The 57,224-nt window shown below is 43.2% G+C and carries 62 protein-coding genes and 1 pseudogene (1 of these 63 cut by a window edge); 27 read left to right on the forward strand and 36 right to left on the reverse strand.

Annotated features, from left to right (window positions below; translation table 11 throughout):
• Positions 1–283 precede the first annotated feature (283 nt).
• The gene (locus HFV01_RS24750) at positions 284–724 is read right to left on the reverse strand and encodes a hypothetical protein (protein ID WP_006621912.1); all 441 of its coding nucleotides are present in this window, start codon (positions 722–724) and stop codon (positions 284–286) included.
• A gap of 1 nt (position 725) precedes the next feature.
• Entirely contained in the window at positions 726–1,208 is a 483-nt protein-coding gene (locus tag HFV01_RS24755) for a hypothetical protein (RefSeq protein ID WP_006668883.1), read from the reverse strand.
• Between the two features lie 61 nt (positions 1,209–1,269).
• Between HFV01_RS24755 and hypE the strand changes: the two genes are divergently transcribed.
• Entirely contained in the window at positions 1,270–2,316 is a 1,047-nt protein-coding gene (gene hypE / locus HFV01_RS24760) for a hydrogenase expression/formation protein HypE (protein ID WP_006621914.1), read from the forward strand.
• Here the strand turns inward: hypE and HFV01_RS24765 are convergent.
• Both HFV01_RS24765 and HFV01_RS24770 read right to left on the reverse strand, forming a co-directional pair.
• Positions 2,299–2,760, reverse strand: a complete 462-nt coding sequence (locus HFV01_RS24765; RefSeq protein ID WP_006621915.1) for a nitrate reductase associated protein — start codon at positions 2,758–2,760, stop codon at positions 2,299–2,301. The genes hypE and HFV01_RS24765 overlap by 18 nt on opposite strands.
• 22 nt (positions 2,761–2,782) lie before the next feature.
• Positions 2,783–4,342 (reverse strand): TM0106 family RecB-like putative nuclease, encoded by a 1,560-nt coding sequence (locus HFV01_RS24770; protein ID WP_193520472.1) that lies wholly within the window; start codon positions 4,340–4,342, stop codon positions 2,783–2,785.
• Positions 4,343–4,469: 127 nt separating this feature from the next.
• Here HFV01_RS24770 and HFV01_RS24775 point away from each other — a divergent pair, with 127 nt between their 5' ends.
• From HFV01_RS24775 to HFV01_RS31250, 4 genes are read left to right on the forward strand one after another with little or no spacing between them, the layout of a single operon-like run.
• Positions 4,470–5,645: an aminotransferase class V-fold PLP-dependent enzyme gene (locus HFV01_RS24775; RefSeq protein ID WP_193520473.1), complete on the forward strand. Its 1,176-nt coding sequence runs from the start codon at positions 4,470–4,472 to the stop codon at positions 5,643–5,645.
• 21 nt (positions 5,646–5,666) lie between these two features.
• Complete coding sequence (gene yhdJ, locus HFV01_RS24780) at positions 5,667–6,554, forward strand: adenine-specific DNA-methyltransferase (protein WP_006668885.1); 888 nt, start codon at positions 5,667–5,669, stop codon at positions 6,552–6,554.
• The gene (locus tag HFV01_RS31245; RefSeq protein ID WP_006621919.1) at positions 6,535–7,233 is read left to right on the forward strand and encodes a hypothetical protein; all 699 of its coding nucleotides are present in this window, start codon (positions 6,535–6,537) and stop codon (positions 7,231–7,233) included. The genes yhdJ and HFV01_RS31245 overlap by 20 nt, the downstream gene beginning before the upstream one ends.
• A gap of 25 nt (positions 7,234–7,258) precedes the next feature.
• The gene (locus HFV01_RS31250) at positions 7,259–7,687 is read left to right on the forward strand and encodes a hypothetical protein (protein WP_006621920.1); all 429 of its coding nucleotides are present in this window, start codon (positions 7,259–7,261) and stop codon (positions 7,685–7,687) included.
• 58 nt (positions 7,688–7,745) lie between these two features.
• Here HFV01_RS31250 and HFV01_RS24790 read toward each other — a convergent pair whose 3' ends face one another.
• Positions 7,746–8,462, reverse strand: coding sequence for a phosphoribosyltransferase (locus tag HFV01_RS24790; protein WP_006621921.1), 717 nt, complete (start codon positions 8,460–8,462; stop codon positions 7,746–7,748).
• Between the two features lie 57 nt (positions 8,463–8,519).
• On the opposite strand from HFV01_RS24790, the gene HFV01_RS24795 reads away from it, so the two are divergent.
• Together HFV01_RS24795 and HFV01_RS24800 are read left to right on the forward strand one after the other, a co-directional pair.
• Entirely contained in the window at positions 8,520–9,224 is a 705-nt protein-coding gene (locus HFV01_RS24795; RefSeq protein ID WP_006621922.1) for a uracil-DNA glycosylase, read from the forward strand.
• Between the two features lie 110 nt (positions 9,225–9,334).
• On the forward strand, positions 9,335–9,499 hold the full coding sequence (locus HFV01_RS24800; RefSeq protein ID WP_231296442.1) for a ubiquitin conjugating protein: 165 nt from the start codon (positions 9,335–9,337) through the stop codon (positions 9,497–9,499).
• 143 nt (positions 9,500–9,642) lie between these two features.
• Here HFV01_RS24800 and HFV01_RS24805 read toward each other — a convergent pair whose 3' ends face one another.
• The 6 genes from HFV01_RS24805 to HFV01_RS24830 all read right to left on the reverse strand — a co-directional run bounded on the left by HFV01_RS24805 (position 9,643) and on the right by HFV01_RS24830 (position 16,985).
• Complete coding sequence (locus tag HFV01_RS24805; protein ID WP_006621924.1) at positions 9,643–11,214, reverse strand: flotillin family protein; 1,572 nt, start codon at positions 11,212–11,214, stop codon at positions 9,643–9,645.
• A 47-nt stretch (positions 11,215–11,261) separates the two neighbouring features.
• On the reverse strand, positions 11,262–12,626 hold the full coding sequence (locus HFV01_RS24810; RefSeq protein WP_006621925.1) for a flotillin family protein: 1,365 nt from the start codon (positions 12,624–12,626) through the stop codon (positions 11,262–11,264).
• An 89-nt stretch (positions 12,627–12,715) separates the two neighbouring features.
• A complete protein-coding gene (locus HFV01_RS24815) occupies positions 12,716–13,324 on the reverse strand; it encodes a hypothetical protein (protein WP_006621926.1) in 609 nt (202 codons plus the stop codon).
• A gap of 120 nt (positions 13,325–13,444) precedes the next feature.
• The gene (locus HFV01_RS24820) at positions 13,445–14,302 is read right to left on the reverse strand and encodes a shikimate dehydrogenase (RefSeq protein WP_193520474.1); all 858 of its coding nucleotides are present in this window, start codon (positions 14,300–14,302) and stop codon (positions 13,445–13,447) included.
• A 174-nt stretch (positions 14,303–14,476) separates the two neighbouring features.
• Positions 14,477–15,823 carry a P-loop NTPase fold protein gene (locus tag HFV01_RS24825; protein ID WP_193520475.1) on the reverse strand — a complete coding sequence of 449 codons (1,347 nt, stop codon included), beginning with the start codon at positions 15,821–15,823 and terminating at the stop codon, positions 14,477–14,479.
• A gap of 88 nt (positions 15,824–15,911) precedes the next feature.
• Positions 15,912–16,985, reverse strand: coding sequence for a J domain-containing protein (locus HFV01_RS24830; RefSeq protein WP_006621929.1), 1,074 nt, complete (start codon positions 16,983–16,985; stop codon positions 15,912–15,914).
• 198 nt (positions 16,986–17,183) lie between these two features.
• Here HFV01_RS24830 and HFV01_RS24835 point away from each other — a divergent pair, with 198 nt between their 5' ends.
• The 13 genes from HFV01_RS24835 (at position 17,184) to HFV01_RS24895 (ending at position 28,788) form a co-directional block, all read left to right on the forward strand.
• Complete coding sequence (locus HFV01_RS24835) at positions 17,184–17,366, forward strand: DUF8624 family small hydrophobic protein (protein ID WP_008056580.1); 183 nt, start codon at positions 17,184–17,186, stop codon at positions 17,364–17,366.
• Positions 17,359–17,826: a GNAT family N-acetyltransferase gene (locus HFV01_RS24840; RefSeq protein WP_006621930.1), complete on the forward strand. Its 468-nt coding sequence runs from the start codon at positions 17,359–17,361 to the stop codon at positions 17,824–17,826. The genes HFV01_RS24835 and HFV01_RS24840 overlap by 8 nt, the downstream gene beginning before the upstream one ends.
• Positions 17,827–18,140: 314 nt before the next feature.
• Positions 18,141–18,884 carry a HEAT repeat domain-containing protein gene (locus HFV01_RS24845; protein WP_035759910.1) on the forward strand — a complete coding sequence of 248 codons (744 nt, stop codon included), beginning with the start codon at positions 18,141–18,143 and terminating at the stop codon, positions 18,882–18,884.
• Positions 18,885–18,894: 10 nt separating this feature from the next.
• Positions 18,895–19,503, forward strand: coding sequence for a molybdenum cofactor guanylyltransferase (locus tag HFV01_RS24850; protein ID WP_006668894.1), 609 nt, complete (start codon positions 18,895–18,897; stop codon positions 19,501–19,503).
• Between the two features lie 64 nt (positions 19,504–19,567).
• Positions 19,568–19,768 carry a hypothetical protein gene (locus HFV01_RS24855; protein WP_006668895.1) on the forward strand — a complete coding sequence of 67 codons (201 nt, stop codon included), beginning with the start codon at positions 19,568–19,570 and terminating at the stop codon, positions 19,766–19,768.
• 15 nt (positions 19,769–19,783) lie between these two features.
• The gene (locus tag HFV01_RS24860) at positions 19,784–20,518 is read left to right on the forward strand and encodes a class I SAM-dependent methyltransferase (RefSeq protein ID WP_187757740.1); all 735 of its coding nucleotides are present in this window, start codon (positions 19,784–19,786) and stop codon (positions 20,516–20,518) included.
• Positions 20,519–20,704: 186 nt separating this feature from the next.
• A complete protein-coding gene (locus HFV01_RS24865) occupies positions 20,705–21,010 on the forward strand; it encodes a hypothetical protein (RefSeq protein ID WP_315638732.1) in 306 nt (101 codons plus the stop codon).
• A gap of 8 nt (positions 21,011–21,018) precedes the next feature.
• Complete coding sequence (locus HFV01_RS24870; protein ID WP_006621937.1) at positions 21,019–22,587, forward strand: hypothetical protein; 1,569 nt, start codon at positions 21,019–21,021, stop codon at positions 22,585–22,587.
• 94 nt (positions 22,588–22,681) lie between these two features.
• Positions 22,682–24,895 carry an Hsp70 family protein gene (locus HFV01_RS24875; protein WP_008056588.1) on the forward strand — a complete coding sequence of 738 codons (2,214 nt, stop codon included), beginning with the start codon at positions 22,682–22,684 and terminating at the stop codon, positions 24,893–24,895.
• Positions 24,892–25,422 carry a LysM peptidoglycan-binding domain-containing protein gene (locus HFV01_RS24880; protein WP_006621941.1) on the forward strand — a complete coding sequence of 177 codons (531 nt, stop codon included), beginning with the start codon at positions 24,892–24,894 and terminating at the stop codon, positions 25,420–25,422. Before HFV01_RS24875 ends, HFV01_RS24880 begins: the two co-directional genes overlap by 4 nt.
• The gene (locus HFV01_RS24885; RefSeq protein ID WP_193520476.1) at positions 25,419–27,932 is read left to right on the forward strand and encodes a tetratricopeptide repeat protein; all 2,514 of its coding nucleotides are present in this window, start codon (positions 25,419–25,421) and stop codon (positions 27,930–27,932) included. Before HFV01_RS24880 ends, HFV01_RS24885 begins: the two co-directional genes overlap by 4 nt.
• A 3-nt stretch (positions 27,933–27,935) precedes the next feature.
• Positions 27,936–28,307: a J domain-containing protein gene (locus HFV01_RS24890; RefSeq protein WP_006621943.1), complete on the forward strand. Its 372-nt coding sequence runs from the start codon at positions 27,936–27,938 to the stop codon at positions 28,305–28,307.
• Positions 28,308–28,311: 4 nt separating this feature from the next.
• The gene (locus HFV01_RS24895) at positions 28,312–28,788 is read left to right on the forward strand and encodes a nucleotide exchange factor GrpE (protein WP_006621944.1); all 477 of its coding nucleotides are present in this window, start codon (positions 28,312–28,314) and stop codon (positions 28,786–28,788) included.
• Positions 28,789–28,811: 23 nt separating this feature from the next.
• On the opposite strand, the gene HFV01_RS24900 is transcribed toward HFV01_RS24895, so the two are convergent.
• From HFV01_RS24900 to HFV01_RS24910, 3 genes are all read right to left on the reverse strand, one after another.
• On the reverse strand, positions 28,812–30,869 hold the full coding sequence (locus HFV01_RS24900) for a prolyl oligopeptidase family serine peptidase (RefSeq protein ID WP_006668899.1): 2,058 nt from the start codon (positions 30,867–30,869) through the stop codon (positions 28,812–28,814).
• A 131-nt stretch (positions 30,870–31,000) separates the two neighbouring features.
• Complete coding sequence (locus tag HFV01_RS24905; RefSeq protein WP_228116452.1) at positions 31,001–31,588, reverse strand: type IV pilin-like G/H family protein; 588 nt, start codon at positions 31,586–31,588, stop codon at positions 31,001–31,003.
• 175 nt (positions 31,589–31,763) lie between these two features.
• Positions 31,764–33,224: a RecQ family ATP-dependent DNA helicase gene (locus tag HFV01_RS24910; RefSeq protein ID WP_006621948.1), complete on the reverse strand. Its 1,461-nt coding sequence runs from the start codon at positions 33,222–33,224 to the stop codon at positions 31,764–31,766.
• A 192-nt stretch (positions 33,225–33,416) separates the two neighbouring features.
• On the opposite strand from HFV01_RS24910, the gene HFV01_RS24915 reads away from it, so the two are divergent.
• On the forward strand, positions 33,417–34,259 hold the full coding sequence (locus HFV01_RS24915) for an alpha/beta fold hydrolase (protein ID WP_006621949.1): 843 nt from the start codon (positions 33,417–33,419) through the stop codon (positions 34,257–34,259).
• A gap of 17 nt (positions 34,260–34,276) precedes the next feature.
• Positions 34,277–35,020 (forward strand): glycerophosphodiester phosphodiesterase, encoded by a 744-nt coding sequence (locus tag HFV01_RS24920; protein WP_006621950.1) that lies wholly within the window; start codon positions 34,277–34,279, stop codon positions 35,018–35,020.
• A 269-nt stretch (positions 35,021–35,289) separates the two neighbouring features.
• On the opposite strand, the gene HFV01_RS24925 is transcribed toward HFV01_RS24920, so the two are convergent.
• The 6 genes from HFV01_RS24925 to HFV01_RS24950 all read right to left on the reverse strand — a co-directional run bounded on the left by HFV01_RS24925 (position 35,290) and on the right by HFV01_RS24950 (position 39,129).
• Entirely contained in the window at positions 35,290–35,745 is a 456-nt protein-coding gene (locus HFV01_RS24925) for a type II toxin-antitoxin system VapC family toxin (RefSeq protein ID WP_006668901.1), read from the reverse strand.
• A gap of 3 nt (positions 35,746–35,748) precedes the next feature.
• Positions 35,749–36,102 (reverse strand): hypothetical protein, encoded by a 354-nt coding sequence (locus HFV01_RS24930; RefSeq protein ID WP_006621952.1) that lies wholly within the window; start codon positions 36,100–36,102, stop codon positions 35,749–35,751.
• A 406-nt stretch (positions 36,103–36,508) separates the two neighbouring features.
• Positions 36,509–36,964, reverse strand: a complete 456-nt coding sequence (locus tag HFV01_RS24935) for a type II toxin-antitoxin system VapC family toxin (RefSeq protein ID WP_008052923.1) — start codon at positions 36,962–36,964, stop codon at positions 36,509–36,511.
• Between the two features lie 8 nt (positions 36,965–36,972).
• Positions 36,973–37,293: a hypothetical protein gene (locus HFV01_RS24940; protein WP_193520477.1), complete on the reverse strand. Its 321-nt coding sequence runs from the start codon at positions 37,291–37,293 to the stop codon at positions 36,973–36,975.
• Positions 37,294–37,397: 104 nt separating this feature from the next.
• Positions 37,398–38,534: an ABC transporter ATP-binding protein gene (locus tag HFV01_RS24945; RefSeq protein WP_006621955.1), complete on the reverse strand. Its 1,137-nt coding sequence runs from the start codon at positions 38,532–38,534 to the stop codon at positions 37,398–37,400.
• Between the two features lie 22 nt (positions 38,535–38,556).
• Positions 38,557–39,129, reverse strand: coding sequence for an HD domain-containing protein (locus HFV01_RS24950; protein WP_174447131.1), 573 nt, complete (start codon positions 39,127–39,129; stop codon positions 38,557–38,559).
• 48 nt (positions 39,130–39,177) lie between these two features.
• On the opposite strand from HFV01_RS24950, the gene HFV01_RS24955 reads away from it, so the two are divergent.
• The 4 genes from HFV01_RS24955 to HFV01_RS24970 all read left to right on the forward strand — a co-directional run bounded on the left by HFV01_RS24955 (position 39,178) and on the right by HFV01_RS24970 (position 43,397).
• Positions 39,178–40,629 carry an FAD-dependent thymidylate synthase gene (locus HFV01_RS24955; RefSeq protein ID WP_006621957.1) on the forward strand — a complete coding sequence of 484 codons (1,452 nt, stop codon included), beginning with the start codon at positions 39,178–39,180 and terminating at the stop codon, positions 40,627–40,629.
• Positions 40,630–40,704: 75 nt separating this feature from the next.
• Positions 40,705–41,139 carry a dUTP diphosphatase gene (gene dut, locus HFV01_RS24960; protein ID WP_006668904.1) on the forward strand — a complete coding sequence of 145 codons (435 nt, stop codon included), beginning with the start codon at positions 40,705–40,707 and terminating at the stop codon, positions 41,137–41,139.
• Positions 41,108–41,695, forward strand: coding sequence for a deoxycytidylate deaminase (locus tag HFV01_RS24965; RefSeq protein ID WP_006621959.1), 588 nt, complete (start codon positions 41,108–41,110; stop codon positions 41,693–41,695). Before dut ends, HFV01_RS24965 begins: the two co-directional genes overlap by 32 nt.
• A gap of 76 nt (positions 41,696–41,771) precedes the next feature.
• A complete protein-coding gene (locus HFV01_RS24970) occupies positions 41,772–43,397 on the forward strand; it encodes a vWA domain-containing protein (RefSeq protein WP_193520478.1) in 1,626 nt (541 codons plus the stop codon).
• A gap of 51 nt (positions 43,398–43,448) precedes the next feature.
• On the opposite strand, the gene HFV01_RS24975 is transcribed toward HFV01_RS24970, so the two are convergent.
• The 5 genes from HFV01_RS24975 to HFV01_RS24995 all read right to left on the reverse strand — a co-directional run bounded on the left by HFV01_RS24975 (position 43,449) and on the right by HFV01_RS24995 (position 48,758).
• Positions 43,449–44,333, reverse strand: a complete 885-nt coding sequence (locus HFV01_RS24975; protein WP_008056606.1) for a hypothetical protein — start codon at positions 44,331–44,333, stop codon at positions 43,449–43,451.
• Positions 44,334–44,335: 2 nt separating this feature from the next.
• Positions 44,336–45,391 (reverse strand): AAA family ATPase, encoded by a 1,056-nt coding sequence (locus HFV01_RS24980; protein ID WP_006668906.1) that lies wholly within the window; start codon positions 45,389–45,391, stop codon positions 44,336–44,338.
• Between the two features lie 131 nt (positions 45,392–45,522).
• Positions 45,523–45,810, reverse strand: a complete 288-nt coding sequence (locus HFV01_RS24985; RefSeq protein ID WP_006621964.1) for a small RNA NsiR4-regulated ssr1528 family protein — start codon at positions 45,808–45,810, stop codon at positions 45,523–45,525.
• An 81-nt stretch (positions 45,811–45,891) separates the two neighbouring features.
• Complete coding sequence (locus HFV01_RS24990; RefSeq protein ID WP_193520479.1) at positions 45,892–47,694, reverse strand: sodium:solute symporter family protein; 1,803 nt, start codon at positions 47,692–47,694, stop codon at positions 45,892–45,894.
• A 212-nt stretch (positions 47,695–47,906) separates the two neighbouring features.
• Positions 47,907–48,758 carry a PEP-CTERM sorting domain-containing protein gene (locus HFV01_RS24995; protein WP_193520480.1) on the reverse strand — a complete coding sequence of 284 codons (852 nt, stop codon included), beginning with the start codon at positions 48,756–48,758 and terminating at the stop codon, positions 47,907–47,909.
• A gap of 290 nt (positions 48,759–49,048) precedes the next feature.
• Here HFV01_RS24995 and gcvT point away from each other — a divergent pair, with 290 nt between their 5' ends.
• Positions 49,049–50,161, forward strand: a complete 1,113-nt coding sequence (gene gcvT / locus HFV01_RS25000) for a glycine cleavage system aminomethyltransferase GcvT (protein ID WP_006621970.1) — start codon at positions 49,049–49,051, stop codon at positions 50,159–50,161.
• On the opposite strand, the gene HFV01_RS25005 is transcribed toward gcvT, so the two are convergent.
• The 11 genes and pseudogenes from HFV01_RS25005 to HFV01_RS25040 all read right to left on the reverse strand — a co-directional run.
• Positions 50,162–50,686, reverse strand: coding sequence for a molybdopterin-dependent oxidoreductase (locus HFV01_RS25005; protein ID WP_006668909.1), 525 nt, complete (start codon positions 50,684–50,686; stop codon positions 50,162–50,164).
• 470 nt (positions 50,687–51,156) lie between these two features.
• Positions 51,157–51,459 carry a hypothetical protein gene (locus HFV01_RS31255; RefSeq protein WP_006621973.1) on the reverse strand — a complete coding sequence of 101 codons (303 nt, stop codon included), beginning with the start codon at positions 51,457–51,459 and terminating at the stop codon, positions 51,157–51,159.
• Positions 51,460–51,462: 3 nt separating this feature from the next.
• A pseudogene (locus HFV01_RS31830) lies at positions 51,463–51,588 on the reverse strand (hypothetical protein); the annotation flags it as partial.
• Between the two features lie 412 nt (positions 51,589–52,000).
• Positions 52,001–52,420, reverse strand: coding sequence for a respiratory nitrate reductase subunit gamma (locus tag HFV01_RS25020; protein ID WP_006621976.1), 420 nt, complete (start codon positions 52,418–52,420; stop codon positions 52,001–52,003).
• Between the two features lie 352 nt (positions 52,421–52,772).
• Positions 52,773–52,946 carry a nitrate reductase delta subunit gene (locus tag HFV01_RS25025; protein WP_006621977.1) on the reverse strand — a complete coding sequence of 58 codons (174 nt, stop codon included), beginning with the start codon at positions 52,944–52,946 and terminating at the stop codon, positions 52,773–52,775.
• Between the two features lie 143 nt (positions 52,947–53,089).
• Entirely contained in the window at positions 53,090–53,245 is a 156-nt protein-coding gene (locus HFV01_RS31265) for a hypothetical protein (protein WP_223064654.1), read from the reverse strand.
• Positions 53,242–53,433, reverse strand: a complete 192-nt coding sequence (locus tag HFV01_RS31270) for a nitrate reductase (RefSeq protein ID WP_285894524.1) — start codon at positions 53,431–53,433, stop codon at positions 53,242–53,244. Before HFV01_RS31270 ends, HFV01_RS31265 begins: the two co-directional genes overlap by 4 nt.
• Before the next feature lie 165 nt (positions 53,434–53,598).
• A complete protein-coding gene (locus HFV01_RS31275; protein ID WP_006621979.1) occupies positions 53,599–53,931 on the reverse strand; it encodes a 4Fe-4S dicluster domain-containing protein in 333 nt (110 codons plus the stop codon).
• 48 nt (positions 53,932–53,979) lie between these two features.
• Positions 53,980–54,546, reverse strand: coding sequence for a nitrate reductase subunit beta (locus HFV01_RS31280; RefSeq protein WP_006621981.1), 567 nt, complete (start codon positions 54,544–54,546; stop codon positions 53,980–53,982).
• Between the two features lie 75 nt (positions 54,547–54,621).
• Positions 54,622–54,996, reverse strand: a complete 375-nt coding sequence (locus HFV01_RS25035) for a group I truncated hemoglobin (RefSeq protein ID WP_193520481.1) — start codon at positions 54,994–54,996, stop codon at positions 54,622–54,624.
• Between the two features lie 95 nt (positions 54,997–55,091).
• A protein-coding gene (locus tag HFV01_RS25040; protein ID WP_006621983.1) for a nitric-oxide reductase large subunit crosses the window boundary here: on the reverse strand, positions 55,092–57,224 show its 3' portion. It continues 174 nt past the right edge of the window; the window shows 2,133 of its 2,307 coding nt (coding positions 175–2,307); the start codon falls outside the window, past its right edge; its stop codon occupies positions 55,092–55,094.

Consider the following 57,224-nt stretch of genomic DNA (forward strand, 5'->3'; position numbering starts at 1 on the left):
GAAATAGCTTAAAATATTACCCTCACCCTAAATCAGAATTAATTAATAATTAATAATTAATAATTAATAATTAATTATTGTAGGGGCGCGTTCTGCTGTCAATTCTCAATTCCCCACGACGATATTAATAAACCCGCCCTACCCCACGGGGGAATTACTTGGAAAGGTATTAGATTATTAGACCAATTATATAGTAGGGTGCGTCAGACAGGGAAAACCAGGAGAAAAACCCGATAATTGATGACTGACGCACCAGACCAATTATAAAGTGAGGATTAAAATTTTAATTGATAGGTAAAATGTCTATCAGGTGTTCCCCTGGAAATAAGTCAATTCCTAAAGCTGATTTGATTAAATATAGCAGCAGAAATATGATAGCACTAATCATCAGGTTTAAGCCGATGAGCAATAAGGAAGCGGCTATGATATTAGCAATTTTATGGGCTTGGGTAAAGAAAGGCGATCGCTTTTTTTGTCGGCGTTCCTTACCCACGAAAACCACCACATAAAACCGATCTATAATCAAATCGACAGTAAATCTCAGATCGACAATTTTCGAGGAAGGTTGGGGTATAGCTGCATCTAAAGTTTGCCGAATTTCTGCCAGTTGTTGGGGGTTAAAACTTGCCAAAACTTCGGGAGTCATTTTTTGTAAATATTCATCAGCATTTGGGGGTTGAATCCGAGGTAAATTTCTCGGATATTGTTGAGATTTCCTGTTCATATTAAATCATCCAACCTAAGCGAAAAATTACCGAACCGACTATGAAAGCGACCCCCGGGATACCCAGTAGTATATAAAAAAGGCGATCGTCATTTAAACCCACCGTAGATAGGATAGTGCGACCCCATGCTAAAGCCATAATTAGCAGTATAGAAAAAGCCCATAATCCCATTAAAATCATCGCCCAAAGGGGTGCATTTTGGAATGGTAAATCTGGCAGCCACACCGTTGGCCATGTCTTGAGAATAGTGCCAATAAACATAATCAACACTAGCCAAGCATTCGCCAAAACAATAGCTTCTTCCCCGACCTTAGCCAAATGTAGGATAACCGCGAAAGTGATTAACCACACCAACCAGGGAACCTCAAACGCCGCCAGGAACCACCCAGCCACAGTATAGCCCAAAAATAAAGTGATAGTATAGATCCAAAATCGGGGATAGCTGTAAAATTTATCAGCCACAGTGTCTTTAACAGTTATCACGATATTGTATATTATACAAGAACATCTGAGCAACAGCAAATTTCAGCCAATTAATTAACCCATGGAAAGCAACCCCGACTTTAATTTAACCTGTCCTATTCCCATTGACAACTATCCCCAAGTTTTATTAGCCCACGGTGGTGGTGGACGATTAATGAATCAATTAATTGAGCAAATGTTTCGTCCCGCCTTCGGCACATCATCAGATATTCCCCATGATGCAACCACCCTGACTTTAACGGGCAAAAAAATCGCAATGACCACAGATTCTTATGTGGTTAATCCCCTATTTTTTCCAGGGGGAGATATCGGTTCAATGGCAATTTATGGAACTGTGAATGATTTAGCTATGGCGGGGGCGCGTCCTTTATATCTTAGCGTGGGATTTATCCTCGAAGAAGGACTACCCATGACCACTTTATGGCAAATCATTCAAAGGATGCAAATGGCAGCTAAAGGGGCTGATATTCAGATTGTTACCGGGGACACCAAAGTAGTAGATCGCGGCAAGGGAGATGGCATATTTATTAATACAGCAGGAATTGGAATTATTGAACATGAATTAAGGATTTGTCCTGAGTCTGTACAGCCAGGTGATATCATCTTAGTTAGTGGTGATTTAGGTCGTCATGGTATTGCTATTATGGCAGTGCGTGAAGGGTTGGAATTTGAAACCACAATTGAGAGTGATTCTGCACCAGTGGCTGACCTGGTTTTAGAATTATTAAATGCAGGGGTAGAAATTCACTGTTTGCGGGATTTAACTAGAGGTGGTTTAGCTAGTGCTTTACATGAAATAGCGACAGCCAGTAACTTACAAATGGAAATAGACGAGAATCAACTACCCATCCGGGAAGATGTCCAAGGAGCCTGTGAAATTCTGGGTTTTGACCCTATTTATGTAGCGAATGAAGGTCGTTTTGTGGCTTTTATACCTGCTAAGGATGTTGAAAAAACCTGCTCAATTTTAACTGCCAAAAATCCCCAAGCGTCTGTGATTGGTCAAGTTCAAGACAAAGCTGGGGGATTAGTGACTATGCGAAGTAAAATCGGATCGACTCGCATTGTTGACTTACTCAGTGGGGAACAACTACCCCGCATCTGTTAAGTTAAACTCTTTCATGGCTGGAATAAAGTTGGCGTTTTCATGGTTAGAACGACTGAGTTTAATCAATGCAAAACGCTGGATAGGTGTGAGTTTTTCCCACTGTTCTACAGAAATTTGTAAATGGGTTTCGGCGGCTTTATTTTGGACGGCTTCAGGAACTTGACTAGCATCTAACCAAGCTGGCTGTGAATCAACTGGCAAATCTTTTAGGGGTATATCTGTATATTTACTCGCGAAATCTTGCAGTAAATTACGATAGGTATTAATATCGTCTTGGGTTTCGGTTGGCTGTTGTACTAATTGTTGACGCACCGACAGGGGAAATTGATTCCAGTGGGCTAGTTTTAATTTAACCCCACAGGTATCGAGTTTGTAGCGAACCGCCATAGGAATACAGCGTAGAGAAGAGACAAAATCATCCTCAAATTTAAACAAGTGACTCATTATTTACCTATTAGAAGTTGACCTACAAAAAATTGACTTCTGCGCCAACAGATTGACTTTGGATAAAATCAGCTAACCACCGTCTAACGTGATAGGTAGCGCGACAATCATCTTCATTATAACGAACGATCGCATCTAATAAAGTGCGATCGCCTGTTTTTAACCATTCCTCATACCAACAAACACATTGCGCGCCATTAGCCTTAGCATCTCGCCACTCAAAACCCATCCAGCGTGCGATCGATTTTAAGGCGTAGCTTTCCACAGGTAATGTGACGGTTTCTACAATTTGATAATGAACATCAACTAAGCGTTTAATCAAAGGTCGCCACAAATAAGATGGAGTCTGATACAGTTTAGCCAAACGGCTAATAGTTTTGGCTTCATAGTCGCAAAAGTGGAAAATTGGCGCAATGGGATATCGCCACACGAGGGTTAAAAAATGCTCCCAGGCTATTTGTTCATCGGCGGTAGTTTCGGCTAATAAGGGATAGAATTTTTCCCTTTGCGATCGCCTATCAACTACCAACACACCATGAAGATAATCTAAGTTTAGATCCGGCTGTGCTTCAATATCAAAATATAGTTCTACAGGTGATTGTAACCAAAAGGGATCTGGCAGATATTTATGGCTGGTTTTTGTCGATAGTTTAACATTAATAATATCATCAATATTTTGCTTGAGAATGGCTTGATTTTTCCAAACAGATTCAGCTTGCCTAATTACTTGGACAGCGACACCATTATCAAACTCTGGATAAGTTTGGAGGATTTCGGGTTGAGTTTGTGCGAGAGACTCAACACTGGTCAAATTTAAACTATTAAGGCGAGTTTGACGAATGGGGGTAATTCCTGGTAATAAACAGATATTTTTTTGGGATTTAGCAATATCATGGCAGTTAGTATACCATTGACAGAGACTGCATTTTTGGCGACTGATAAAAATATCCGGTTCCTGAGCGTTTTTGATCAGAGTCAGATAATCCTGGACAATTTCCCGCATTTGAGGAAGTCGCTGTTTGAGGTCTACGGAATAAGCACCGCGATCGCGTAATAGTAGCACCACTTCTTCTGGCATTACCCCTTGAATCGCCGCCAATATTTCCCCATGAAATACGGCTACAATTTGATAATCAAGTTTCGGACGTTTTCCTAGGCGGATATCTTGGGGGATATATAGCCAATCACCAAACTGGGAAGCCCCAGGTTTTTTGACTAACAAATCTGGGCGACTGAGATAACTTACCTGTTCAGGGAGTTGGTCAAAAAAGGAGCGATCGCCATAAGCAGAATCGGAGGAATGGCTATGATATAATAACACCCCACGGTAAATATAATCTACTCCCTGCCGCATCAATTCTAGGGTAGCTTGCATTCCGGCTTCCCAGTCTTGTGGGGGATATTTAGGCTGTGAATAAATGCGATCGGCAATGAGAGTTTTTCGATAGGTGACGCTATCAGCTATCAATTTCAGGAGAAAGTCGCTAGGGGGTTCTTTCAGGGTGCGATCGCCGTAGACATCTAAAAAGGCCCGTCGATCGCAACGTTGGTAAAATAGAAGCTGTTGATCTTCGATCAGCATTAATATTGTTGAGGATGGGCAAGGTAAATTTATGATTATAGGCTATGGTAGCACCAATTCTGATGTAGATGGGTTAGTTGTTGAAAATTCGTGGTAAAAGTGGATCATAAGGCGATATCTGATACCCATGAACAAGTCATTAGAAACCCACCGACAACATTTTCCAGCTTTGGAGAATAAGGCATATTTTAACTATGGGGGACAGGGACCCTTGCCACAAGTCTCGATGGATAAGATTATCAAATCCTATCAGTTTGTCCAGGAGTGTGGTCCTTTTTCCCAAAAGGTAAATAGCTGGGTTCAGCAGGAGTTAGGCTTAACACGGGAGGCGATCGCCTCTGAGTTAGGGGTACAATCTGCAACTATTACCCTGACGGAAGATGTGACCGTAGGCTGTAATATTGCCCTATGGGGGATTGATTGGCAACGAGGAGATCATCTATTAATCTCGGATTGTGAACACCCAGGGGTAGTGGCCACGGTGGGGGAATTGGTGCGGCGGTTTCAGATAGAGGTATCTGTCTGTCCCCTGTTAGAGACTTTAAATGAGGGTGATCCGGTAGAGGCGATCGCATCTCGAATCAAATCCAACACTCGCCTGGTAGTAATTAGTCATATCTTATGGAATACAGGACAGGTTTTGCCTCTCACCGCGATTATGCAAGCCTGTAAAGCCGCTTCAGGAGGGGTTAGGGTATTGGTGGATGCGGCGCAGTCTGTAGGGGTTCTGCCGTTAAATTTAGCGGAATCTGGAGTAGATTTTTATGGTTTTACGGGTCATAAATGGTTATGTGGTCCAGAGGGTTTAGGGGGTTTATATGTCAGTCCTGATGCTGTATCAGATCTGAGTCCTACTTTTATCGGGTGGCGGGGTATTGAAGTTGACGAAAGGGGAACACCGACTAATTGGAAATCTGACGGAAGACGCTATGAAATAGCCACCTCAGCTTATCCTTTGATGGTGGGTTTACGAGAGGCGATCGCTATTCATAACCAATGGGGAACTGCCACCGAACGTTATCAACAAATTTGTAATCTTAGCCAATACCTATGGGAACGTTTATCAGAACTTCCCCAAATTGATTGTTTACGCACTTCTCCACCAGAATCGGGTTTAGTATCATTTAAAGTTACCCAAAGTCTCCCCCACCCACAGATAGTCAGAGCCTTAGAATCGGAAAATATTTTAGTGCGAACTATCCTCGACCCCGACTGTATTCGCGCCTGCGTTCATTATTTCACTCAGCCATCAGAAATTGATGAACTGATTACTTGTCTGGCTAAAATATCGGGTGGCGGCTAATTTTAAAGGCGATATATCCTTATGTTTCAACGGTATCAAGATGATAGAAATACTATATTTCATGGAGATGCAATTCAGATTTTATCTAGTCAAATTGCAGCTAATTCTGTGAATCTGATTTTTGCAGATCCTCCCTACAATATAGGGAAGAAATTTTCCAAGTTTCATGACCAATGGAATTCCGAAGAAGATTATATCAATTGGTCATATCAATGGCTTGATGAATGTGTCAGGGTATTGAAACCTAACGGAACATTATATGTAATGACCAGCACTCAATCTATGCCATACTTTGATATTTACTTGCGGCAAAAAATGTCAATTCTTAGTCGTATTGTCTGGCATTATGATAGTTCTGGAGTGCAAGCAAAGAAATATTTTGGGTCTATGTATGAACCCATACTTCATTGCGTGAAAGACCAGAAAAATTATATTTTCAATTCAGCCGATATTAAAGTGGAAGCCAAGACTGGCGCACAACGTAAATTAATTGATTATAGAAAACCAGTACCTACTCAATACAACAGTGAAAAAGTGCCTGGTAATGTCTGGTATTTTCCCCGTGTAAGGTATCGCATGGCAGAATATGAAAATCATCCAGCACAGAAACCAGAATCATTGTTAGAAAGAATTATTCTAGCAAGTACCAACACACATGATTTGGTACTTGATCCCTTTGCTGGAACTTTTACCACTGCAGCCGTAGCTAAACGCTTAGGACGAATTTCTATGAGTATAGAATCTCAAGAAGAATATCTTAAAATTGGTCTAAGGCGGGTTTTAGGATGGCAAGAATACCAAGGAGAAAAGCTACTACCACCCGCGAAAAATCAGACTAAACAAAATACCAATTTTCCTACAAATCAATTCATTCAACCCAGTATTTTTGATGCCGATACTACAGCATGAATTCACTCTAAAGATTATCGAAATTCTCAATTCTCATTTTCCCAATCAGGGAGAGCAAGTTTTGATAAATAGTGAGTTATTGCAATATCTCAATATTAAAACCAAAGCTGCTAATCGAGGTTCTAAATCACGGGCTGGATTTGCTAACCACTATGCTATCTATGTATTAGTTGAAGACTATCTCAATAATAAATTTCACATTAGAGGTGGCTATGATGATTATGAAGGGGCTCAGTTTATTAATCTTTTACAGAGACAAAGACAACTTCCCTTTGGGAATAAACTGCAAAATCATGCCCTGAATCATCGACTAAATCAGGAGTTTAAAAAATACTTCCCCACTTTATCTTATGTACCGGTAATCAGAGATACAAAAACTAATAGATACTGGATAAATGAAAATCTGCTTCAGGTTTCTATCAATGGTAATCAAATCAACATTGCTGAGGCAATCATAGATATTATAGATGCTTTTGTGATAGCCAGAAGACAGTCTTTTAGTCAGTTTATTATCTATTGTAAACAGATGATTGAGATTCATAACCAAGACCCTTTACAAGCTATTGAGTTTATTCGCAGTTTTTTAAACAAGGATGTAGATGCCAGAGTGTTTGAAATTGTGAGTTATGCGATTTTAAAACAGTATTACGGAGAGCAAAAAATCTACTGGGTCTCCTAATAGTCTAAATACTGAATACTTAATTTTGTATAAAACTGGTAGAACTAATGCGAATGATGGTGGTATAGATTTTGTGATGAAACCCCTAGGTAAATTCTTCCAAGTGACAGAAACTATTGATGCTGGTAAATATTTCTTAGATATCGATAAAGTACAGAGATACCCTATTACCTTTGTTGTGAAAACTGAACAGCCACCGGAGGAAGTTTTAGATCAAGTTAAGAAACAAGCTACAGCTAAATATCATATAAAAGCTATTGTTCAAAGATATTTAGAGTCTATAGAAGAAGTCATCAATATCCCCGAACTGATGCACCGTTTTGATGCAGTTTTAACACAAGGAAAAGCACCAGATGTAATTGAGGAAATAGTTATACAAAGTCGTATTGAGTTTCACCTGGAAACTGAGGAAAATGATCTGATTAATTATCAAGATGAGGGTAGACTAATTTAATCAAGTATCTGGGTAAAAACTGTGAGATGATGATAATTATTGCCTCCCATATCAAAATCTAAGATAACCATTCTGTTTGCTGCTGAAGACAGGCGATCGCTATAGTAGTTTCCACCTGGTCAAATTCCTGATAAAAACGGCTAACACTCAGGAAAACTTCTGGTGTGGCTAGGATAATTAGTCGATCGCATAACTGTTGTAAAGAATTGACTAACTCGATAGGTGCGAGGGGAACACAAATCCAAATAGCGCCGGGTTTTTGCGATCGCAAAGCCTTAATCGCCGCTACCATAGTCATACCCGTAGCAATACCATCATCAACTACTATAATTAAATTATCCTTAACCGAATTAGAAGGACAATAGGTGGCGAATTCCTGCCATTGACTATAGGCTTTTTCTTGTGCGTCACGCAGAATAGAATGGCTTTCCCAAAACTGGCTAGGACGACGGTTAGACCAAATCACATAACCATCAGCAGTAACAGCCCCTAATGCTAACTCGGGATTATCTGGCTGGGTGATTTTTTTAGCCACAATTACACTGAGGGGACAAGCCAAACGGCGGGCTATCGGTTCAGCCACGGGTAAACCCCCCCTCGGTAAAGCATACACCAACGGACTCATAGCCCCAGGGGAGTCGGTGGTAATCTTATCAATAACTACCTGAGCTAGTTCCTCCCCGGCATGGGTGCGATCGCGAAATAGTGGGTTAGGGAACATAATCGGTTCATCCTTAGCAGTCCCGTTAGATATATAATGACTGGTGTGGCTCATAGTTGCAACTATCCCAGTTCAGCATATACCAGGATTTGAACTTTTACTTAGAAATTCATGTCTAACCAAGACCAACAACTCAGCCTTTTCGATATTCCTAGTCTTAATCAAGACCCTGAGTCCGTAGATTTTGACCTAGAAGAAATTCCCAAAAATGCTCATACTCCCATACCGCCGGGAACCTATCAAACTCTTGCACAAATTGCTGATCATTGTAATAGGTGCTCGCGCTGTCAACTGGGAAAAAACCGCACTCATGCTGTGATTGGTCGTGGGAACCCCACCGCCCCCATTATGATTATCGGAGAAGCACCAGGACAACATGAAGATGAACAAGGTCTTCCTTTTGTGGGTAGATCTGGACAGCTTCTTGATAAGATTTTAGACTCCGTAGGACTTAGTACAGATACCGAAGTTTATATTTCTAATGCTATCCGCTGTCGTCCCCCGGAAAATCGCACCCCAACCGCTTCAGAACTCCAAGCCTGTAAGCCTTATCTATTAGAACAAATCCGCCTCATTAATCCTCAAATTATCCTCCTCACGGGGGCGACTGCAGTTAAGTCTCTTCTAGGAGATAAACGCCCGATTACTAAAATTCGCGGTCAGTGGTTTCAGTGGGAAGGTCGTCAATGTATGCCGATTTTTCACCCCGCATACCTACTCAGAAATTCCTCCCGAGATGTTGGTAAACCTAAATGGTTAATGTGGCAGGATATGCAAGCAGTACGTCAGAGGTTAAATGAGATCCAATCACATTAATTTGAATATAAACCTCCCCACACCTACACCCTCTATTAATTGTTCTCAAATCTGAAAATTACATAAATTTTGCTAATTTATACGGCTAGATAAATTTGATTTTTAAAATATTGTTAAGAATTGATACAATTTTAGGGCAAATACCTCGCCAAAAGTTGACGAGATTATGGGGGTTATGCTATTCTCTAGGAAATCGCACCCAAGGGGTTCCTCTGTCTATTTCCCAAAATCAAGGCTACAACCCTGATTATGTGGCGGTTATAATTATTATCTGACCACAAAATAAAACTGGCGATGCACGAGTTTTGGGGTTGAAAGCGGGGTCGATTTTTAGACCTATTGACAAAAACGCCATTTTGTGCATAGACCGATCCAGAGACAGATCCCCCACCCTAGAGGAGAGGGGGGGGAATAGAATCTAATCCTGTTCTAGCCACATTTGCAGCATAGCGGTAGGGATGTAGATAGTAGGGTGATTAAACATATTTCGGATCGCCTGAGTTCCCTGAGACTTGAAAACCATCTGTAAACGACGCTTGAGGTTAGGATACTGTCGCAAAGCCTGAGCGATCGCCTCTTCAGCCTCAGCATTATTCTTAGTATTTTGTGCGACATGATCAAGTAGTTGTTTAACCTCGGTCTGTAGGCTTTGTGTAGTATCTTCTGGCTTAGGTGCAGCGCCATTAGTGCGGCGTACAGCTTGACCATTAGTGCGGGCAGATTTGAGATTTTTAGCTGTTGAAGCAGGTTGAGGTTGAGAAGAACCGCCGCCCCAATTTTGGACAGCCGTCGCCACATCAATACCGGTAGTTTGGCGCAACTCTTCCAAAAACGCAGCCATTTTAGAAGCTGTATTCCCCTTATTAGCATCAACAATAGTAGCACTATCAACAGTAATTTCAGGAACAGTAGAAGCCATAGTTTTTAGTAAGACTTCCAACTTCTGATAAAGGAAAATTTCCCGAGCATTAGGACCGGCTGCTTTCCAGGACTCAGCCAGCCGTCGTGTACCTTCAGCTTGAGCTTTCCCATCTTCAATAATTTGGGCAGCATCCCCACGCGCCCTAGCGATCGCCTTTTTACATTCCGCTTCTGCTGGTGCGACCACATCAGCTTGTAGTTGCTGTTCTACCTGCTTAATCCTTTCTTTTTGAACAGAGACCTCAGCCTGAGTCCTAGCGACCTCAGCGGCTGTTTCCGACTCCGACTCTGCGACCACCGCCGCCCGTTTAGTCATAGCATCAGCCACCCGGCGTTCAGCTTCCGCCTTAGATACCTCTACCTCAGTTTCCAACTTTTTCAACTGAGTCATTTTATGATTTTCCGCAGTACGGATAGCAGCATCAGCCTTAGCTTGTGCTTCAGCAACACGAGAATCTCTAAACAATTCCGCCCGTTGTTGTCGTCCAATCGAGTCAAGATACCCCACCTCATCGGAAATATTTTGAATTTGGAGAGTATCCAAAATCAACCCCAGTTGTTGTAAATCATCTTCAGCTTCTTCGAGGAGACTTTTAGCAAAAGCCAATTTATCCCCATTGACCTGTTCAGGGGTAAGGCTGGCTAACACCCCGCGCAGGTTTCCTTCCAGAGTATCTTTAGCAATGCGTTCAATTTCCTGGCGAGTTTTCCCCAATAAACGCTCGATCGCATTATGAATTGTGGGTTCTTCCCCAGCAATTTTAATATTCGCCACCCCATCAACCTGTAAAGGAATGCCTCCTTTCGAGTAAGCATTAGCCACCTTTAACTCAATAATCATATTGGTTAAATCCATGTGAAAGGCTTGTTCTAACAGGGGTGTCCGAATGCTGCTACCACCTTTCACCAGGCGATATCCCACAGTGCGATCATTTTCTGTTGAGCGACGACTACCCGCAAAAATCAACACTTCGCTAGGCTGACAAATATAGTAGAGATTGCGGATAATAAATACAGTGGCTCCGCTTCCTAAACCTAGGGCTGCTAATAAGGCGATGATAATTTCCATAATTCCTATACCTGTGTTGGGCTGCCATGAAATTTACTGATTGTTATTTAATTTCTGCTTGTGTTCCCCAAAGTCCTAGATACATTAATTCCCAAAGTGCGATCGACACTTTCGAGGAATTGACGGAAAATTTCCGGATAGGCGCGAACCAAACCAGCGATCGCTTCTCCGTCTCCACTATCAATCACATTGACATATTCCAGACCAACCCGGCGGGGAATTTGGGCAGCTTCCCGCAATACCATCTCGATTTGTTGTAAGTAGAACAGTTCCGAAGCATCCTCGCCCATTTCCTGCCAAACTGCGTTAATCAGGTCGTTTACTTCCGCCGCCGCGCGGGCATTTTCCGCTAAAGCAGCCGCATTACCTCTGGCTTGCAGTTCCCTAGCTTGTCGTTCCGCGTCCGCAGGTAGGACGGTATCAGCTTCGAGTCGTAACCTTTCCAACTCAGCGCGGACAGTTTGCAGGAGTTGTTCAGCCCTAGCGCGGGCTTCTTTACCAGCAGCGATGGTGCGTTCTTCTTCGGACCTAGCTTGCTGTTCAAGTTCGGCGCGAATTTTCCGCAGTTCGTTTTCTTTCTTTTGGACAAAGGTTCTGGCTTGACTTAGGGCGACTTCCGATTGGCGGCGACAGTCGGCTTCTACCTGTTCAGCTTCAGCGACAGCATTAGATTCGGCAATTTCGGCATCTCTGGCAATGAGAGCAATTTGGCGCCGACCGATGGAGTTAAGATAATCGACATCATCAGAGACGCTCTGAATTTTGAGGGTGTCTAATTGTAATCCTAATCTGGCTAAATCCCTGGAAACATCCTCAGCGATATGTTCAGCGAACCGTAGGCGGTCTTCGTTAAGCTGTTCGGGGGTGAGGGTGCTAACAACTCCCCGCAGGTTTCCTTCTAGGGTTTCGCGAGCAACGCGGGAAATTTCGGAGCGATCGCGGTCTAAAAATCTTTCGATCGCATTTCCGACGACTTCAGGATCGTTGGAGATTTTTACATTGGCGATCGCTTGAATATTTAGGGGTGTTCCCCCTTTGGAGTAGGCGTTTTTGACTTCAACGGGAACTGGCATTGTCCGCAAGTCCATGGTTTTGACGGTTTCCAGAATGGGAATACAAATAGCCCGTCCACCAAAAATCACCCGATAACCTACCTCCCGTCCGTCTTTGGTACGGTGTTTGCGACCAGACAAAATCAGGACCTCACTGGGTTTGCAAATCTGCATAAAGACATTGAGAAACCAGATTAAAACCAATACTCCAAAAATTGATAGGGCTATGGGTAGGGCAGTTATAATCTGATCACTTAGCTGATTTGTGTTTCTTCCTTGAGTCGGAATTTGTGCCTGGGCTACCAAGACGACTATTTCTTGGTTCTGTTTGTCTAAAGATGCAACAAATTTCTGATTCATAGTTTTTCCCCCAAAAGGGTTTGAGCAAACATTTAAAAGGTGAAATGTCGGGTCATCCTATCCGCTTACCCTGACGTTGGACTTGTCGATTATGCTTCTGAGACACCGAAGGATGCTTCTGAGACCACCAAAACTTTATTTTTCTCCATTCCTACCACAAAAACGCGATCGCCCTGGGAAAATTCCTGATTTTCTTCAGTAATTGCGCTCAAATACAGCACGGACCCTCCGGCGCTGAGGCGTACTTTTCCACGACTGTCTCTATTAAAGGGAATTTCCACGATGGCGGATAGACCAATGAAATCATGGGATTGAACTAAACTGTTGGCTTGTTGCGATCGCAGAATATCAAAGACCCACACGACAGCAGTTCCGCAGGACACCCCAATAGCGATCGCTGCTGTAGCCACAAAAGCCGGGGTTAAGTCGGGGTTCAAAACTGACATAATTGTTCCGGTCAACCCAAAAAAGCACACCCCAAAAGTCCAGAAGCGCACACTCCCAAAAGGCAGCCTTAACCGGAGAGTTTTTCTTTTGGATCTATGGCTGGGCTGGTTTTCGGTATCATCCCTGCGATGTTCTAATTCTACATCGCTATCAAATTCGCCCTCAAACTCTACACCGTCTAATCCCTCCACAGCGGCTAATATGACACATACTCCACCCACCGTTAGACAGACAATATATAGGGTTATCATAATTTTGTCCCCATTTACCTAAAAATACTTGCTAGGGTCTTAATCTGTCGGTACTACTGCACCATTCCCCAGGGGCAGGTTTTCCCACCGAAGAGCCGACCCGTCCCCTACCATTATAGCTCAATTATCGATGATTAAAGATTGACGCATTACTGAGATCGGGATGGGTTGTTGTAGCCAAATTTCCAGGGCGGCGGCTCCTTGTTGAATCAGCATTTCTAAGCCATCGATCGCCACAGCACCTTGATTTTTAGCCAGTTGTAAAAAGCGGGTAGGGCGGGGAGTGTAAATCAAATCGTAGGCGATCGCCCCAGATTTTAAACCCTCAAAATTTTCGGCATCTACCGGAGAGCGATCGATATGGGGAGACATTCCCACCGGGGTAGTATTTACCAATAAATCGGCTTGTTTAATTAAGGGGTTTAATTCCTGCCAATCATGAACATTAACCTTAATAGGAAGGGGAGAATGTAGCCAACTTTGCCTAAATTCTTCTAACTTTTGGGGGTTTCTGCCGACGATATGAATTTCTGCCATTCCCAATTCAGCACAACCAGCGACTACGGCCCTAGACGCGCCGCCATTGCCTAAAATTACGGCGATTTTTTCATGCCAATTGGGGAAGTTTAAATCCTTGAGAGGAGCCAAGAAACCCGCTACATCTGTATTAGTACCACTCCAACCTTTATCACTGTACCAAACGGTATTAACTGCCCCTACTGCTGTGGCTAATTTAGACACATTATCTAGTAGGGGAATAATGGCTTGTTTGTGGGGAATGGTGAGATTAAATCCCTGAACACCGATAGCTTGAAAGCCTCGATAAGCTGATGCTAACTGGTCAGGAGCCACTGGAAAGGGTACATAGACATAATCAACGCCGAGATGAGCGATCGCGGCGTTGTGCATAATTGGGGACATAGAATGTTCCACAGGATAGCCAACAATTCCTAATAGTTTGGTTGTCCCTTTAATCATCAAAGTTTACCGGTATTGACATCGGTAACATTTTACGATAAAATTGGTGTACAGCCCTTTCAGTAATCATGTAATACGATTTCAAAGTCCCTCTCCCTGCCTAGGAGAGGGATTTAGGGTGAGGGTAATGTTTTAAGTTACTTGCGAACAAGCTGTATTAATACTAACTAACTATTAAAGGTCAATCAGATTAAATTGATGGGCTTCGGCGATAACTGGATTAATATCAAACCAATATTCATCCTCATGGCGATATTCAAAGACCCATAAACTGCGTAAGAGGGTTTGATATTCCCTGAGACCCATAATTTTTTTAGTTTGGGCGACCTGACGTAAGAGTTGCCATTCTTCTGATGATATAGCCAACAGTAACTGATGAGAACGTTGGCGGATGACATTTTCCAAGATACTCCTGACAATAGGTGGATCTTCTTGTTGTAAACAACTATACAGGAGGGCGAGTAAAGTGCGGACATGACCACCACTCATAATACAGAGGCGATCGAGAGTTTCTGCACTATCAAAAACCTTAGTAATTAAATGAGTATAATTATTGAGGTCAATAGCGGGAAAAGCTCGCACCATGACCATTTTTCGGAGATGTTCAATACCTTCTGGGTATGGTGTACCATCAGGAAATTTAACCGGAACCATGGGTAATGTTTTAGGTTCACTAGCAAATCGGCTGGTTAGTCGTCCCAAGTCGCTGGAGAAAATTAACCCGATGGGAATAGTATAAACGACATGGCACTGAAGTTGATTGAGTTGGTCGCCGCGATCGATAAATAAATATTCTGGTTGTGGTCGTCCGGTGGCGCTTTTGGAATTCATGATCCGGTCGAGGTTATCAATAATGACGACTAACCCGGCTTTTCCCTGTTGTTTGAGTTGTTGAATGGCTGGAAGTAGTAATTCTTGATTGATGGCTTCCAGGATATTATTAGTGCGCGGTTCGAGGTATTGTCGTAATAGCGATCGCAGGTCGCGGGAGTCTTTGGCTTTAGCGGTGAGTTTACCAATTCCGACGGTGAGGGAAAATTCCCCCGGTTCCGAGAGTCCAGGGATGGCCAGTTCTGCTTTGACATTAATTTGGGTGTTAATGACATCAAGTAAACCCTGAATCAGGTTTTTAAAGCCTGTGGGGTTCAGTTTGATGTTCATTGATTCTACACTTTCGCTGACCTGACGGGCGATCGCCAACAGGATATCAGTAATATCTACATCAGCCATATCTAAGTCTTTAGAGGACTCGAAGTAGACTACATGAAATTCCTGCTGTTCTAATTCGGCTTTCAGGCGCAATAATTCTGTCGATTTTCCCGAGCCGATATGTCCGGTAAACAGTTGACAGGTTGGGCTATCGGGGGAGAGACGGGAAATGGTGCGAGCAATTTGTTCGATGAGTGTACCTCCGCGAACTTGGGAAAAATTGATATAATATTTTCGCTCTTCCGGGTTCCCTACGTCTATGGTTTTGGCGGGGTTACACGCCCGAAAAAATTGGCGTAAATCTAGTTTCATTGTTGTCCACTCAATTTAAAGATTTTGACCCTAGTTGAATTTTCGGGTGTTGATTATACTAATCCGTAGGTTATGGAGAAAATTTACGTTAATTTGATAGAAGTTTACCTAATGTCAATCCTAAGCCGGAAATCGAAACTAATATCAAAGCGGTATAAAATTTGTTGAAGGAAACCAATAATTTTTCCCCGGCTACCATTTGCGCGACTACGCCAAAAATAATGGCAATGGCTCCCCAAGCGCCGACGATCGCATCAAGTCCGGTGTTGGCGATCGCCGCTCTGACTGCCCCAGACCCGGCTCCTGACCACGCTCCTAACCACGCTCCTAATTGAAATCCGAACCAACTACCAACGCCGCCGCGTTTTTTGACTTGAAACATAGCATCAGAAATAATGCCAATTATCCACCCAGTCGAAGAACCAATTATTCCCCCAATTAGAGATCCTAAACCATTCCCGGTTTCAGCCCCGGCTACCCAACCAGCGATCGCTAAAATTCCGGTGAAGCTAAACCCCCAAATAATCGTGCGTGAGTTACTATCGGAACCGATAATTGACCCTAAAGCAGTTCCGGCTATAGCCCAGGCGATCGCGGTAATTAGCCCCCCCGCTTGACTTCCGGCGATCGCTCCCGCTATTCCTCCCGCTATCATCAGAGAAATTAACCAAGGATACTGGGTCTGGGAACCATAACTGGCTTCTAGGGATAGTCCTACCCAAACCAATGGGACTAATAACCACGTCCCTGGGTAAATGTCTAAATATCCTAAAATCCAACCTACTAGGGTATAGCTGAAAAATGCCCCGGTTAACCAACCCCAGGGGATGAGTTCGTCACTGGTTTCGGGTTCGCTAGGATTGACTTTCGGGGGTCTTGGTGGGCGCTGAATAGGTGTGGCGGTTACTGGTGGGGTGGGTGGCGGCGGGGAGATGACTGGGTAAGGGGAGAAGTTGGGATCCCTTAATAGGGTCATGAGGCGATCGTAAGCATAGTTGATCTCTTTGAATTTTTCTGTGGCTTGATACTGAATATGGGAGTCGGCCGGATAGCGATCGGGATGCCATAATAATGCTAGAGTCCGATAAGCCTGTTTGATTTCCTCTAGGGAAGCACCAGGTTTGACGTTCAGAAGTTGATAGTAGCGATCGATATCGTCCACAGTTAGGAATTTTAGGGCTTCGGTAGTGTATGGAATTCTGAGAATATATTAGGACATTCCACTAATTTAGCACTCCCCCAGCCAGACACCCGCACAATGTTGGGTTCATCCCTGTAAGTTTGGCATTTCTGGTCAATCAGGGTTACAATTAACTCTCAGATTTTTTCCCTTTGATAACTAACTGCTAGAGTTCCCGTTATGGCTTTTTTTCGTCAATATATCGCGCCACTGTTGGTGGTTATGATTTTTCTGTTGGCTTTGGTCGCCGTTAGTGCGCGTATTTTCCTACCGGGTGATATGCAAGCACCAGCACCTATGGGAGTCATTAACTCTTCAGGGGAGATGGCCCCCATTGTTCATAAATTAATGATCCGTGTCTGAAATTTTGGTCACCGGTTATACTATCCGTTCTGGATCTACTCGCGATCGCTCTTTGTTGGTTAAGTTCATGAATCGCACCTATCGGGAATTGTACCCCGATCAGGATTTCTCTCACCTGGCGAACACTGTAGAACAGTATTTCTCACCCCAAACCCCTCTCTGGTGGGTGGAAATGTCCGGCGGTCCAAATATCACCCCGATCGCCTGTTTATGGATGGGAACTGCTATTAATCAGGTGACAGGCGATCGGATTTCTCATATTTTTCTGGTTTATGTTCACCCAGAACATCGACGACGGGGAATTGGGGCGGCTTTGATGAATTATGGGGAACAATGGACTCAAACCAGAGGCGATCGCCAAATCAGTTTACAGGTTTTTACTAACAATAAACCCGCTCTGAGTTTGTATGAAAAATTGGGCTATCAACCTCAATCTTTGGGTTTAGTTAAGCAGCTCTAAATCCGATAAATGATATCCTCTACATTTTGGGAGGGCGCGTCACACCCAATAAATAATATAAATAATCACCCGACAATTGAACACTGAGGCATCTTAGTAAATATCAATTATAACTATCAATTGTAAATTCTCAGTCATGCTCTAGGGCGGGTGAGGATTAAGGCGGCGCTAACCTTGACCCGGAAAGAAGGGGCAAATGTTCACCCCATGGCCCAGCTACTGTATGATAAACCCCCCACCCACCCGATCGCCAAACTAATTATCAATTTAGTATGGGGGTTATAGAAAACCAATTTTTTGGTAGAATCGAAATTATGGAGGATCAAGATCTGAGTGTAGTTAATTTTGAGCAAACCGCTGATAGTCCCCTAGACCATTGGCAAGAGGAAGAAGCCCCTAAGCCAGATCCAGAGGAAATGTTGCCGTTGCTTGAGTCCCCGGAACCGCAACACCGGATGATTGCGGCGCGGGCTTTTTGTGAACTTCAAGACCAACGGGCGATCGCACCTTTGATAAGTTTACTAGAGGACTCCTGCCCCCTCGTGCGGGTAAGCGTCGCCTATGCTTTGGGGCGTAATCCTAGCCCGGATGCCGTGGAAGCCCTAATTAAACAATATAATTCCGATTGGAATGGTTATGTCCGCAAGGGGTTGGTTTGGGCTTTGGGAAATTGTCGCGATCCGAGGGCTTTAGATACTCTCCTAGAGGCTATTAAAACTGATATTCCCGCCGTGAGACTCTGGGCGGCTAGTTCTTTGGGTCAAATGGCTAAGGTGGGATATGATGGGGTGGTCAAAGCTATTCCCCCCGTGATTGAGGCTTTGCGTGGGGATGAGGTGGCTGCGGTTCGCAGTAACTGCGCTTGGTCTTTGGGACAGTTAAGCCGGGAATTACCTTCTAATGTCGTCTATGCTGGGGCGATCGATGCCTTAATTGAAGCCCTAGAGGAGGATGAGGATTTGAGTGTCCGCGATGATGCTAAGTCTTCTCTGCTACGGGTTGGTGATCCGCGCGGGTTACAAATTATTGAAGAGTTAAAGATTGATGGCTTAATTTAGGTCTTTGGGAATGGCTGATAATTTCCTGGCGGCTTTAATTCTGGCGGGGGGACGTAGTTCTCGCATGGGTCGGGATAAGGCTTTAATTCCCGTGGCGGGGGTTCCCCTACTGCGCCGGGTGGTTGAGGCGGCGGGGAGTTGTTCTCAGCAGGTCTATGTATTAACACCTTGGCCAGAACGTTACCAGGCTGTGGGGGCTAGTTATAATTTGCTGATGGAAACTAACCCCGGTCAGGGTCCAATGGTGGCTTTGGCTACTGGGTTGAGTCAAATTGACTGTCTTTGGCTATTGTTGCTGGCTTGCGATTTACCTCAACTACAACCCGATATTTTGCGAGGCTGGAAGGAGCAGTTAACTGTGGTCCCACCATCCCATTTGGCTATGATTCCCCGTCATGGGTCGCGGTGGGAACCTCTCTGTGGATTCTACCGCCACCAGGCTTTAGAATCTTTACAGGAATTTATGGCAACTGGAGAGCGATCGCTGCAACGGTGGCTAGATCAGGTTCCCGTAACACCCATATCAGTCGTAACTGTAGAATCCCAGATGCTCCTCAATTGTAACACCCCAGAAGATTTGAGGGCGATCGCATCTGAGGGAACATCTGCAGACCTTTGATAATTTCTGATAAGATGACAGATAATCGCTAATACCACTTAAATTAGGCAAGCAGAGTCATATTATGAATGTCCTAATTCCGATCGCACTATTAATCGTCTATGTTGGTGGAGTCTGGAAGTTTTGGTCTGGGTTTGGGCGCACCAACTTTGAAAAGAGTTTTGGAAATCGTGTCTCATTATCATTATTATGGCCGATTTTGTTGATCGCTAATCGTTCCTATCGCCAAAACTTTTCTAAAGCTCTAAAAGGCTCGAAGCGCTAATTTGTATCAGCTATAATGTCTAAAAAACCAGACTCTAACCCTTCCTTGGGATTTTTCGGATTATCAACTGGCGGGACTGCTGACCAGTGGCAGTCCCAAATTACTTCCGTAGCCCGCCGTTTTAACCAGGAATATCAAGGCGAACCTTTTGAACTCCCCGAAGAAGTCGAAAATATGCCGATTTTTCGCGATCGCATTTCGGGAACTCTCCAACAAAAACTCACTTCCCCATTTTGGGAGTTAGCCAAACCTCAGAAAAATCAATATTGTTTAGATATTGGTTGCGGAGTAAGTTTTTTAATTTATCCCTGGCGAGAATGGAATGCTTTATTTCATGGTCAAGAAATTAGTTCCGTGGCTAGAGATGGTTTGAATTCCCGAAGTCCTCAGTTAAATTCTAAGTTATTTAAGGGGGTTGAACTAGCCCCCGCTCACCAGTTACAGTACGAAACTGGAAAGTTTGATTTAGCTATAGCCACTGGCTTTAGTTGTTACTATCCCCAGGAATATTGGCTAGAAGTTATGGCGGAGGTTAAACGAGTCTTAAAACCACAGGGAATTTTGGTATTTGATATCCTCAATGGGGAACTACCCCTAGCAGAAGATTGGGCGATTTTAGAGACTTATTTGGGAACGGAGGTTTATTTAGAATCTCTGGAAAATTGGGAAAGTTTGATTAAAAAAGCTGGGGCTAAGATTGTTAAAAAACAGTCGGGGGAATTGTGGGAAATGTATAAGGTCAGATTTTAGTTATTCCGTAAGTTAGTGGCTGCTATGCCATCACTAAGTTAACAGATTTGCCCAAATTGGGGGATAAGGGGTTTTGGGGTGATTGACCTCTGCGGCGATCGCTCAGTTTGTAAAGAAATATGACGATTGCGTAAAACCTGCGAAATTTGTCGATAACTCCATAGAACATTCGAGCAAAGGTGAGCAATGGTCTATTCCAGTTGGCGCGCGCGACCACATCTCCCAGGTGACCAGGAGATGAAAACCATCAGCCACAGGACGATTTTGGGTCTGATACTATCGGCGATCGCATTTTCGGCGATCGTCAAAAGTGGCGAATATCTCCTCTGTGAAAATTCCCCCGCTTCTGATGATTCACCTCCCCTCGGTCAGTTGTGTGATCAATTCACCAAACTTGGCGATCTGATCGGGGAGGTTTTTCTATTCAGCCAAACGCCACGACACAACAGCTTTTTAGATTCGCAGGACCAAGGAAACAATTATTTTATTTGAGGGTTTGAATGGTGTTTAAAGAGCAATATGCACTACAACCAGGGGGACCCGAAAGATTGGTTGTTTCCTGGGAGAAGGGATGGCAAAATTTTACCATTTATTTAGATGGACGGGAACTCGGTAAATTTGTCAATCCTCAAGCTATCAAAGACGGACAATGCTTTGATTTGAAAGACGGCACGCAAATTAAAGTTAAGCTGATTCGTGACTTTATTTTTTGGTATTTACAAATTCTGTGGCGCGATCGACCGGTTCCCGGTTCCGAAACCGATCCTGAAACTCAACTCAAAAAGGCTTATAACATCTTTACGAACATCTGGAAAATTGGGGCTGGTATTGTTGGCTTAGTATTCCTTCTGTCTTTATTCGCCATCAATGAGGTAGGTGCTGGGGTAATTCTTCTGCCTTTATTTTTACTATCGAATATATCACCATATTTTCTAACTGCTTATTTTCTGAAACGGAAAGCAAAACTAGCAGCTTATTTCGCCATCTGGTTTGTGTTTGTCTTATATATTTATGCTTGGCTCGCATTTTGGATGTCAGTATTGATGAGCATTTTCTGGGTATTAGCGAGTTTAATGAATGGATTCGGGACTTTTATAGCTGTAATCATATCAGTTTCACTATTAAATATATTTTTACGTTGGGTATTGCATTTATTTTATACTGCCTTCAAAAGGGTATGGGCTGCGCCGTTCGCCATTTATCAACTCGATGAAAAATGGGGATTAAATTCTGGGGTTCATCCTAATTACCAATATCAAGATAATGTCAATAATCCCATTCCCATTCAATCAAATTCGGCTATTTTGACCAATCTTTCCAATCTTACAAATAGACCACCTGCACCACCACCTGCACCACCTGCACCTGCACCACCACCTGCACCACCACCACCGAAACCACCAAAACCACCAAAACCGATGACTCCCCCTATACCGAGGAGGGTAAATAATGCAGCGATCGCCAAAATGCAAACCTTGAATCCAGAGGGTTATAAACTTTATCAAAAAGCCGAACAATCCCAAGATCCTCACATCTTTTTTCAAGCCGGAGAAATGTACGATCGCAGCTATAGTTCATTCTGGGGAGATGGCATTTTTTCTGGCAACTATGATCGCCATTTTATCAAAATGTTGGGGATATCAATTGATGTGGTGGGAATGGAAACCGCCAAACAGGAAGCCACAACGATTATCAAAAATTCCCGCGATTCTTTAGTGATTAGTTGCTTGTGTTATCTGAAAGCCATAAAACTCGATTCTAATCACTACTGGTCAACCTTAAAATTAGCAACAGCCCTGACAGCAGCATTACAAATTGAGGCATCGCTAACCTATTGGCGACAAGCCTTAAATCTTGAAAAACAGGACACTTTATCAGCCCTAACTGCGGACTCGATGGGATTTGATAATCGTTCGACTGCCGCCAAAGAAGTGATGTATAAGTTAGGACTAGGCAGCAACCCGCAAGACTTCGACTCCCATTTTCTCAAACAGCAGGCGATCGCCAAAAAACTGCTCTGTGATCACCCTTACTTGAGCGACAATATTCCTAAATTAAGAACTGGATAAATCATGATAGTTAAGATTTGTTAAAATTTTCGGATAAAACTTGCCAAAATAGCGGAAGACAATTAAAGTATAAATAATCAAGGTTAAATTAATCATGGGAAATATAGTTGGGATAGATTTGGGGACTACCAATTCAGTAGCAGCTTTTAAGTGGGCTGAGGTCAATGTAGTGACTGCTGCTGAGAACTCACCGCCCGATCGCAAATTAACCCGGTCAGTGGTGGCGGCGGATCGCAATGGGTTAATCGTGGGTGAACAAGCCTATCGCCAACTGGGCGATGGAGATACCGAAAATGTGATAATTTCCATCAAGCGACTAATCGGAAGAGGCTTTAATGATCCGGTTGTGCAACAACAATTATCTCGCTTCAATTATAAGATTGATAAATCCAGCCAAGGGACGGAAAATAGCCTATCGGTTTGGTTGGGGGGACGGGAATATCTACCGGAAGATATATCGGCGGAAATTCTTAAAAAAGTTGTCAGTAATGCCCAAACTTATCAGGAGCGATCGGGGCAAACTAGCCGCATTACAGAAGCTGTAATTACCGTTCCCGCTTATTTCAATGATAAGCAGCGATACGCCACGGAAATCGCCACGCAAAAAGCCGGATTAAAACTCCGGGAACTTCTCCCAGAACCGACAGCAGCAGCTATTTCCTATGGTTATCGTCCGGACTCAGATGAGGTGAGTACCATCTTAGTTTATGACTTTGGTGGGGGTACTTTGGACTGTTCGATTATTACTTCGGTTGGTAATCAATTTATTGAGTCAGCCAAATCGGGGGATTTGTGGTTAGGTGGGGACGATTTTGATAACTGTATTGTGGAATTTGCCAAACAGGAAATCGCCCGGATTGAAAACCTCGATAATGTCGATCGCTTAATTAAAAAAATGCCGCATTATCAACGAGTGCGGCTGCTGGCGGAATTGAAAATTCAGGCGGAACAGGCGAAAATTAGACTGAGTACCCAAGGTGCAGCGGAAATTATTACCTCGGCACATTTAATTGATGAAATGGGAATGGCAATTCCGATTCAAGTTACCATCAGTCGCCAAGAGTTTGAAAAACGCATCGAACCGTTAATCGATCGCTCAGTAAAAATTGCTCAGGACGCGATTAAATATTCAGATTATCCCCTCGATCAAATTGATGCAATTCTGTTAGTTGGCGGTTCCGCGCAGGTGCCGATCGTGCAACAAAAAATCCGCCAAGCCTTCCCCCAACATCAAGTTGTGGTTCACGATCGCCCCATGTATGCGGTGGCGGAAGGGGCGGCGATCGTGGCGGCGGGACTTACGGAAAAAGTCACGACTGTTTCCCGTGATTATTGCATTGAATTGGTGGATGAGCCGCGATTTGTAATCATTAGTCAGGGCGATATTCTTCCGGTGCAAAAGTTCCATACTTTTAAAACTGAAGCGGACGGACAATCGCTAATTCACTTTAAATTTTTTAGCCCAGATCGCGTCCGCCAGGAACTCGATCGCCGATTTCAAGACGAGCGGATCGGGGATATGTGGTTAGCGCTCGATCGCCCCTATCCAAAAGGTACGGAAATTTTAGTGACGGTGGAACTTGACGAGGAAAATAACTCGCTGCAAATGACGGCGGCTCTCAAGAATAATCCTCAGGTTAAAGTTAGTTGTTCATTCTCGCGGGGGGGAGTTAATGAGGAGATTTCTCGCCAGGTTGAGGAACGAATTAAACAACTGAATGCGGCGGGTAACTTAACGGAAATCGGTGTGAAACGTGCTAATGAAATCGCCGGGGAAGTGGTGCGATCGGCTAACCAAATTTATTATAATGGTCAAGTGCAGCGCGATCGCCTTAACCAAGCTGAAAGCAAACTCAAGGAATTAGAAGAATTTGCTAATGATGAGTTAGATATTGCCAAGATTTTCATAATGCGATTTGAATTAGCGCTGGAAGTGTGCGATCAGCTAATCCATGAAGATCAAAAATATCGGTTGCGGAATTTAGTAGATCAACTGCAACAAGCCTTGAATAGCAAGAATATTGCCAGCTTGCAAAAATTAATAGAAGATAGCAAACGAGAGTTTGATAACCTTCCCGATAGCGTCAAACTGATTGTGGTAATTCGGGAGGAGATCGGCCGCATTCACCATCTTAACCCCAGTCAAGCGGGAGGTATGGAGGTCAAATTTAATCAATTGTTGAACGCATTACAGCAAGGAAATGGCAGCCAAGCTAATAGCCTGCTGCAAGAACTCCAGGCTGAGATTATTCCCTATTTAGATCGGGAATTACCCACAGGAACTATTGCTACAGGATTGACACGATGACGATTAAACTCACCTGTCCGGTGTGCGGTCGCGCCGAAATTGAGGGCAATATTTGCCCCAACTGCGAAACTGATCTCACCCTCATTCGGCAACTGCAAGAACTCCCCCAATTGGCGGTTGAACCTGCGGTTATTGCCGCCCCTAAATCCTCTCAAAATATCCAACAGTTGTTGTTGGTAATGGGCATCATAATTTTACTTTTGGGAATTGCCTTGGGAAGATTTATCAGGGGTGAATCTGATGTGCAAACTGCCTCGGTTTATCCTACAGAAGTTATAGAAACTGCTCGATTTCTTCCCTCCCTGAATAAACCGAAAATCGATAAAAATAGCCCGGCATCCTGTGGGGGATTTTACTACTCGGTTCAACGGGGAGATTCCCTGTCGAGAATTGCGCGCAAGTTTTATGGGGAGGGGTCGCGCTGGCCACAATTAATCGAAACGAACCCGAATTTAAAAGGTAGAGAAAATCAGATCGAAGTTGGGGAAGTGATTTTGATCCAAAACTTACCAGAATACTGCCTATGAATGCAATTATTAATTGGGTTGATGCTCTGACATACGCACTGTTTAAGGTAGAAATTGTTGATTTCTTTAAGAAAGTTTCTGTTACTAAGCAGGACATCAAAACCGCCCACAAACTTGCTGCCAAAAAAAAGCTAATTGAGGCTACTAAAAAGGGGCAATCTACTCTTAGCAAATGGTCAAATTCCCCGGCTTTGGTTGAGCAAAAACTGCGACAGCTATTGATGGGAAATTTGTTAACTGATTTTAAGTCAGAGATTAATTCGTGGAAACAGAAAATCAAATTTGCTAAAAGCATGATCGCTTCGGCTCAGGCTTTAGAAAAATCTGATGCTGGCGATCCGCTGGATACGACAAATTTATCAAAGGCTTTGTCAACATATAAAAAATGTCGAACAATTATTGATATAAGTCTTGTCAATCAGGCGATCGCTCGCTGTGAACACAAAATGATGAAATATAATCAATTTAGGACATTATTTACAGAAGGTCAAAAATATTGCCAAGAAAAAGATTATAAAAAAGGGAAACTGAGTTTTGAGCGAGCGAAAACATTATTTCCCATTCCACTGCTAGAAGAAGCGATCGCCGATTGTTCAGGATATATTCAGGGACAAAATCAGTATGAATTAGCATTAGAAAAAGCGGTAAATTTAGCGAAAAATGGTGAATTTAAGGCCGCCCTAAATGTGATTAATTTAGCCTTAGATAAGTTCGAGCGCGAAGATGGTCAAACATTGCGGGGGACACTAAACCGGGTGATGCAAGGAAAAGACTATTATAGTCAAGGACTTGGGGCGGAAAAGTCGGGAAATTTAGGACAGGCTATATCATTTTACCAAAAATCATATCAGTTACTCCCGGAATTAACAGAAACCCAAATTCGCTTGGCAATTGTTTCCCTAAAAACAGCAAATTGGCAACAGGCGATCGCACATTTGCAGGGACATTCAGGAGAAAAAATTAAATATCTGCGTGGTTTTGCTTACCTCCAACAGGGTGATTTTCAACAGGCTGAAGTGGAATGGCGATCGCTATCCCATCCCCAAGTTAAAAGTCAATTGGAAATTGTCCGCACATTAAGGGGGCGCGATCGCTTAAAATTGATGTTGTCTATTCAACAGTTGGTTGATGATAATAACCTGGACAATGCTGGTGCTATGAGCCGTCAATTTTTACATAGTTACGGCTCAGATACGGTGGTTGAAGCTAATCTCAATAACCATATTTTGCCGCGCCTAGAAGCTAAAATTTGGGAGGGTCAAGATTGGCCAAAAATTGCCCAAATCACGGAACAAGTTTGGCTAAAAAACGGAGATTGTAAATCTCTGCATAATTGGGCGATCGCTACCTATTATAATGCTCAAATTAACAGCCACACCCGCCGGGATTGGGTGGTGGCTGCTACCACGGCTTTAGCGAATTTAGAGCGCGATCCGGCTTGGCAAAATATTCCTTGGCTGCCGAAAATTTCCATTGATATTGAGGAAATTTTTAGTCATTTTCTGGCTACCCTAGAAACGGCGATCGATAGCTTAAAAGACGATAACTTAGCCGAGTATCTGAAACTGCGAGATCAATTTCGTCTGGATGCGATCGCCCTGAAATTAGTTAAAAAGTTCCCCCATCAAGCAGCCCAAATTAATCACCTAATTTTATTGCCGGGATGTTACCATCGCTATCGACATCAATTTAGCAATATTAAGATTCCTCAAACTTCCAATTCTGCATCAACAGAAACCAATATTTTGCCCGCGCTTTATACCTCCTGGGGTTTGGCTGTGGCGGCGGCATTTGACGGAGATGGAGAACGCGCTATCCAACTTAAACCTTCTCGGAGTTACCAATTTAACTCTTCTCAAAAAAACGAATATTTTGCCCAAAAATTTTTAGCTTATTCCGAGGGAATTCACTATCTGCAAAAACAACGCTGGCGAGAGTCAATCGCGGCTTTAAATGCTCTCAAAAATGAATGGCGATCGCACCCAGAATGGCATCGAGAACTTGAGCGCTTATGTGAGTCTCAGCGTCAGGCGTTAAACAGTTTATCAGACCATCTGGCTTTTAGCGATTTTTGGTATCAACTATTGGGAACTGAAGCCTCCTGTAGCTATTGGGTTGAATCTCGTATTCAAGAAATTTGCGAAAATTTACAGCATCATAAAATTGATAAAAATCGAGCTTTATCTCAGCTTCGAGAACTGCAAAAAACCGATAGTAAAAACCCCCGTTTAATTTATGTCATTGAAACCTTAGAATTTGAGATTGAGGTTAATGAAATTATTGGTTTGATGCCATCTAATTTAAATGATGCGGTACGTCGCGCCAAAAACTGCCATAATCAGAAAGTGAAGCGACATATTGCTGCTATGTTAATAGAAATTTTAATTGCGGGAGTTAATGAAGGTAAAATGAACGGGGAAACTGCCGTACAATTTGCCCGTTGGGCGCATCAAATTTGCCCCAATGACCCCGAATTTGTGGATATTTATCGTCAATGTGGAATTTATTAAATTATGTCAAATCAACTACCCAATCCTAACCCTTATCAGGTTTTAGAGGTTTCTCCTTCGGCATCTAAGGCTGAAATTACCAAGGCTTTTGCGATGGCAATGAAGCGGAAAAAATACTCCCCCGATTTAATTGCTAGGGCGAGAAAAGCCTTGATGGATGACAAAGAACGTTTAATTGCTGATTATTTGCATCCGGTTTTACCACCCATTCAGCGGTTTAAGCGACAGGATTTCTCGGAACTTGAAAAACCGATTCCAGTTTTCGAGATGATTTCCGAATTTGATGATCTATCGTCAGCCATTGGCGCGGAAAAATCCGGCGAGGTGGCTCAACAATTAGGACAAAAAATCTTTATTCAATTTTTGAGTATTTAAGATTATGAATCATGCAAGCAAACTCGAAATTCCTGCCGAACTTCGTGACGAGATTCAACAAAAAATAGGGCAGCTTCTCCAAGAAAAAACTTTAATGCAACAAGCATTAATGGGTAAAGAACAGGAAGAATTTGCCCGGCTAGAAATGCTTTTTTTAGAACTACTAGAGGTTGTGGATTCTCTCGATTTTTTGATGGAATATTTGCACAATAACCCCCAACCCGATCCCAAAGCGATCGCCCGTTTTCCCCAATTAATCGGCAGCATTCATAAAAAATTACTCAATACCCTGGAAAAACGAGAGGTGCTCACTATTGATTTTCAGGGCGAAAAACCGGATTTTGATGTGTGTAAAATTATCGATCGCGAAGTTAATCCCGACCTCGAAAATGAAACGATCACCAAAATTGTCCGGCGAGGATTTCAATATGGCGATCGCCTTTTGCGTCCGGTGGAAGTGATTGTTTCCAAGTCCGAATAATACTGGCTGGTTGAGTGGGAATTTTAATTAATGTCTAAAACTCGCACTAAAAAAGCAAACTGATCAGCAATTTCTTCGATGATTTTAGCCATCGGTTTTCCCGCCCCATGTCCGGCTTTAGTTTCAATCCGAATTAACACAGGGTTGTCGCCACTGTGGGCGGCTTGTAAGGCTGAGATAAACTTAAAACTGTGGGCGGGAACTACGCGATCGTCATGGTCTCCCGTGGTGATTAAAGTAGCAGGATAGGCTGTTCCTGGCTGTAAATTATGCAGGGGAGAATAACGATAAAGAACTTGGAATTCTTCCTCATTTTCAGGGGAACCATATTCAGAAGTCCAAGCCCAGCCAATGGTAAACTTATGGAAGCGTAACATATCCATTACCGCCACTGCTGGTAGTGCCGCCCCAAACAATTCTGGGCGTTGGGTCATACAAGCACCCACTAATAAACCGCCATTACTACCACCAGATATAGCTAGTTTATTTACCTGGGTATAATTGTGGTGAATTAACCATTCAGCCGCTGCTATAAAGTCATCAAAAACATTTTGTTTTTTCAGTTTCATTCCGGCTTGATGCCATTGTTGACCATACTCGCCACCCCCCCGCAGGTTAGCCACAGCATACAGGCCTCCCATTTCCATCCATACTAAACGACTTACCGAAAAATTGGGGGTTAAGGAGATAGAAAAACCACCATATCCATAAAGAATTGTCGGGTTATTGCCGTCCAATTTTAAGCCCTTTTTATGGGTGATAAACATGGGAACCATTGCGCCATCAGGACTGCTATAAAAAACCTGATTGGTCTGGTAATCTTCCGGGTTAAAATCGACAGTTGGCTGTCGATAAAGTTGACTTTCTCCTGTGACTATATTATACTTATAAATGGTGGGAGGAGTCGTGAAACTGGTAAAAGAATAAAAGGTTTCTGTGTCCTCTCGTTTACCATCAAATCCCCCCACTGAACCAATACCCGGCAACTCTACTTCCCGGACTAAGGTTCCATCTAGGTGAAAAATATTCACCTGGGAACGGGCATCTTTGAGGTACAGGGCAACAAACTGATTATTTAGGGTGCTGACTCCTTCCAGGGTTTCTATGGCTTCTGGGATGATTTGATAGCGATTTCCGGTGTTAATATCAATGGCGATAACTCGACCCATTGGGGCATCTAAATCCGTCTTAAACCAAAAGGTTTCTCCTTGGTTATCAATGAAGCTATATTCTGCTTCAAATTCGGATATTAATTCGACTACGGGGCTATCAGGTTTAGTTAAATCGCGATAAAAGACTAGGTTTTTGGGGTCGGTTCCTCGCCATACAGAAATAATCAGATATTGACCATCTTCGGTGACAAATCCATTGAAACCCCATTCTTTTTGATCAGGACGTTCGTAGATTAAAACATCTTCTGATTGAGAGGTTCCTAGGCGATGGTAAAACAGTTTTTGGTAATAGTTAATATCCTCAAATTGAGTTTCTTCGTTTGGTTCATCATAGCGACTATAAAAGAATCCTTGATTGTCATGAGTCCAAGATGCACCGGAAAATTTAATCCACTTGAGATGATCTTCGAGTGGTTTGAGGGTGTTAATATCCATAACTTTCCATTCTTGCCAGTCGGAACCTGATGCGGAAAGACCATAGGCGATTAAATTCCCATCTTCACTAATGGCAATTCCTGATAAGGCAACGGTTCCATCTTCTGACAGTTGGTTTGGGTCTAATAAAACTCTGGGTTCGCCTTCCCATGAGTCCATTACATAGAGAACACTTTGGTTTTGTAAGCCATCATTTTTAAAGTAAAAATAGCGTTGACCTTCTCGAAAAGGGATGCTATATCTTTCATAATTCCATAATTGGGTCAAGCGATCGCTTAATTTTTGGCGGCTGGGAATGGTGGAGAGGTAATCAAATGTTACCTGATTTTGGGCTGTTACCCAAGCCTTGGTTTCGTCAGAGTCCAGATCTTCTAACCACCGATAGGGGTCAGTTACTTGGATGCCATGATATTCGTCTACTTGATCACTTTGGCGGGTATGAGGATAAATCAGGGGTTGATTGAGATCAGACATAACTAATGAATTTTACAACAATATTCTAGTTTAACCTATGATTTCTCTTTTCGGTATAGGTAACTTTTGGACATAACAATATGAGAGATGCTGGGGTAATCATCTACTGTATAATATACTGAGTTGATGGGCTATTGACTAACGGGAATCACCCAAGATTTTTTGAGAGAAGAACCCGCCGGACATTTAATTCTGTTTTCGCCGGTTTCGGGAGGGGCGATCGCATCTGCTCTGGGCGGTTTACGCAACTGATTAGATGAATGATCTACTAGACAAACTCCTCCGAAATTTTGAGTAACATTTTCATCAGTAACTGCCAATAAAGCACTAGCCAAAGAAATGATTAACTCGGAATCATCAGGACATTCAACCACGGGAGAGTTACCCCGTGATAATTGAATCGGCGCTGATAATTTATCCTGACTTTTACACATTCCCGCCACTGTTTGTATGAGGTTATCTCCAGGAATAATAAATACAGCACCAGCAAAATTAGGCAGACGTGAATTGGTAGGTATAGCATCAATTAAAACCAGGTTTTCATTAACATTCATCGCAAAGTTATACCCAGGTCTACCCTCAGATGTTGTGCGATATAAAGCATCTAAATTGTCGGTGAATCGATTGTAATGAAAAAGCTGTTGGCTTTGGTTTTGCAGTAAGTCGGTTAAGACTTCTCTGGCGACTTTTTCATTTTTTCTATCTCGTCTCTCGAGCAATGAGGACCATATCGCAGCTATTATTCCCAAACAACTAATTAGGAAGACCAAGGCAAAAAATGAAAAATAGATGCGCTTAGGATGCCGTTTAATCCAACTTTTAATCATGGCATAAAATTGGGGTAACACTGTCAACTTCAATTATAGCATTAATAGATTGACGATCGCCACTAATTTAAGACCCATGGCGATCGCAGTTGTCACAATGACCACAGCGAAATGATTGTGCTTCTGTCCCCAAGCCAAACGCCTCTAGTATAAATTTCCAGCGACAGTCACGGGTAGCAAAATAGCGAGTCATTTGGCGAATCGCAACTGTGTTAGAATTTTCAGTTAAAGATAGTGATGTATCTTTAATTTGATAATTAAACAAATCAACCCACTCTAATTTTCCCTGAGAATGCAAAAGAGACAAGGCGATCGCACTGTCGGGAAAACGACTGATCACTGTTTCTAAATGGCCTTTTTGGGGAAGTTTTTTAATCAAGGGTTTAGCGGTCATCATTTGTTGGCGAAAATTATCTTGTAAAAACGACAGCCTTTGTCTATCTTCAGGGTACAGCAAGCCCGTCGGTTCACAGAGAATAGTCAAGGCTTCTGCTGGTTTTCCGTCTCGTCCAGCCCTTCCTACTTCTTGGATATATTCTGATAGTAATAGGGGCGGTTGAAACTGAACCACCCACCGGACATTGGGCTTGTTAATTCCCATCCCAAAAGCAGAAGTACACACCACAAATTGCAGCTTGCCTTCTAACCATTGAGATTCAATTTTTCGCCTTTTTTCCGCCGATAGTCCAGCATGATAAGGGGCAGTTTTATAGCCAAATGTCTCCAGCCAGGCTGTCAATTCTTGACTATCTCGACGGGTGCGAACATAAATTAAACCGGTTTGCTTTTGATGTTGTTTCATCAAACTTAGCAAGCATTTTCGCCGTCCCATGGGAGTAAAAACTCGGCGAATTTTAAGGTGTAAATTATCTCGATATGGACTCAGTATAAATTCTTGAGGATCTTGTAACTGTAACACCGTTTTAATAGTGTTTTGGGCAGTGGGGTCAGCGGTAGCGGTAAAGGCAGCGATCGCTATTTTGCTACCTGGTGGTTTATGTTTTAATAAAGTGGGACGCACCGCCCCCAAACGGCGATAATCAGGTCTAAATGTATCCCCCCATTGAACTAAACAGTGAGATTCATCTAAAATCAAACCATTAATAGAAACCTGGGGTTTATTGATTAAATTCCACACAGGTTTACTTAATAAAGTTTCCGGGGATAAATATAGCAATCGTAGGCTGTTGTTTTGCAATTGATGTAAAGTTTGCCGCCGTTGTATGGGGGACATTTGACTATGAATAATACCCGCACTTAAATGGCGATCGTGTAATTCTTTTACCTGATTTTCCATCAAGGCTACCAGCGGCGAAACTATTATGGTTAAGCCATTTTTTAATAACGCTGGCAGTTGAAAACAGATAGATTTACCGCCTCCAGTGGGCAGAACAATCAACGCATCTTGACCCCTGATAATAGCCTCAACAATTTCCTGCTGAGGGGGGCGAAAATCATCATAACCCCAAAAACGTTTTAGGGCGTTTTTTACTTGTTCAGTTGTGTTAGAATCAGAAGGTGGAATCATGGGTTAAATTAGGGGTAAAGCGCGAAAACATAACCAAACTGTTGTCAATTTTAGCTCATCGAAAAATTATCAGTCCCAGATTAGGCAGTCAGCCTAGTTGCCAAAATTGATGATTTCATTTAAGATTACCATTAATCTTGTTCACCAGTAGGGGCAATTCCCAATCCTTAATCAAAATTTGTGATTTCTGCTATGTCACCGACTCGCCAAACCCTAGAATTAAAAACCCTGAAACTTTCCTATTTAGAGTGGAACCCTAACGGTCAACAGCCGTTGTTGCTTCTACATGGACTAGCCGATCATGCCCTAGTTTGGACAAGTTTAGCAGAAGATCTGGGCGATCGCTATCATATCATCGCCCCTGACATGAGAGGTCACGGAGACAGCGACAAACCAGATCACGGTTATACATTCGATGACGCGATCGCCGATCTCGAAGAGTTAATGGATCACCATCACTGGTCAAACGCCCACATTTTAGGTCATTCTTGGACGGGTAAATTACTACCTATTTGGGCAAAAAAACACCCCGAACGTTTCCGCTGTATGATTTTAGTCGATCCTATTTTCATCACTAAAATGCCCGGGCTGCTAAAATTAACCCTTCCCATAGTGTATCGTAAATTAGACTCATTAAAATGTATGGGACCTTTTGAGAGTTTCACCGCCGCCGAAACCCTAGCTAAAGAATTGAGTCAGTTTTCCGGTTGGAGTCCTCAGCAACAGCAAGTTTTTGCCGCCGCCATGGAAGCCAAACCCGATGGAAAATGGGGGAGTAAGTTTAGCATTAGCGCGCGCAATGAAATATTTTTAGAAGTGATGAAAGTTCCGGGATTAACAGAAGCGATCGCCTTACCGACCCTGCTGGTTAAACCGGAAAGGGGAGTTAATCGTATGGAATGGCAATTAAAACCCTATCAAAAGTATCTCACCAATCTAACTATTAAACAAGTGCCGGGAAATCACTGGCCGTTTTTAGTTGCATCAGAATCCTTCAATCAAACCATTTCCGAATTTTTAAATCAGCACAATTAGACCGTGAGGATGTCACCTTGAGCGTAGAAATAATTGCCCATCGAGGATTTTCTAGTATCGCCCCGGAAAATACCTTAACCGCTTTACTCGCCGCCATTTATAATCAGGCAAATTCCATAGAATTTGATGTACAGATTACCGCAGATAGTGTCCCTGTGGTTTTTCATGACAAAAGCCTAAATCGAATTACTGGAACCCCCGGAACTATCCGCGAAAAAACCATTTCCGAACTGAAAGAATTAGACGCTGGGACGTGGTTTGCGGAGTCTTATAGGGGAGAACGTATCCCCACCTTAGAGGAGGCATTAGCTGCCCTAAAATCGATTAAAGGATGGCTGTATTTTGATATTAAACCCCATGCTATATGGTCGGACTTAGAAATCAAAACTCTCCTGGGTCTGATTCAGGAAGCCAATTTGGGCGATCGCACTATTTTAACATCCTTTGACGAAGATTTACTATGGCAATGTCGCCAGTCAGATCCTCAAATAAAACTGGGATATTTTGTAGTGAATGCTTCACAACTACCCCAACAAATTAGCAAAGCAGAAGCCGCCGGTAATGCCATTTTAAGTAGTCAATATCAAGTGATATTAGACCAACCTAGTATAATTCAGGAAACTCGGAATAAAGGAGTTGATATAGTAGTCTGGACTGTAGACAAGATTATAGACTTTGAGAGATTAGTAGATTTAGGAATTGAGCGGATTATAACTAACTGTTTAATCGGTGATAATGTCATCAAAAATATCACTTATTAGTTAGGTTTACTATGTCGATAATCTGTCCTGGCTACGCCTACTTATTCCAGCAGATATAAGCCAAGTTGGGTGATGGTTATTTTTAGTAAGTAACCTAACAAAACTAGGTCATCGGGTAGCTTCTTACTTAGTCATTCCCTCATCATCATTGGGGCAGTTTTTGAGGTCAATATGCTGGTCATAATCCCCTACAGCGTCTGATTTCAGCCACCTAATGGTCGATTTGACTAGGTTAAGCCGACCACATAGAGCAGGCGATCGCCTCAAGTTTAGTTAGTTGGTCTGTACCAACTTTCCACAGTCAAATCCCGCACCGTTTGGATTCGTTGAAAGTCACTATCTGCTGAAACTAAAATCAGATTGTGTTGCCATGCAATTGAAGCAATCCATAGGTCATTATCATCAAAACCAATATCTCTAATTTTAGTTTTTCGTCTTTGGCTTTTTTCTTTCGGAGCAAACTGATCGAACAACGCTGCTTTAATTTGCCCATAAATAACCGCTGTCGTTTCATCAGTCAGATCAATCCGCAAGTATTGTAGAAAATCATTGACATTAGCTAAGTTTTGTGTCTTTTGTGCCGACTTTTCAGCCATCAAAATAAGTTCCCCCTGAACTATCACACAAGTAGCCAAGTTTTCTGTACCGATCGCCAGCGCTTTTTCCCATACGGTCGCTTCTTTTTTGATTAGATAACTACAATGATTCGTGTCTAGTAAATACATACTTTAAAATGGCTGATGGTTGGATAAATTGACCTGGCTACGGCTATCTAAAACCAGTCGCAGACATTCTTCAAAATCATCTCCTACCCATTCTCCTTGGTAATCTACTAGAGATTTTCCGGACGCTTGACGATAAGGTAATTGAGACAGTTTGTTAGATGTTTCTGATGCGTCCTTTGTCGTTTTTGCCGTTGATGAATCCGAGGCGCGAGACCTCATAAATAGTAGAAATTCTAAAGCGATCGCTAAAATTTCATCGGGGGTTTGTTCAATTTCTTGATGGAATTGTTCTTGAATCGAAACCTGATTAGCTTCCCGATTCGATTCAGGATTGTTGAGAATTTTATGAGTATCCATAAAAAATTACTCCGTGGGGTTGATAGTGGTTGATATTTAACCATTATAGCAACGACAATTGGAGGTCGATCACCTCTGGTCTGCGAGCCACCGATATAGTTTAAATCTAGGGTGACTGGAATGCGATCGCCATGACGCACACACAGGGGGAAGCCATGAATTACTTATTCCAGCAGATATAAGCCAAGTTGGGTGATGGTTATTTTTAGTAAGTCACCTAACAAAACTAGGTCATCGGGTAGCTTATTACTTAGTCATTCCCTCATCATCATTGGGGCAGTTTTTGATGTCAATATGCTGGTCATAATCCCCTATAATCCCCTATTTACAGCGTCTTATTTCAGCCACCTAATGGTCGATTTTAGTAGGTTAAGCCGACCACATAGAGCAGGCGATCGCCTCAAGTTTAGTTAGTTGGTCTGTACCAACTTTCCACAGTCAAATCCCGCACCGTTTGGATTCGTTGAAAGTCACTATCTGCTGAAACTAAAATCAGATTGTGTTGCCATGCAATTGAAGCAATCCATAAGTCGTGTTGACTGACTCCAATATCAATCAGTCGAGTTTTACGGCGTTTATTTTTCTCTTTTGGTCCAAAATTGTTCATCAAATCTGCTTGAAATGAGCCATAAATTTCGGCAGTCTTTGAATCAATTTCGTAAATCAAAATATTTTGCAAAAACTCGATTACCCGATTCAGATTATTGTCTCGCTGTCGAGAATTCTCCGCCATATAAATTAACTCGGCTTGTACAATCACACAAGTACAAATTTGGGACTGATAAAGTTCTGCTAACCTAGCCATAATATCCGGTTGATGATTCATGGCTAAACTACAGTGATTGGTATCTAATAAATACATATAATCTGTTAGTCTGCTTTCAATGCTTGAGTATCTGTGTCATCAGTGGAAATATATAATTGACCACGAGATGTATGGACTAACTCTAAACATTCCTCCAAGTCATCTCCTTCCCATTGACCAATTTTTTCCAGAGTTTTAAGGATTGATGCTGCTGTCGATCGCGATGAATCCGAGGCGCGAGACTTCATAAATAGTAGAAATTCTAAAGCGATCGCTAAAATTTCATCGGGGGTTTGTTCAATTTCTTGATGGAATTGTTCTTGAATCGAAACCTGATTAGCTTCCCGATTCGATTCAGGATTGTTGAGAATTTTCTGAGTATCCATAAAAAATTCCTCCGTGGGGTTGATAGTGGTTGATATTTAACCATTATAGCAACGACAATTGGAGGTCGATCGCCTCTGGTCTGCGAGCCACCGATGATGATTGATTATAAAACTTTCCCAGTAGCCGGGTCAAAAATCATTAAATAGTTTAAATCTAGGGTAACTGGAATGCGATCGCCAGGACGCACACGCACACTGGGGGAAGCCATCAATTGTAATATGTTTCCCTGTACAGTTTTCGGGTCATTTGATGGCCAGGTAGCCCTCACTAAAGTTTCCCGTCCTAGGGGTTCAACCACACTAACTTCTAATTCCAGAGGGACTTTATCCAAAGCCCAAACATCTTTTTCAACCGGATCAGTCTCCGACTCGCTGAGGTTTAATTGTAAATGTTCCGGTCTAATTCCTAACTCAAATCTCTGTCCTTCCTGGGGGTGTATTTTCTCCCGAATAACCATCGGACAAGCCACCGATTGACTACCCACCCAAAATAAACTATTACCATAGGTAGCCGGGATAATATTCATGGGAGGATTACCCAAAAAAGTGGCAACCATCCTATTAGCAGGCTTACTGTAAACCTGTTGAGGAGTCCCGACCTGTTGGATACGACCTTGTTCTAAAATCACAATCCGATCGGCTAAGGTCATAGCCTCAACCTGATCATGAGTCACATAAATTGTGGTAATTCCTAGGCGCTGGTGAAGTTGCTTCAGTTCCGCGCGTGTATCGTCTCGTAATTGTGCGTCTAAATTAGATAGAGGTTCATCTAAAAGGAACACATCAGGTTCCCTGGCGATCGCCCTACCTAAAGCCACCCGTTGCTGTTGACCCCCCGACAATTGTTTAGGTTTGCGGCTTAACAGATGTTCAATAGATAGCGATCGCGCTACTTCCTGAATCCGTTGTTCTATCTTAGTGCTATCAGTCCCCCGCATTTTTAAACCAAAAGCCAGGTTTTCTGCGACCGTCAAATGCGGATAGAGGGCGTAATTCTGAAATACCATAGCCACATTGCGATCGCGTGCCATAATGTCATTAACTAAGCGATCGCCTATATAAATATCGCCACTGGTAGCTTTTTCTAAACCCGCAATTGTCCGCAAAATCGTTGATTTACCGCAGCCCGAAGGTCCTACCAACACCCAAAACTGACCATCAGGAATATTTAGGCTAATCCCCTCAATCGCCGTAGCGCTATCATAACTACGGGTAATATTTTCCAAACGAACAGTTGCCATTAGCTTTCCAGTAAATTAGGGTTTAATTTGCTTTAACTAGCCGTTCAAGTTCTGAAACCACCCGATCTAATTCATCTACCAAGGGCGTTAGTCCCCCAGCACGAAAAGCAGTTATTAATGATCGATAATACCACAGCGTACCGTCCCGCTTGCCACTAAAGCGATCCCATAATTGCTCTCCAATTTCTCGATAATCTTTTAAAATCGAACGGGCGTTGTGAAGTTTGTCGCAAGCAGACACTAACTGCACAGAAGCCGAAGCCGTGGGAATATGTGCAATATAAGCCTGTTTACGTTCCCGCCAAGGTGGTAATGGGGTCTGATGGTTATCTGTACAGCCTTTCACAATTTCCGTGACCCGATCGCCAAATTTACGCCGGATTTCTTTTTCCGTCTTCACTCCCCCTTGGTCTTCGATCGCATCATGAAGTAAGGCGGCGATCGCTTCATCCTCATCGGCCCCATATTCTAGGGCCAAACTCGCCACCCCCAACAAATGCGCCACATAAGGAACCCCAGACCCCTTGCGAACCTGATTAGCGTGTAATTCCGTCGCGTAGGTCACAGCCTGGGTAAATCGTTTTGATAACTGCATAGTTGCCATTCTAGGGTTTAATAGATAGAGGCGTTTTTTTTAATCATAATGGATCGGTTCCGAGTTGAAGTCATCGCTAAAACCCACAACCCGCAACAGGTAATTTATGCAGCGATGCACCAGGACTATACAGACAAGTTTGTTTTTGATGGTAGAAGCCATTGGCCGTCAGAATTGGAAGCGGGGGAGATAATTGTTAAGCGTCTACTAGCAGGGGAGCGTGGACACTACGGCCCCTTAGAACATCCTAGCATCACATTTAACTGTGGCTATTTTCCCCATAGTGTGATGCAGCAAGCACGTACTCATCGCGTGGGAATTTCCTTCGATGTCCAATGTTTAGATGGTGATACAGAAGTCACCTTTATTCAAGCCAGTGGCAGTTTGAGAAAAATCAAAATTGCCGATTTATATGATGTTTGGGAAAATGGAGAAAAAGCGATTCGGACTCGCCAAATTATCGGTCGCCACAACCAACCACCCGGAGAATACCGCCGCCATGGCAAGAAACGGATTCAGAAAATGTCCCTGCGGGTTCTGAATGAGGAAACCGGAACTTTCCAAATCGGTCATGTCAATAATGTGATGTGTAGTGGTTTGCAACCCGTCTATCGGCTGACCCTTGCGGATGGAAAAACCCTAAATTGTACCATCAATCACCGTCTCTTAACCAGTGCAGGTTGGCAGACCATGGGCGATGCTTTGGGTTTGATAGTTGACGAAAATCACGAAGTTTTGGCGACCACCCAAAATTGTCAGTTGATGTGTAATGGAGTTTGGACAAATGATGCTATTTATACCCATAAAAATTGCTGTGATGACCAGATTAATCAAGGTTTGAATCTTCGGGAAAATCCTCGGCTGGGGGAAGTTGCACAATTGAATCAGCCCAATCAAAATCTGCAATTGGCTAAGTTTTACCAACCCAGAGGAGAAGTTAAAAGTTTAAAAGCACATCCGGTCAAAGTCACTCAAATCGAATATATTGGAAAACAAATGACTTATGATCTGGAGGTTGACGGACCCTGGCATAATTTCGTGGCTAATGGGATTGTGGTTCACAATTCTTATCGGTATACGGGAAATCAGATCCTTGAACTTGCCGAAAACAAAAAAGACTTGGAAGATATCTTTTATTTGCGTCCAGTAGGAGACTACACAGACCGCCAAGGAAAAAAATACTATTATTCCCCCCAACAGCGACAAGCTGATTTGGACTGGTGTTTAGAAGCAGCTAAACGCTATAAAGCCGATTTAGATAATGGTTTGTCAGAAGAACACGCTAGGGGTAAAATTCCCTTTGACTACCGACAGCATTTTGTCGTGAGTTTCAATCTGCGATCGCTTCTACATTTTCTGGATTTACGCTATAAAAAAGACGCTCAACTAGAAATCCAAAAACTCTGTGATTTGATGTGGCCCCATCTACAAGAATGGACTCCAGCCATTGCCCAATGGTATCAAAAAAATCGCCTCGGTAAAAGCCGACTCGCTCCCTAAGTTATCCGGTCAAGTAAACTGGTCAACAATCAGCCCCAATACTTAGGGGTTAAACTCTTGGAAAATATAGCTATCATGAAACTCGAAGTTCAGCAACTAAAACCATCAGCCATTTTGCCCAAATATGCCCATGAAGATGATGCCGGGCTGGATTTATTCTCAGTGGAAAATATAGAAATCCCCCCTGGTAAAAGTCATTTAGTCCGCACCGGAATTGCGATCGCCCTTCCCCCCAACACCGAAGCCCAGGTTCGTCCTCGCAGCGGTTTAGCCCTCAAACACCAAATCACAGTCTTAAATAGTCCCGGAACCATTGACGGCGGATATCGGGGAGAAATTGGCGTGATCTTGATTAATCATGGCACCACCTCATTTAAAGTAGAAATAGGCATGAAAATCGCCCAGATGGTCATCTCGCCAATTGTACGGGTCGAAGTTGAAGCCGTAGAACAACTCAATTCAACCTTTAGGGGTTATAATGGATTTGGATCGACAGGTTTCGGGGTTTAATGTTATGGAAGATATCGCGCCCAATTACCAACCCCCCATCAGACCTACCTGGGATGAGTATTTTTTGATGTTTGCTAAACTAGCAGCCACCCGATCAACCTGTTTGGCTTTCCCAGTGGGGGCGGTAATTGTCAAAGATAGGCAAATTCTCGCAACCGGTTATAATGGTTCCCCCTCCGGTTCGGTTCACTGTACTACCCAGGGTTTCTGTTATCCTGGACTTAGTAGTTGTGATGCTAGTCAAACCCTACCTTCGCGGGCGGTTCATGCTGAAGCTAATGCGATCGCTCAAGCCGCCAAACATGGTATTTGCTGCGCTGGTGCCAGTATTTATGTCACCCTAGAACCCTGTATCTATTGCCTGAAATTGATTATTTCTACAGGGATTAAGGAAGTCTACTATGAGAAGGTTTTTAATAGTGGGGAAAAAGCTATGCTGCGGGATATGTTCGTTAAAGAAGGTTTAGTCAGCATTAAACAAATCTATCTATCTCAGGAAATCGCTCAACAAGGAGCCATGTTTCTCCTAAATCCTACTTCTGTACCTCGTCCTTGACTGGTGATGATTCCCCAGATAATGCTGGTTTAAGCCTGATTATCAACCTCTAATAATTAGTGAGGATGACAGCAAAATGATTACTCGCAAATCTTCACCTTGGCTAGTCGGAATTAGCTTGATACCAGTATTGCTAATTGCCTCCTGTGATGATGCCTATAATAGGTCCTTACAGTCTCCTCCACGGGAGTTAGCTACCCCTCGCGTAGGGGAAACTTATTTAGATGCAGGCTTAACACCAGCCACACCGTCACCAATACCGCTGGAATTGGATGCCGAAATTCCCAACACAGAAACCTATGATTTAATTGCCGAAAATAACTTTCAATTAGTAGCAGCTAATCCCCTGTCTACCTTCTCGATTGATGTTGATACAGCATCCTATAGTAATGTACGCCGCTTTATTAACCAGCGTCAACGTCCGCCCATTGATGCAGTCCGAATTGAGGAATTGATTAATTATTTTTCCTACGATTATCCTCAACCCCAAGCCGAAGAACCTTTTTCAATTACCACAGAAGTATCCTCAGCCCCTTGGAGCCCGCAACATCAATTAGTTCATATTGGGTTACAGGGTAAAACTTTAGCGATCGAGGAATTACCCCCTAGTAATTTGGTATTTTTATTGGATGTATCTGGTTCCATGAATCAGCCCAATAGACTACCCCTATTGAAGGAAGGATTTAAGTTATTAGTTGACCAACTCACCGAACAGGATACGGTGGCGATCGCTGTTTATGCGGGGGCGGCTGGTGTGGTTTTACCTCCTACCCCTGGTAATGAAAAACAGAAAATTATCGCCGCCATAGATGGCTTACAAGCCCAAGGTTCAACCGCTGGCGGTGAAGGTATTAAATTAGCCTATGAGTTAGCTACCAGGATGCTAAGTGAAGCCAAAAATAATCGGGTAATTCTGGCTACTGATGGCGATTTTAATGTGGGTGTATCCAGTGATGCGGAATTGGTGCGGCTGATTGAATCTTATCGCGATCGCGGTATTTATTTAACCGTGTTAGGCTTCGGTATGGGGAATTATAAAGACTCCAAAATGGAGAAACTATCGAATCATGGCAATGGTAACTATGCCTATATAGACAACCTAATGGAAGCCAAAAAAGTGATGTCTACCGAATTAACCGGAACCCTATTTACCATTGCTAAAGATGTGAAAATTCAAGTAGAGTTTAACCCCGCCCAAGTTCAAGCCTATCGGTTAATTGGCTATGAAAATCGCCGCCTGGAAAATCAGGACTTTCATGATGATACCAAAGATGCGGGAGAAATTGGGGCGGGACATTCCGTAACAGCCCTTTATGAAATTATCCCCGTTGGTGTAGAATCAGATGTAAATTTACCGGCGGTGGATCAGTTAACTTATCAGCAAAATGTCGTCAGTTCAGAAGCCTATAATAGCAATGAATTAATGAGGTTGAAAATCCGTTATAAACCCCCAACGGAAACAGAATCACGGTTACTTGAACAGCCCATAATTAACCGTAGTCTTCCCCTGAATCAAACCTCGGATAACTTCCGATTTGCGGCGGCTGTGGCTGAGTTTGGGATGCTGTTAAGAAACTCCCCCTATCGCGGAAATTCCAGTTTTCCACAAGTCTTACAATTAGCAGAATCATCCAAAGGTGTTGATTTACACGGCTATCGATCCGAATTTATCCAGTTAGTAAAAAGGACTCCCCAACGTTAACCTCGCAGCAGTTTAGGCGATTGTCAATTAAAAGGCGATCGCCACTTCCAACTAAAGGGACTCAATTTTATTTTTCAACTCCAATAGATCAGGATATTGATTAATATTTATTCTAGTAATTCCCCAATCTAAAAATTGTTTTAAAGGGGGGTATCTATTCTCCTGTCTCTGCATTTGTTTGATCAGATCTTTTCCGTGAAACCAAATTAAGTATTGTTGGCGATTCCAAAATTCTTCATCACTAAATTTTTCTTGATAAGTTGTCAGACGTTTTTCCAAATTCTCCGATGTCACTGTATCAACAGCTTGTCGAAATTTTGTAATCATTTCTAAGGCACTAATTTTACACTCCTGTAAAACTAATGAACTCGGAAGAGTGCCACTGCCTCCTGTCCAGGTTGTTTTCAGTGTTTCGCGGGCGCTACTACCAGCTAATAACTCACCTAAAGACCATCGCACAGCTTGATAATCTTGTATATTTCTAGCACTCGTTTCAATCCATTCGGAAATTTTATTGATTCCCGGTGAGTTATTATAACTCCATTTTGAGGAAGGATTTTCTATTTTTTCCTGATACTTTTCCTGCCAATATTTATCAATTAAATCTGCATTCAATAGATAATTTTCCAGACAAGATCTGTAAGTCAAGTATGCCGATACTTTACCCCTTTTATGGCGCAGTGAAAGCAGTTGGGTCTGGGGAGTCGGTTGCTGATCAAAATCCCGATCGCGAAAAGCAATATATCTTGGATTTGTGGTTTGATTTTGTCCGAAGTAAGCCTGTGCAAAGATGGAAAATCCAAACTTTCCACCCGTGGGTACAATCGTGGGGCGATCGCCTGATATATCCTCAACTAATCGATTAAGGAAACGATAATCTAAGCTGCTTTCCTTCCCCTCGCAAAAAATAGTTTTTCCACCACTAATTACACTCATAACTATATCTCGAATCTGATAATATTTGCATCGGGGACTAGCTGCTCTATATAATCCGAATGAGTAGTAATTATAAATTGATTGTTTTTCCCAAGTTTCGGCAAAGATCTCAGTAATGCTTGTTGCATAGGCGGATGTAAATGCAGTTCAATTTCATCAATTAAAATCACTGAATTATGAATATTCCAACTAGCAAAATCTACCAATATGGGAAAAGTCGATCGCTCTCCTCCCGACATTTCCGAAATTTCGTACTGATTCTTACTATCATACAGGTAAAACCAAGGCTCACTTAAAATGTCATCTACTCCCTCTCGTAGCACAGGACCATCAAAACTCCGTTCGGGAAAAATAGCTTGATAAGCACGTTCGAGATCCCCATATAAATCTCTTTGTCCGGGTCGTAAATTTTTGATTTTACCCGATTTAATATCTTGATGAAACTGTCGCCACTTAGATAAACGATCGCGCAGAATATCATCGGTAATTTCAACTGTTTTATCTGGATCTTCAGTAGTCAAGCTAGTTGAAGTTCTTTGTTCTGTGTACCACAGCACTGTACCCACTCGCTCGAAGACATTAAATCCGTGGGAACGTACCAATTTTTTGGCATATTCTCTACCCTTAAATTGGAAAAGTTCAGCCGCTGTCTCAGCCTGAACTCGTCCATCTCGCCATTTAATAGTTACCACATTTTCTTGAGCCGGAGCATGAGAATAACCAGAGCCTTCCAGATTTTGATAAAACTCTTGAATCGCCTTAATTTCCTGAGATGAAAATTGAACTTTTACGGCAACCCCTGGCTCAAACTTTCCCCAATTACTCCCTAATAATTCATAGTTAAATCCCAGCCATTTTAAGTCATGAAAGTGATGGATCCGACCCGTTGCCATCCCTAAAGTGGCTGCTATAGCTTGTAAAATGCTGGTTTTGCCAGCACCATTCATTCCGATTAAAACAATCAAATCTTTTGCTAATCCGGTTTCCGAGTCCGTAAAATCCAACTCCAGGTGCCGAAATTTTTTAAAATACTGCAAGTTAATCGATTCAATTTTCATCGGTTTTACCCATTCACAAAAGTTCTGGAATATGGCATAATTAAAGATTGAGTTAATATCGCCATAGCCCAACCAGATATTTAATGGTCAAGCCATGGCGATTAGAAATGAGCCGCCAGCAAACCCGAGGGTTATTTGTTATAATAAAACTCGATTTCTTTATCTTTTAGGGGTGCAAAACCTGCGGCTTCTAGCATCTGGTTTAGTTCCGACTGGGCGATATGTTTCGCTCCAATGCGGACGATGCGCGATCGCATAGTATTACTAACCCCACTGCGTTGGCGCTGTCCTTCCAAAGCCATCACTTTATGATATAGTTCTAGCTTTTCTGGGGGAATGGGACTCCCATCAAAATCCAGTCCTTGGGCGATCGCCACATCAATAGCGTCGGCTCCGGTGTTGGTAGAATTTGCACTCATGATAAATTATAACTGCCATGTTTGACCAGCATTATTATAGCAGCCATTTGTAGGCGTATCACACCATGACTAGCCCTCAGTTTAGATGGGATCATCTAATCCCGGTCTGGGTGTCGGTTCAATTCTCAGCCTTGATAAATGTCGCAACCAGACACCACCTATAACCGCCACAATTAGTGATATCCATGCGATCGCCTGTTGGAGAAGTAGAAATCCTCCCGTCGCTAATAGTAACCCCAGCAATAAAAATATAGAGGCTAAAACCCGTTGTAAATCTAAGCCTAAATCCTGGGCGGGAAATAAACCAGTTTTCATCCTTTCCCGACTCCAACCTGGTCCTCCTGGTCGCACTTTTTGATAAAATGTTTCTAGGGTGGTTTCGGACTCTGGGGGAGTTAATACTAAGACAATCACCCATAAACAAGTCACGCTAATGGTGATAAAAATTATCCGCCAACCAAAGTCTTCAATTTTGAACCAAGGGGAAAGACTCGTGACCATTCCCACGAAGAAACTACCGACGATCGCACTTAATTCCGCCGCCGCATTTACCCGCCACCAAAACCACCGCAATATTAATACTAAACCCGACCCGGTACCAATGGCAATTACCAGGCGAAAAACTGTGGCTACATCCGTGGCTAAAAAGGCAGCGATCGCCCCTAAAACCGTGACTAAAACAGACGATAACCTACCCACCAATACCAACTCAGTTTGAGTGGCTGTCGGCTTGACAAACCGCAAATAGAGGTCATTGGTAATAAACGATGCACCCCAATTAATGGAGGTGGAAACCGTACTCATAAACGCGGCTAATAAGGACGCAACCACCATCCCCAAAATTCCCACGGGGAGGAAATCTAACATTAACTTAGGATAGCCTAATTCCTTATCGGCTAAATCAGGATACAGCACCACAGAAGCCAAAGCCACCAAAATCCAAGGCCAGGTTCTGATCACATAGTGCATAATATTAAAAGTCCAAGCCGCCTTTTCTGCGTCGGCTTCATTTTTGGCGGCTGCAAATCGTTGGACAAATTCCCCGCCGCCGTCACTGCGTCGCCAAGACCACCACTGAAGAAAGATATAAGCGAAAAATGTACTAGCGGTAATTCCCGCCGTTTTACTAAAACTAATCCAACCCTCGCCGCCACCAAAATTAACGGGAAGTAGAGACAAAATATCTTGGTCAGGATAAGCGATCGGCACCTGTTCAACCAGGGAGTGAATCCCCCCGACACTTCCCAGGGCAAAATATGCCACAACTATCGCCCCAAATAATGCCAGAAAAAACTGGAAAAAGTCCGTGGCTACGACTCCCCAAAGTCCGGCTAAACCGGCATAAATCAAGACAAAAATACTGACCCCAACCACACTAAAAAGTTTAAGGTTATTGTCTCCCGCCTCAATACCCAAACTTTGCCAAATTTCCAAAGCATCAACCACCTTAACCATGGCTAACATGGCATAACCGATCGCAATACAATTCATGGGGACGGCAAAAATAAACGCCTTCACCCCCCGCAAAATTGCGCCCATATCACCGCCATAGCGTAATTCTGTCAATTCCGCATCCGTGAGAACTTCCGATCGCCGCCACATTTTGGCAAAAATGTAGATCATAATCACGTGGGAGATGCCAAAGGTCCACCATTCCCAGTTTCCGGCAATTCCCCGGTTAGCCACAACCCCGGTAATATAGAGGGGGGTATCGATGGAAAAGGTAGTAGCAGCCATACTGATACCAGCTAACCACCAGGGAAGCGATCGACCAGAAACAAAGAAATCCGCCAAACTTTTCGACCCTTTCCGCGACAGGTAGAGTCCCATCGCCATGGTCAAGATTAGGTAAACTAGGACAATCAGCCAATCAATCGGGTGCATGAATTTTCAGTGAATCTCAGTGAACAAGGCAAAATATCGGTTAGCCATCGCGGAGTTACTGGAGAAAGCGATCGCTGTTCTACAAACCTTACCTGAAAATGAACCCGATGCGATCGACTAAATCTGATCTGAGACTTCTCACGTCAAACCCCTCTCCCAAAAAGGGCGAGGGGCTGCAATGGCGATCGCACTCCATTTAATTTTGACGTTGATTAGGCTTTTTGACCCTTGCGGACTTTGCTACCCATGAAAGTCACACCCAGCAAAGCTAAACCAGCAAGAGTACCGGGTTCCGGGACAGAGACACCCGCCAAGGCTACACCATCATTACCACATTCTAGGAATAGGCTGGCTAAATAGTCACCACTGCCAATCAAAGACTTACTGAAGCTGAAACCAAAGGTATGGGTTCCCGCTCGGTTAAAGTTACCAAAATCTAAGCCAGCATTTAACAATTCCTGTTGGGAGTGCATATTAATGCCACCAACCAAGTTACCAGAGGCGATCACGTTATCGATAGAAGTTGTTTGACCGAAATAGTCGTAAGCCTCCTGTCTGGTAGCGATGTCAGTACCCATGGTGTTCGGGCGATCAAATCCAGAGTTGTAGTAGTGTTGCAGGCTGTTGTATCCGTTGTTAATGCTAGTCACACTTTTTGCGCGAACATTGCTATAAACACCTAACTCGGATGCACCAGAATCATTAGTTTCGGCAAAACGCACACCAAAGAGAGCGTTATTTTGGCTGGCGGTTAGGAAATCATCTCCGGTGAAATTGAAGAACAAGTCACCCCAACCAATTACACCACTTGTGGCATCTATAGTGTTAACTCCCGCCAATGGTGTACCGCCTGTTAAGGCAACCCATATAGTATCGGAGGTTTGCATGGTTGCCATACCGTAGATATCATATTGGGCACCACCGGAACCGTCGCCAATGGCATCAATTGCATAGTTCCAGCCATTGTGAAACTGTCCAGCAGTGGCGGTGGTAGCAGTAGCTGCGATCATGCAGGTGGCGGCGATCGCACTTCCGATTAATGTTTTAGCATAATTAGATTTCATAACTCAAGCCCCGCTAACTTTTCTTCATCCTTTGCATTTTCAAAATAACTGGTTTTATATAAAGATTGCTACCGCAGTGAGGGGAATTACTGTAAAGTTTCTGTAAAGATGAAACATTTTGATTAGGGAAATTACTTGCCGATTTAATTGCGTGAAAATACGGATGATTTCATGGAAATTGTGGCATCCCTACCGCCCAGGTCCACCATGGAGAGTTTCCAGGGAGGCGATCGCAGTTGTGAAAGTTTGCTTTAAAATAGATCCTTATCCCATTACCGTGGACTCCGGCAATGAAACCAACCCTGACTCGCACCCCTCTGTATGACCTATCCGTTGAACTAAAAGGCAGGATGGTTCCCTTTTCGGGCTGGGAAATGGCGGTTCAGTATTCCGGTATTACCCAAGAACATCAAGCAGTGCGATCGCAAGTGGGACTATTTGACATCTCCCACATGGGCAAATTTTACCTCGAAGGTGAACAGCTAATCAATGCCCTCGAACCCCTATTTCCCTCTAGTCTCAGTCGTCTGCAACCCGGTCAAGCCCAATATACAGTCCTATTAAATGGCAGTGGCGGCATATTGGATGATGTGATTTTTTACTACCAAGGCTTAGACCCAGCCACGGGAAACCAGCGGGGAATGATGATTGTTAATGCAGCCACCAAGTCCAGAGATAAGGCTTGGGTGGTCGCCCATTTGGAAGGAACCGGAGTCGCCCTAGAAGACCTATCTCGCAGCCAGGTATTAATTGCAGTCCAGGGACCCCAAGCGGAAGCTGTCCTTGGATCCCTAGTAGAAGCGGACTTATCAGCAGTTGCCAATTTTGGACATATAGAAACTACCCTTTTCGGAAAACCTGCATTTATCGCCCGGACTGGATACACGGGAGAGGATGGGTTTGAAGTCATGGTAAATCCCGACACCGGAGTAAATCTATTTCGGGAGTTAATAGAAGTGGGAGCCACGCCCTGTGGTTTGGGGGCTAGAGATACCCTGCGTTTAGAAGCGGCAATGGCTTTGTATGGGCAAGATATTGATACCCATAGCACCCCTTTAGAGGCTGGTTTAGGCTGGTTAATCCATTGGGATGAGAAGGGGGACTTTATCGGTCGTGAGTCCCTAGAAGCGCAAAAATCCGGGGGTTTATCGAGGCGGTTAGTGGGGCTAGAAATGCAGGGCCGATATATTGCCCGCCACGGTTATTCTGTGAAGGCTGGCGGCGAAGTGGTGGGAGAAATTACCAGCGGCACGATGTCGCCTACCCTGGGAAAGGCGATCGCCTTAGCCTATGTTCCCGTAGAATTAGCCAAAATCGGCAGCCAAGTAGAAGTAGAAATCCGTAATCAAATCTACCCCGCAACGGTTGTTAAACGTCCCTTCTATCGTTCCCCACATCGGTAGTTATTGACCCCTAACCAGAAGATTAAATCCTGGGGGTTTCTTCATGATAAGCGATCGCAGATCCTCCCGATTCACACTTTCAAATAGAGTCCGTTCATAGCGCCATTGACCGGAATGAACATAGTGGAAATTGGGCGTATTTTGTAATCGCGGTGGTTTTTGCCAGTCTAAGGCAAAGGCTAGGGTACTCCCAGAAGAATTAGGGGCTAATTTTTCTGGTCCCACATAGTGATTTAATCCTCCCCCATTACGACCGACACAGCCACAGAGAATTAAGCCGACAATAGCGGCACAATACATGAGATTATTGTGATACCAATGGTTAATCCCGGCACCAATAATAATGCTGGATTTGCCTTCGGTAATTTCGGCATTTGCTGCCCATTCACGGGCTAGTTGAATCACGGTTTGTCGGTCAATTCCTGTGAATTTTTCTTGCCATGCGGGGGTATAAGGTTTGGTTTCATCGTCATAGTTTTCGGGATAGTCTCCCCCTAAGCCTCGAGTAACTCCAAATTGCGCCATTAATAGGTCATAAATGGTGGTGACTGTTAGGCTGCCATTGGCGGTTTCTAGATATTTGACGGGGACTTCCCGTTGGCAAGTTGATTCGTTATCGGAGAAGTCGGTAAAGGTGACCGATAAATGGCGATCGCCATTCTCCAGTAGGGTTAATAAGGGGTCAATTTCTCCATGATAATTGTACCAGTCCTAAAAGTTGCAAAAATCGCGAACCCACTGCATAACTCAACATAGACAGGGCGGGAATTGGAGAAAATCTAATGATGCGATCGGCTCCTTCTTTTTTAACAGTATGAGTGATGGATGCGCTAATAATTTCTAACACTTAATCCCAACTACTGCGACGAAAACCACCTTTCCCTCTCGCTTGTTGATATTCCCGGCGTTTTTAGGGGTTATTCATAATAGAAGTCCAGGGTTCGTTTTTTTTCCGAATTTATGCCCAAATCTCACTCAGAGTTAGTGGGTTGGGTTTAATGCTGCATTGATTTTTCGACTAATTTGTTGCGAACTCCGGTAAAGCGATCGCGCCAAGTTAAATTACTCAGAATCAGTAAGATTAAGCAACCTCCTAAAGCCATTAATACTAATTGCCAACTAGGGGTTAAGGAAGTGCAAAAAATCTCCGTAGCTGCGGGTTCATTGACCACCGCATTTTGCTGTTCAAAAAATGCTAATAGGGCGGCTTTTTTTGCTTCCGTAAAGTGTTGATTTCCTCCAGCCAGATAGTCAACAATTGCTTCGCTTTGTTCGAGAGTTAATCCTATATTGGGCATGGGAACGCCATTATATTTGGCGAGAATTTCTTGGGCGAGAGGATCGCCATTTTGGATCAGTTTATCCGGTTCGGCAATCCAATTAATTAACCATTGGCGATCGCGGTTTTCTGTGACTCCTTGTAAGTCGGGAGCAAATCCTTTCCCCGTGCCATCTAAAGTATGACATCCCCCACAGGATTGTTCAAATCAAACTTGACCATTTTCGGCGGCTATGGCTGCGGGTGTATGGTTCAATATTGCCAGCCCAAAGATAACAGCAGAGATGAGGAAAACTTTAATAAATTTATTTAACATGAATGCTACTCCTTGTAATTTCCCTGATTTTTTCAGAATACATCAGCAAATTATTCGTGAGCGTGTTTATGGTGCCACTACGCAAAAAGGTCATATTGAGCAACAAGGCACAGGCTCAATTCCCCAACAAGCAAAGGAAACGGCAAAGCCAAGAGTGGCTAACCAGAGGTTTTGTTGGGCTTGAATTTGATGGGAATTAGCTTGAGACATAGTTTTAAGTCTCCTGTTTTTAGGGGATTTTTGGTTAAAGTTTGCTTTCGGAGTGAGTCACGGCACCGACGGACTGATTCCCAACTACTACTTGGGGCGATCGCCAGATATATTGAATCGGTAAAGACAGGAAGTGAACTAACCGAGTAAAGGGGAATAATCCCACCAATGAGAAAGCTCCCACTATATGAACTTTTACCATCAAAGGTAAATTTTCGACTAGGGAAATATTGGGGTTAAATTGCAAAACTGACCACAGATAAGGAACTGCTGCCCCTGCATACCAGGATGACCCCCAACCATAGAATATTGCTGTCCAAATTCCGGCAACAACTTGCACAAATAACCCGACTAATAGGACAACATCCATCACCGAAGTAATCGCCCTAATTCTCGGTGGAAATGCTCGGCGAATCATTAACATGATTAAACCAAAAAAGGTTAAAAATGCCAAGGATAAACCCGTTCCTTATAGGACATATAACCGCCAAGGTACGCCATTCCAAGCTCAGACCGACTGGGGAATGAGTAATCCCAATAAGTGACCTCAGTGACGGGGTTTAAAGTTTGCTGAACAATCATCAGTAAACTCTCTGAAAGCTGACCGTAGGGCTTCTGCTCTTTAAACCCTGCTTTAATTTTTTCTAACGCGGGGACTAACCCATCATTAATTAATTGTTGAGTTAGTTGATATCTGGTTTTAACTAACCCAAGAATTCCCGGAAAATGGTTAAATGATTCGGCAATTCTGGACTGTTATCAATAAAGTTATGTTCCTGGTATTTTTCTTTTAATTTAACCAAGAATTATCCCCGTTGATAGCCATCTCCAAACAGTTGATATCCCAGATATGGGTAACAAGTTGGATTCAGATCAAAGGTGCTGGTGTAAATTTCTTCTAGGTTGGGGGTGGGGGTATTTTGCAAAAACTGAACAAAATCTGCTAAAAATGGCTCAACATTCGGATAAGTCTGTGTCACACAATCAAGCTGGGCAGTGAGGTGTGTTTTCTGGTTTCCTTCCTTTCGCCCATGAATTCATGCTGATGATTTGGCTTATTTAGTGATGTATTTGCTGAGAGAGTCTGGGAGAAAATTTCTCAGGAAATACTGATGTTATAGTGTTAATAATTGGTTGACAGTCCTCTCGCTGCTCTGGTGCTGAAACCAACTCCAACTTCTCCCTTATGCAGTTGAGTATCTTCAATCATAGAAATGGCATATTCCCTGTGCATGGAAGGAATGAGAAATCGTTCGTCCCAGGTTGCCAGAGAAGTCAAGCGATAGATTTCTTCGCTTCAGGGGTTAAACCGGCTTGGGAAATTGCTTCTTGCACTTTGTCAGCATCTAAATCTCCAACTTCTTGCAACCGTTTAGATAATCGTACAGAAATCAACTTGCGGTAGGTTTCTTTAATTAAGTCTTTATTTCCGGCTGTCAACATTTTGGCTAAGTATTCAATGGGGATTCTAGCCTGTTATAAGTTGCCAAAAAAGTTGTCGCTATTGGTGTTATAGGTGCCGTTGTCTACCCGTCCTAATACCGGAAGCAAAGGCGGAACGTAGAATAACATGGGTAAGGTGCGAAATTCTGGATGCAGAGGTAAAGCCAGTTTCCATTCTTTGACGAATTTCTAAACTGGGGATTTTTGGGCGGCTTCAATGACTGAAGTATTAACCCCATCTTTTTCGGCTTGGGCAATGACTTCGGGAGCGAATGGATTTTGGATTAATTCCCGTTGTTTTGTGACTAATTCTGATTCATCACAGGAGGCGATTTCTTGAATGCGATCGCCATCATAAAGCAGAACTCCCAGATAGCGAATGCGTCCGACACAGGAATGGAAACAAGCGGGGGGTTGACCCGTTTCTAAGCGGGGGAAACAGAGGATATATTTCTCTGATTTGCCTGATTTCCAGTTATAATAAACTTTTTTTAGGGACAGGCGGTGACTCCAAAACGCCAACCCCGACAGACATTTTGATTGACTAAAACCATGCCATCTTCTCCCCGTTTATATAATGCACCAGATAGGAAGATAGAAGAAAAAAAGGCGATCGATTTCAAATAAGGTTTGCCGATCTTGTTCGCTAATTGCCTCTAGGTTGGGGTCGTTGCTGGCGTAAATTGGGGAACCACCGAGGTCATCATCCCAGTTGGGACCTGCCTTGATATCGATTTCGTCTCCAGTGATTAGCGAAATGGGTTTAGCGGTGGGTTGATCGTCACTAGCTGGGGCGTTAAATAAGTCTTCATATTTGTAAGTCCAAGGTTCATAATAATCATCAATAGTAGGTAAGTAGGGTTGATGAAAAATATTAGCTAAACCTTTAACTTTGTTGGTGGAAGGTAACTCGATTTTTTCCTTACCTTCTGGTTTTTTCCAGCCTCCTTGATACTGTTCTTGATTTTCCCATTGGGTAGGATAACCTGTTCCTGGTTTGGTTTCTACGTTATTCCACCACATATATTCGGGGCCTTGGCGATCGGTCCAAATATTTTTACAGGAAACGCTACAGGTATGGCAACCAATGCACTTGTCCAGATGAAACATCATGGAAATTTGAGCGCGAATATTCATGGCTTTTGCTCCTTTTTTGAGGATTAGAGGGAAGCCAGCCTTTCCCGGATAAAGGAAAAGGCTAGTTTTTTTGACTTACTGGTTCAGCACTTCTTTTTTATGCTGCGGGGCCGCGGCTACAGCGGCAACTTCTGCTAATAAGTCATCAGGAACTCCCATTTCTTTTAGGGTTTCCATTAGGTCTTCTGCTACTGCATCAAAATGTTCGCTGCTTAGACCTTGTTCTTCGACTAAGGCTTTATGGGCTTCCCGCATATAGCGCCCATCATATTTATCGCTGCCACCAAAGGCATAGGTGAGAAAGGCTTTCTGGTGCGATCGCTGTTTTTTCATATCCGTATTAACAAAGAAATGCTTGATGCGATCGTCGTTTAAAACCCGTTCATAAAACTTATCAACAGCCAGGTCAACCGCATCCTTACCGCCCAGTTTTTCAAATAAAGTCGCCATCTTTTACCTGGTGAATGTGTACATTAGCATCGGTTTTTCGTTGCTTCATCAGAAAATAAGTTTGAGGGAAAATCTCAATCTTTTATACATCATGGTTACATAGGATAGTCAGCAGTTAAGGGTGCATCAGGTTGAGGTTGGGTGGGTTGTTGAAAAATTGCGATAATTGAACGCAACACACACAGAACCATTAGTAAAGCACCTAGGCTAAAAACAATGTCCCCAGGAATCCTTAGCCATACAGTCCAGTGCATCCAAGACGAATTAATCACCTCAGCACTGCGGGCGTACCAAGTGCCATGATTGACCGATTGCACCAGTTGATAAAAACCACTGGGAATTAAGCCAAATACCATCATCATCACCAGACCGATATTAATGCCCCAGAATGACAAATTAAATAGTTTTTCATTCCCAGCATGATCTGGGGTAATTTCCCGTAAGGCAAATAGCATCAGGGCTAAGGCTAAAGAGCCATAGACCCCAAATAACGCCGAGTGAGCATGAATGGGAGTGGTGTTAATTCCCTGAGAGTAGTAGAGGACAATGGGAGGATTAATCAAAAATCCAAATACTCCAGCCCCTACTAAATTCCAGAAGCAAGTCCCGATCAAGAATTTGAGGGGAACTCGATAAAATCCTTGGGCTTCTTGAGAGAGTCGAATGGATTTAACGACTTCAAAACCAATCAGGGTTAAAGGAACAACCTCTAAAGCAGAAGCTACAGCACCCATTGCAGTAATAAATACTGGAGTTCCCGAAAAATACAGATGGTGTAGAGTGCCAATTACCCCACTACCGAGATAGAGAATGGTAGTCAGATAGGTTGCTCGCAGGGCTGAAGAACGTTTAAGAAATCCAAGTTCACTGCATAAATAGGCGATTGTAACCGTTGCAAAGACTTCAAAAAAACCCTCTACCCACAGGTGAACTACCCACCAACGCCAATATTCTGCAATGCTCAAAGGGGTATGGTTGGTGTACATTAACCCCGACGCATAAAACAGGGGAATTGTAATCGCACTATATAGGAAAAAGTGATTCAGTCCGGTTTTACTTCCTTCTGCTTTTAAGGCTGGTTTCAAGGCTCGGTACATTAACCACAGCCAAAACACCATACCGCCAATTAGTAGCAGTTGCCAAAGGCGACCGAGTTCGACATATTCGTAGCCTTGGTGTCCAAACCAAAAACTTTTATCTCCTAAAAATCCTTGTACTCCCGCCCAAGCACCAATCAGAGAACCGACAACGACCACGGTTAAAGCCCCTAGTAAGGCTCCATTGCCCCAGGATTGTCCTGGTGGTTCATTTTTGCCAAATCGGGGTGCAAAATAGAGTCCCGCTGCTAACCAGCAAGTGGCAATCCAAAAGACAGCCAGTTGTAAGTGCCAAGTCCGAGAGGCTGCATAGGGTAAATACTGTTGCAACGGTACACCATAAAAACCATCCCCTTCTACGGCATAGTGTGCTGTCACCATCCCCATGAGAATTTGCACTAAAAACAGAGCCATGGCGACCCCAAAAAATAGGGTGGTCACTTTTTGGCTAGGGGTGGCAAGGCGAATACTGGGACGTTCTGTGACTACCTGGACTTCTTCTGGGTCTTCTTGGGTGAGATAAATAAACAGAAATACGGCGATCGCTGCAATTAACACAATCACTGATACAATTGACCAAATCAGAAACTGAGGCGGGGCTTGGTTGCCAATCAGATCATCATGGGGGAAATTCGCCGTATAGGAAAAGGGCGCATTGGGACGATTTGCTGAAGCTGCCCAAGCCGTCCAAGCAAAGAATGCGGTAACGTTGTGGATTTGGGTATTATCCGTAAACCAACCACTAGGAATAGAATGCACAACCGACCCTTGAGAAAGCCAGGTTTGATAGTCTTCAAAGACTTTTTGTAAACCAATGGTTTGAGCTTCAGTTAAGGTTAAAGCCTTGGTTTCTGGGTCATATCGATTGGTTTTAAATTGTTTCTCTACCTGAATTTGTAAAGTAGCGCGATCGATATCTGGTAGCGATTCTAAATCCTCTTGGGTAAAAACAGGATTGCTGTTATAAATAACCCCCGCTGTCGCTAATCCCCAACGGTGCAATACATCTGCTGTCCAGTCAGGGGCCAGATAACTCCCATGACCCCAAACACTCCCAATGTGCTGTCCGCCACGGGCTAAATAAGTTTCTTGACCCTGTTGAATCTCAGCTTGGCTGAGAATCATCTCCTG

This window comes from Limnospira fusiformis SAG 85.79 (assembly GCF_012516315.1).
Classification (GTDB): Bacteria; Cyanobacteriota; Cyanobacteriia; order Cyanobacteriales; family Microcoleaceae; genus Limnospira; species Limnospira fusiformis.

Bases quoted from the DNA above. Each gene is read 5' to 3' on its own strand.
- HFV01_RS24770 (WP_193520472.1), bottom strand. From the start codon at position 4,342: ATGCTGATCGAAGATCAACAGCTTCTATTTTACCAACGTTGCGATCGA.
- HFV01_RS25035 (WP_193520481.1), bottom strand. From the start codon at position 54,996: ATGGCGACTTTATTTGAAAAACTGGGCGGTAAGGATGCGGTTGACCTG.
- HFV01_RS24815 (WP_006621926.1), bottom strand. From the start codon at position 13,324: ATGATAACCCTATATATTGTCTGTCTAACGGTGGGTGGAGTATGTGTC.
- HFV01_RS24825 (WP_193520475.1), bottom strand. From the start codon at position 15,823: ATGAAACTAGATTTACGCCAATTTTTTCGGGCGTGTAACCCCGCCAAA.
- HFV01_RS24965 (WP_006621959.1), top strand. From the start codon at position 41,108: ATGGATTTGGATCGACAGGTTTCGGGGTTTAATGTTATGGAAGATATC.
- HFV01_RS24970 (WP_193520478.1), top strand. From the start codon at position 41,772: ATGATTACTCGCAAATCTTCACCTTGGCTAGTCGGAATTAGCTTGATA.
- HFV01_RS24930 (WP_006621952.1), bottom strand. From the start codon at position 36,102: ATGGATACTCATAAAATTCTCAACAATCCTGAATCGAATCGGGAAGCT.
- HFV01_RS31280 (WP_006621981.1), bottom strand. From the start codon at position 54,546: ATGAATATTCGCGCTCAAATTTCCATGATGTTTCATCTGGACAAGTGC.
- dut (WP_006668904.1), top strand. From the start codon at position 40,705: ATGAAACTCGAAGTTCAGCAACTAAAACCATCAGCCATTTTGCCCAAA.
- hypE (WP_006621914.1), top strand. From the start codon at position 1,270: ATGGAAAGCAACCCCGACTTTAATTTAACCTGTCCTATTCCCATTGAC.
- HFV01_RS24845 (WP_035759910.1), top strand. From the start codon at position 18,141: ATGGAGGATCAAGATCTGAGTGTAGTTAATTTTGAGCAAACCGCTGAT.
- HFV01_RS31255 (WP_006621973.1), bottom strand. From the start codon at position 51,459: ATGCCCAATATAGGATTAACTCTCGAACAAAGCGAAGCAATTGTTGAC.
- HFV01_RS24915 (WP_006621949.1), top strand. From the start codon at position 33,417: ATGTCACCGACTCGCCAAACCCTAGAATTAAAAACCCTGAAACTTTCC.
- HFV01_RS24925 (WP_006668901.1), bottom strand. From the start codon at position 35,745: ATGTATTTACTAGACACGAATCATTGTAGTTATCTAATCAAAAAAGAA.
- HFV01_RS24855 (WP_006668895.1), top strand. From the start codon at position 19,568: ATGAATGTCCTAATTCCGATCGCACTATTAATCGTCTATGTTGGTGGA.
- HFV01_RS24835 (WP_008056580.1), top strand. From the start codon at position 17,184: ATGGCTTTTTTTCGTCAATATATCGCGCCACTGTTGGTGGTTATGATT.
- HFV01_RS31245 (WP_006621919.1), top strand. From the start codon at position 6,535: ATGCCGATACTACAGCATGAATTCACTCTAAAGATTATCGAAATTCTC.
- HFV01_RS24935 (WP_008052923.1), bottom strand. From the start codon at position 36,964: ATGTATTTATTAGATACCAATCACTGTAGTTTAGCCATGAATCATCAA.
- HFV01_RS24940 (WP_193520477.1), bottom strand. From the start codon at position 37,293: ATGGATACTCAGAAAATTCTCAACAATCCTGAATCGAATCGGGAAGCT.
- HFV01_RS25005 (WP_006668909.1), bottom strand. From the start codon at position 50,686: ATGGCGCAATTTGGAGTTACTCGAGGCTTAGGGGGAGACTATCCCGAA.
- HFV01_RS24980 (WP_006668906.1), bottom strand. From the start codon at position 45,391: ATGAAAATTGAATCGATTAACTTGCAGTATTTTAAAAAATTTCGGCAC.
- HFV01_RS24885 (WP_193520476.1), top strand. From the start codon at position 25,419: ATGAATGCAATTATTAATTGGGTTGATGCTCTGACATACGCACTGTTT.
- HFV01_RS24775 (WP_193520473.1), top strand. From the start codon at position 4,470: ATGAACAAGTCATTAGAAACCCACCGACAACATTTTCCAGCTTTGGAG.
- HFV01_RS24790 (WP_006621921.1), bottom strand. From the start codon at position 8,462: ATGAGCCACACCAGTCATTATATATCTAACGGGACTGCTAAGGATGAA.
- HFV01_RS24945 (WP_006621955.1), bottom strand. From the start codon at position 38,534: ATGGCAACTGTTCGTTTGGAAAATATTACCCGTAGTTATGATAGCGCT.
- HFV01_RS24765 (WP_006621915.1), bottom strand. From the start codon at position 2,760: ATGAGTCACTTGTTTAAATTTGAGGATGATTTTGTCTCTTCTCTACGC.
- HFV01_RS24990 (WP_193520479.1), bottom strand. From the start codon at position 47,694: ATGCACCCGATTGATTGGCTGATTGTCCTAGTTTACCTAATCTTGACC.
- HFV01_RS24890 (WP_006621943.1), top strand. From the start codon at position 27,936: ATGTCAAATCAACTACCCAATCCTAACCCTTATCAGGTTTTAGAGGTT.
- HFV01_RS24875 (WP_008056588.1), top strand. From the start codon at position 22,682: ATGGGAAATATAGTTGGGATAGATTTGGGGACTACCAATTCAGTAGCA.
- HFV01_RS24870 (WP_006621937.1), top strand. From the start codon at position 21,019: ATGGTGTTTAAAGAGCAATATGCACTACAACCAGGGGGACCCGAAAGA.
- yhdJ (WP_006668885.1), top strand. From the start codon at position 5,667: ATGTTTCAACGGTATCAAGATGATAGAAATACTATATTTCATGGAGAT.
- HFV01_RS24880 (WP_006621941.1), top strand. From the start codon at position 24,892: ATGACGATTAAACTCACCTGTCCGGTGTGCGGTCGCGCCGAAATTGAG.
- HFV01_RS24900 (WP_006668899.1), bottom strand. From the start codon at position 30,869: ATGTCTGATCTCAATCAACCCCTGATTTATCCTCATACCCGCCAAAGT.
- HFV01_RS24950 (WP_174447131.1), bottom strand. From the start codon at position 39,129: ATGCAGTTATCAAAACGATTTACCCAGGCTGTGACCTACGCGACGGAA.
- HFV01_RS24995 (WP_193520480.1), bottom strand. From the start codon at position 48,758: ATGAAATCTAATTATGCTAAAACATTAATCGGAAGTGCGATCGCCGCC.
- HFV01_RS24865 (WP_315638732.1), top strand. From the start codon at position 20,705: ATGGTCTATTCCAGTTGGCGCGCGCGACCACATCTCCCAGGTGACCAG.
- HFV01_RS24820 (WP_193520474.1), bottom strand. From the start codon at position 14,302: ATGATTAAAGGGACAACCAAACTATTAGGAATTGTTGGCTATCCTGTG.
- HFV01_RS24955 (WP_006621957.1), top strand. From the start codon at position 39,178: ATGGATCGGTTCCGAGTTGAAGTCATCGCTAAAACCCACAACCCGCAA.
- HFV01_RS24895 (WP_006621944.1), top strand. From the start codon at position 28,312: ATGAATCATGCAAGCAAACTCGAAATTCCTGCCGAACTTCGTGACGAG.
- gcvT (WP_006621970.1), top strand. From the start codon at position 49,049: ATGAAACCAACCCTGACTCGCACCCCTCTGTATGACCTATCCGTTGAA.
- HFV01_RS24795 (WP_006621922.1), top strand. From the start codon at position 8,520: ATGTCTAACCAAGACCAACAACTCAGCCTTTTCGATATTCCTAGTCTT.
- HFV01_RS24850 (WP_006668894.1), top strand. From the start codon at position 18,895: ATGGCTGATAATTTCCTGGCGGCTTTAATTCTGGCGGGGGGACGTAGT.
- HFV01_RS24810 (WP_006621925.1), bottom strand. From the start codon at position 12,626: ATGAATCAGAAATTTGTTGCATCTTTAGACAAACAGAACCAAGAAATA.
- HFV01_RS24860 (WP_187757740.1), top strand. From the start codon at position 19,784: ATGTCTAAAAAACCAGACTCTAACCCTTCCTTGGGATTTTTCGGATTA.
- HFV01_RS24985 (WP_006621964.1), bottom strand. From the start codon at position 45,810: ATGAGTGCAAATTCTACCAACACCGGAGCCGACGCTATTGATGTGGCG.
- HFV01_RS24910 (WP_006621948.1), bottom strand. From the start codon at position 33,224: ATGATTCCACCTTCTGATTCTAACACAACTGAACAAGTAAAAAACGCC.
- HFV01_RS24750 (WP_006621912.1), bottom strand. From the start codon at position 724: ATGAACAGGAAATCTCAACAATATCCGAGAAATTTACCTCGGATTCAA.
- HFV01_RS24805 (WP_006621924.1), bottom strand. From the start codon at position 11,214: ATGGAAATTATCATCGCCTTATTAGCAGCCCTAGGTTTAGGAAGCGGA.
- HFV01_RS24975 (WP_008056606.1), bottom strand. From the start codon at position 44,333: ATGAGTGTAATTAGTGGTGGAAAAACTATTTTTTGCGAGGGGAAGGAA.